Source organism: Pseudoalteromonas sp. T1lg24, from assembly GCF_002964745.1.
Lineage (GTDB): Bacteria > Pseudomonadota > Gammaproteobacteria > Enterobacterales > Alteromonadaceae > Pseudoalteromonas > Pseudoalteromonas spongiae.
On sequence record NZ_PQCB01000033.1, the window covers coordinates 278,556 to 336,226 of the forward strand.

The window sequence follows — 57,671 nt, forward strand, 5'->3', positions numbered from 1 at the left end:
TCAAACCGTCGTCTCAACAAAGCACCTGGTTCCGCATCGGCGCGTGGCTTTTAATCGCTGTGAGTATCACCATATTAACCCTTGAAAATGGATTTTCAAACGCACTTGTGCTGCTTTGCGGCTTAGTTACTGTGCTTGCGTGTTTATTGAGTGTGTTATTTGAAAAAAAGCCCTTTTACGCGTTAGTGCCGGTTATTCCAAATAAACAGCCATTAAGCGTAGTATTCGCGTTAATGCTGGGGCTAGAACTAACTGGATGGTACTTTATATAACTCGCACGTGGGTTTTCAAACCGCCTAGTCGTGCCTTTTTATGCGCTTAACGCTGGATAATAAAGGCACCTTCAACCCAATTAAGGACTGGTTAACGTATTACTTACAACTAAACTTGCGCCGCGGTTCTTTCTGATATGCGCTAATAATCGCTGCTGATTATTGGGAAATTCATCGGTAAAAGTGCGCGCGTGGCGGCATCCGTTAAATTGCCAAAATTGGCTGTTTTCACCAGCTACTTGATAGAGCGCTTTGCCACGAGTAATGGGGATCAATCTATCATCGTTACAATGGGCAATAATGGTATCAATGTTCACAATTTGCTTAATGTTACTGGCAGGTGAGCGTTCATCACTCACAAGCGCAGGAATACGGCTACTAAACCACTTTGCGATAGGTACATTTGCTACGACATCTCGCGCAAGGTTTTGATAACTTTCAAAGCTTGAATCAATTACTAACAGGTCGAAATAACGCTCAAGTTTGCTTTTGGCCAAACCATCAAGGGCAATCGCGCCGCCCATAGATGTGGCGACAATCACTTTATGCTGATGGGCTAATCCGTGACTGATTTCAAACACAGTTTGTGCGTCTAACGCTAAGTTTTCACGGGTCGGTTTGCCGTTTGACAAGCCGTAACCGGAATAATCAACCAGCATCACATCGTAACCTTCATCAACCAGCCATACTACCTTCTCAACGGTTTGCGATAAATTCCCCCGATTACCATGGAAGTGGATAACAAGCCCTTGCGGGTTGTCACTTAAATGGTGTTGTAAATGCAAAGTGTTGCCAGAGCGAGAGCGAATAAAGCTGTCTTTCACTGGATGTGAAAAGTCGTCTTTTGAAAAGACAATTTTGTCATTAGGGCTATATAAAAAATAGTTACTGCTGCATCCTTGCAAGAAAAGTAGTGCGCCAAGTATTAACCACTTCATACACACCTCTTAAACTGTGTTGATGTAGTTAGTTTTACGTGCAGCTAAGTCTGTTAGTTCACTTTTAGCGTTATTTATCCACTTTAATGCTGCGCGGTGCGCCAAGTAAAATGCCTAAATGGCACACACACACCGAGAAAAATGCGCTTAAACCAAGGGCACCGCCATAATCTTTAATAAACGGCACCAAGTTTTCAAACAATACTGAAAACAGTACCGCCGCAATCACCTGAGTATAAATCCCAAAGCGTTTAGGTGCGCTCATGCCAACAAAGGTGCTGCCAAAAAACACTAAACTATTTAGCGCAACATCCCATTGCACGGTGTAAAAAAACAAATAAGCAATAATCGAAAGCGAAGTGGATGCTCTTATGCCATCAAACCGATTGCGCTTGGCAAGTAAATAGGTAGCAAGTGAGCCCAACAGTGAAATAAGCATTAAATCTAAGCTCATAACACACCTTTAATCAATACAAACAAAGCGCTACAGGTAAACGCGATTCCACCTAATCTGCCGCCAAACCCTTCAAATAAACTGATGCTTTTTATATAAAAAAATGTGCCAATCAAGGCGACAAATATTAGTTCCCACAGTGAATTAATAGCCGCGGTAGAGCACATTCCGGCGAAACAGCCCGTATAAATTGCAGCATAAGGGTGATGTTTAAACTCATTTTTAAACGGGATAAAGCTGCCAATAAGTGCAGGAAACGTCGCCGCTAACACAATTGGTACTGCAAAAGAGGAATGCAGCACGTAGCAGCTCACACTGCCGAGCAAAAATAAACTATAGATAAGGGGAGTAAATAAGGTCATCACAGCTATTTTAATCAAAACGCCGTTAGATAAATAGTCATACTTTTAGCCATACACAATAAACGTAAATACTTTCACGTAATTGTTACTAAATTTGTTTTTCACTAGTAATAAAGCCACTGCCTGATATTCTGGATTTTGGGGCAAATTACAAGGAATTCCATGCTAACCTTTACTCAAAAAATCACCATTGCATGTTCAGCAATGCTGGCATTTGTGTCATTTAACAGTACTTCAGCTGAGCGCGAACTGCGTTCACCTCCACGCAAATTAACCACACAACAAGCCAAAGTCGCTGCAGCTAATTATCAAAAATACTGTGCTCTTTGCCACGGTGAAAACCGCGAAGGTCATAAAAACGATCACGCACCGTCACTTCGCAGTAAAAGCTTAATGGAATCAGGCATTGCCCATCAAATTTTACGACCAATGCAATACGGACGTGTAGGTACAGCAATGGGCGGGTATTTAGATGAGGTTGGCGGTCCAATGACATTGGATGAAACCTGGGATCTCACCTATTGGCTATTTGAACAGGCGGGTTACGATCGCTTAAAGTTTACCACTAACCCTGTTCATGGCGATATTACGCGAGGTGAGCAAGTCTACCAAAAAGAATGCGCTAGCTGTCATGGCGATAAAGGCCAAGGGATCACCGGCCCTGCCATAATGAACCAATCGGCGCTGGCTCATAATACCGATGAGTTTATTCGCTATGCCATTGAAAATGGAAGGCAAGATACACCAATGCAAGCGTTTAAAGACAAACTTTCAAGTGCTGATATCGACAATATTACCGCGTTTTTGCGCAGTAAGTCGCTCGGATGGAAAGATGAAACGCCGGTACTCAAAGCACTGCCTACGCCAGAAAATTACATCGTAAACAAAAACGGCAACGATCCGAACTTTGATTTAAAAGATGGCATGTATGTGCTGTCAAAAGACTTAAACAAAGCGCTTGAGGCCAAAAAGCGCATGGTACTGCTCGATACGCGGGTTACATCGGTTTGGCAAACCGCACACATTGAAGGGGCGATTCCTTTCCCCTACTACGCAGATTTAGATGAAACTGTGGCTGGCATTCCAAAAGACGTGCAAATTGTTGCCTATTGTTCATGTCCGCGTGCGGCCGCCGATCACACGATTAATCGTCTAAGACAACGTGGTTACACCCGCACAGCTGTCTTGTGGGAAGGTATTTTTGGGTGGATGAATCAAGGCTATCCGGTAAGGCGTGGCGATATTGACGGCGTTAACGATTAACGCACTTGAAATTAAAAGTCGGCGTAAGCTACGCCGACTTATTAAAGCAATTCACTTAGCCTGTGAATGCTGCTTTAAAATGGCTATAAATTTATGATTTAACTGGTTGAATGCTGGCAAGCGCTTGGCTAAAGTCAGTCACTTCAAGCTCAACAATATCGCCTTCTTCAGCCCAGTTTACACCCACAACAATGTCATCATCTTTTAAATCTTCTAGCCAATAATCTAACCAGTCGTTAATTGAAATTTCGCTTGGTGTAAATGCTTGCCATTCCTGTACACAGTGTGTTTCGGCCAACGACTTGCTTGACCAAACCGGCATCACTTCTGCATTTTCAAAATTAGGAGAATCTAATACAACCCAATCTTCACTTTCTTTATCTTGCAGTGCCCACACTGATTGGCTTGTTTTACTTTGCGCTAAAAATTCCGCTAAGATTTCGCGTTGGTTGGTATCACTCATAGCATCTCCTACTGTCTGTGTTATGTGTGTGAGATTATACCTTTTATGTGACAAATTTATCGCATAGAAATGTAACTCACGCATTTTAATTGCCGATTATCACAAAATGTTTGAATCACTTTGTAACAGTTCTGCTGTTCCTTTATTGCATCATTTTTTTTACTCTAATGAAAGTTATCAATTTAGGAGAAAGCAATGAAAGATCTACAAAAATTAGTTGGCAGCCTAAATAAATCAGGTGCACTAAGTGGCTTTTTAGGTGGTGTAGCAGGTGGCGGCTTAACCAGCTTGCTATCAGGTAAGAAGTCAAAAAAAGTGGGTAAGAAAGCGGTAAAGTATGGCGCACTGGCAGCCGTTGGCGGACTCGCTTGGAAAGCTTATCAACAATACAGCGAAAAAAGCAGCCAAACTCAGCAAGCAGCTGATAGGCAAGCGTTTGATAACGCAATGCAAAATCGTAGTAGCCAATACCGCGTTGAACCGACACATATGCAAGAACAAAGCTTTGATGCGGTAGTAGAAGACGAAACGGGTAACGGCCAGTTAATTTTAATGCGCGCCATGATAGCCGCCGCGTATGCCGATGGCCATATTGATGAAAATGAGCGCCAAACTATTTTCGCTCAAGTAGAGAAAATGACACTAACAACACAAGAAAAAGCCATGTTGTTTGATGAATTACGTGCGCCAATGAGCTTAAGTGAGCTAGTTGCAACCGTGCCTAACGCACAAACGGGCATTGAAGTGTATGCAGCAAGCGCCAGCGCAATTGATTTAAACCAAAGTGCATCACAGCAATATTTACAAACTTTAGCTAATCAACTGTGTTTACCACGCGACTTAGTTAACAGTATTCATCATCAACTAAGCCAAGCTGATTAGCTAGAGCAACAACTAAAAAACCAGAGTCGCCTCTGGTTTTTTTGAGTATTATTGCTTATACGGCGTGTAATTGTATTTTTGCCCAGCAAGTGCGGCTTCGTACATAAAGCCGCCTTTTGCCAACGTCATCACCGCCATGCCTTTACGGTATTTTGCTTTGTTTTGCTTGGTGGAATTTGCATCGGTGCCGACACTTGAACTAACGCCCGTAGAGCCTGCCTGCGCTTGAACCGCTGCGGTAATAGCAACCGCTGACGCCCCTGCACCAAATTCAAAATTGCCCGAGGTAAATTCATCAAACGCGCGTTTGTCTTTTAAGAAAATGATTTGGCTGTAAGCTTGCCCGCCTGCTTGAAAGCCAACCGATAATTGACTAACACTTGTTTTACCCACCGCTTTGCCTTGCTTGTAAACCTGACCTTTACCAAAGGCCGCGCCTAACCCTAAGCCACCTTTACCAATGGTTGGAAATACCACATAGCCATAGGCACTATTAAAAAAGCGCTTGGTTTCGTGAGATTGTTTAAAATTTTGTAGCGTAGTTTGATATTCATCGGCACTGGCAAACGCACTGATGCTAACAAGTAGTAGTGACAGTATTGGTGTAAGAAACTTTCCCATATTCTCTCTCCTTTTACATGTTTAATTATCTTTGTAACTTACCGCGTATATAACTGTGCTGCTCAAATGGCATGTTACGCAAAAAAGCAGCACGTTTAATCGATTCAAACATCGCCCTTTTTAGCAGGCGATTAAGGTTTATGTGAATTCGGGTTAACTAAACAATTAAAACTAGTTAATCACTTTTTCGATTTTGCCTTTATAAAATGCGTATTTTGGCTTTTTAAAGCCGTTTCCCGTTAGCGTACCACCACGTAATTTTGCAATTAACACATTAAGGCCAATAAACATCATCATGGTTAGCCATAAAAATAACACTACAGGCAATAAAAATACGCCAAGCCCAATAGCGGCTAACAGTGTTAATGTAAAAGATAGCTTATTTTGAAAAATTAAATTGCTCATAACTTTTTCCTTCTGTGGAGTGTGTATTGTTCAATTATTTCCCTTAATCCAAGCTTAATATTCAGCCGCTGTTTTATTTTTGTGCTATTTGAGTAAAATTTAACTATGACGCCTGATTAGCTTCCTATTGTGTTGCCCCACATTGATGTAGGAAAGTGGCTTTGCTGGGCCCGAAGACGTTATCGGCAAACTCACATAAAATAGCGTTTCCACCTAGCCTTTTTCTGGTATAAAACCAAATCAAACTGCTGTAAAACACCAACTTGAACCGTCAACAGGCGCTAACTTACGACTTGTTTCATAATTGAACGCAGCCAAATGTGCTTTTCATTGGCCCGTGAACGTTTTAACCACAACATAGAGATATCAAAATCCGGTACCTTAATAGGCGGCGTGACGCTTTGTAGCGCATCGTTAGGTAATGAGATTTCGGCCATGCGCTTTGGCACAATCGCAATAAGCTCTCGCTCCAACAGTAAACGCTGTACGGTTAAAAAGTTACGACTAGCGACAATCACCCTGCGTGTTAAACCATCTTCACTCAGCAAATTATCTACTTGAGTGGTTAAACTACCGTCGGGGCTAACAATTGCATGTTCAATATTGGCAAGAGTATGCTTTGTGATTGGCATAATGCGTGTAGCAAACTCTTTATTTAGCAAACACATATGTTGCTCGCGATACAGTAACTCGCTTTCAAACGCATTATGTAAGTTAGGAATGCTGCCAATCACCAAATCAAGTGATTCTTGCTCACTAAGCTCACGGTAATTCACCCTATTTACGTTAACAAAACTAATTTGCGCATTAGGCGCTTGCCCACGAATTAAATCGAAAATAGCCGGCGCAAAAATATACTCTGCGTAATCGGTTAAGCCTATTCGACAAACCCCTTGATAGGTGTTGGCATTAAAAGTGTCACGCTTTAATACCTGCTGTTGCACTAATTGCAGCATCGACTCAATACTCGGATAAACCGCATGAGCAAAGTCTGTTGCCACCATTTTATGGCCCACTCGCACAAACAGTTCGTCATCAAGTAATATCCGTAAGCGCGATAAACTGTGACTCATTGCCGATTGACTAACAAAGTTCTTTTCTGCCGCTAAGCTAACGCTTTCAAAACGATACAAATACGAAAAAGCCACCAGCAGATTTAAATCGACATTGCGCCATTTCGTTTCTTCAATCGAAACCATCAATTAATCCCATTTAATTCATATTTATTACAAATAATATTAATTGGATTAATTGTATCGCTTTTTTTAAGCTTTGCGCAGGTTTGATAACACAGATATTTATGCGCGTATGTTCAGTATTTTTAAAACGTTCTTTTTACTCGGCTGGGTCAGTTTCGGGGGGCCTGCCGCCCATATTGGCTACTTTCGCCAAACCTTCGTCACTAAATATAAGTGGTTAAGTGATGAAGAGTACGGCCAACTGATTGCGCTTAGTCAGTTTTTACCCGGCCCTGGTTCGAGCCAAGTAGGCTTTGCATTAGGGTACAAACGTGCCGGTTTACAAGGTGCGATCGCGGCGTTTGTTGGCTTCACTCTGCCATCGGTGATTATTATGCTGGCGCTTGCTATCACCTCAAGTGCACTGGTTAATAACAGTATTTTTGAAAGTATTGTTCACGGGTTAAAGCTACTCGCTGTTTTAGTAGTGGCAGACGCCACATGGGGAATGTTTAAAAACTTCTGTAAAGACACTAAAACCGTATTTTTGTGCATCGCCACAGCGTGTGTGTTGCTTGTAAGCCCTACCCTTAGCGCACAATTTGCCGTGTTAACTGGCGCAGCGCTTATTGGCGCGATTGCATTAAAAGGTAAAATACCGACGACACATCAGCAAACATTTAAACCTAGCCTAATGCCATTGCTGTTGTTTATAGCCTTGTTGCTTGGGCTGCCTATAACTGCATCTTTTGCACCTGAAATAAACCTATTTAATGACTTTTATCAGGCCGGTAGTTTGGTATTTGGCGGTGGTCATGTGGTACTGCCTTTATTACAAAATATTGTTGGCGACCAATTATCACAAGACGCTTTTATAACAGGCTATGCTGCGGCGCAAGCGGTACCTGGGCCTATGTTTACCTTTGCCACCTATATTGGCTATGAACTATTTGATAATGAGCCAGTTATCGGTGCGCTAATCGCTACCTTAGCGGTATTTTTACCAGGCTTTTTACTGTTATTAACGGTGCTAAAAGACTGGCAAATACTTGCTAACAAACCAAACGTAAGTGGTGCGCTGGCGGGCGTTAACGCCGCGGTTGTAGGGTTGCTGATAGCGGCGCTTTATACGCCTATTTTCACAAGCGCGGCAACTGCGCCAAAAGATATAACTCTTGTATTGATTGGCTTTTTTATTATGAAGCAATTAAAACTCCCCATTATCTGGTTAGTTGTTAGTTTTATGCTAGGCGGATTAGCGCTAAGCGCCATTTAGGCAGCAAAGGGGCAAACGCCGCTAATTGAAATTTGCGTTAGTGTAGTATTTTACTTATGCTAACGCTTTTTTGCGCCAAATTATGAACTGTATTTCTTGCCAAGCCCCATTCAAATGCGAAAGCCAACAAGGCAGTTGTTGGTGTTTTTCGCTTCCCAATATTTTACCAGCCACTAAAGATACCAACTGTTTATGTAAAGCATGTTTAATCGATAAAATTAACGATGAACTATCGCGTCTTTACGAAACGAAATCAAATAGCGAATTAATTACGCTTGCTGCGCAATATCAAAACCAGTTTCCCGTTGAAAAGTTAGATTATTATTTAAATGAAGACGGTTATCGTGTGATGACGAAATGGGCGCATTTAAAACGCGGTTATTGCTGTGGTAATGGCTGTAAGCATTGCGCTTACTAAACAACCTGAGTTTAAGCTTTGTCGAAAAGCGCAGTAATTCAAAATCAATAAGCGATTGACAGCTAATGGAAAAGTGCACCTAAAAAGGTGCACTTTTTAGCTTAACGGTAGAACGCTTCAACCGTGCCTTTTGATTTAATAAGCATAGGTTGGCCGTAACGATCTAACGCTTTTGGCGCAGCAGTTTTAATCCAACCTTCACTGATGCAATACTCTTCAACGTCAGAGCGCTCTTTACCGTTGAAACGAATACCAATATCCAGCTTTAACACTTCTTCAGAGTAGAATTTGCTGCGCGGGTTAATTGAAAGACGATCCGGTAATGCTGGTAAATCTGTTTTATCGTTCATAATTATTTCTTTATTACGTATTTAATTTGCGCCATTGTAGAAAATTGACCGTATACGCTCAATAGCAAAGCACTAAATTAATCGAGAATTGTAAAAAGCGTACTTTACCTTTGCTAAAAAGCGGTGAGGTAATAATCATTTACACAAAACAATTTGTTAGCAATGTGCTTTTGCTTCTATAGTAAGCATATTGGCCAAATAATTTAAAACCTTAACACGGCCAATAATTTGAAGTAAGGGAGTGTGCGTATGAGAAAACTCATTAAGAATAAATGTGTCTCGTTTTACTTACTAAAACCCGAAACCTACCTGTTTGGTAAACACCACTTTATTCGCAATAAAATTAAAGCCGCGGGCTTTAAAATAATCGGTAAACAGAAAATTCAACTCACCTTTTCGGATTTAATGGCACTTTACCCCAATTTGATGGCGCGCATTACTATGTCGCTACGCGTACCATTTTTGATGGATTTGGACATGTACTTTGTTGAAGGCGACAACGTGGTACCACGCTTAAACGCGCTAAAATATGATATTAGGCAAGAATTATCTGGCGCAAAATTAGGTGGTTTTTTGCATACCCCAGATAGCCCAACAGAGCTACAACAACATTTATCTATACTGTTAAAAAGTCAGTCTTAATAAACATAAAAAAGCAGCCATTTGGCTGCTTTTCAGTCTTAAATTGTTCAGCAAATTACGCGGCGTTATCTTCAATGCCTACGATAACCCAAGGTGCATCTTGCTGTGACAAGCTGCGCTCTAGGTGCCAAATTTCATCAATTGGTTCTTCTTGCTTATCGCCTAAATCGCGGTATTTACCACGAAAACGTACACTGATTTCCCATAACATAGGTGATGTATCAGCGCGTGCCAGTTCTGCATCGATAAACATAACTTCAGTCGCTACCTCTTCAACCTCTGCTCGCTCTTGTTTTAGTTCAGCTAACAGTTGCTCACTTACGTACTCAGAAATCACCGTAAAGTCGTTATCATTCCATGCTTTTTGTAACGTATGGTAGTGCTCACGAGCTCCTTGCAAGAAGCCGTTTAAGTCAAAATTAATCGGTAAATTCATAGGTACCGATTGGCTTTGTTGTGCAAAGCCTTGATTGCTAAACTGTTGCGGCGCAGTCTGTGACGAAGGAGCTTGTTGCATTGGCGGTACGCCTGCAAACTGCGGTTGGCTTTGCACCTTTTTCATCATAAATGCTTTAAACAACTTAAATAATACAAACGCAACCAGCGCAATAATAATGAAGTCCATAAATTGGAAACCTTCAAAATCGCCACCTAGCATTGCTGCAATTAAGCCACCGGCAAGTAAACCACCTAAAATGCCACCCATTAAGCCTTTTTTAGAAGACTTTTTAGCGGGAAGCGTTGGGTTATTTGTATCAACTTGCTGTTTTTGTTGCGTTGTTGTGGTTTGTTTGGTTGTGCCTTTGCTTTTGCTGCCAAACTTTTTACGTGCTTCAGCATCAAACGAAAAAGAAAACATTAACGCAACAAGTGCGAAAAACCATGCGAATTTTTTCATTAAATTTTTCCATATTATTAAGCTGCGAGCATTCTAAAAGCGGCACTTTTAGAGTCAATAGGTTAAACCAATATAAAGTGGTTAATTTTATTGAAAATTTCATTAAATTTTTTCTAAACAATAAGTGTAAAGCTCACTATATTGTGAGCTTTACACCGTTCGAATGAGTAATTACCGAACGCTCTATCACCTTGGCGAGAGAATATGCGTTTTTAGTTGTTGATTTAACTCATCGACATTTTGTTTGCTGGCCTTTCGTTCACTGTAACGGTCTAGCAATAATCCATCATGATCCCGCAGTAAAAAAGTAAATCGCATTAGCTCTTCCATGACATCAACAATACGGTCGCGAAAGCTCGAAGGGTTCATCACGCCATGACTATCAAATTCTTGGTAAGCTTTTGCAATCGACGATTGATTAGCAATTGTAAACATGCGCATCCAACGCCCTAACACGCGCATATTATTGAGGGCATTAAAGCTTTGCGAACCGCCTGTCACTTGTATTAGTGCAAGTGTTTTTCCCTGTGTTGGCCTACGTGCACCAGATGACAAAGGTAACCAATCAATCTGGTTTTTAAATACCGCAGACATATTGCCGTGAATTTCTGGAGAGCACCAAACCTGCGCTTCAGACCATAACGCGAGTTCGCGCAGTTCTTGCACTTTCGCATGTTCGGCCGACGCGTTGTTATCAAATACCGGTAAGCCGGCGGGGTCAAACACTCTGACATTTGCCCCCATATATTCAAGTATACGAGCCGCTTCTAGTGTAGCGAACTTACTGTACGAATTTTCTCTTAACGAACCGTAAAGCATTAAAACCTTTGGTTTATGTGTGCTCATCTCTTTATTTTCAGGTGTTAAGGTGAATGTTTCGTTTTGTAAAAAAGACATAATTACTACCTAATTCAATTAATTTACACACAGTAAGACGCTTGGCTGTTAAAAAAGACGAAATAAACTTCGTCTTTATATGAAAAATAACGTCTTATTTGTCACACTTTGTAGTAATGATAAAAATGGTAGTAACTGTCGTGAATATTGAAGAAGTATGGCTTGAATATCAGCACGCATTAACGCGCTTTTTAAAAAAGAAGGTGGCGAACAGCGCTGATGTAGAAGATTTAATGCAAGAAATTTTTATTAAAACCCATAAAAACCTGCATTTGCTAAATGATATTAGCAAACTCAAGTCGTGGCTTTTTCAAATCGCTAACAACACAATTATTGATTTTTATCGTGCCCGCGGAAAACAACATGAAATACCAGAATCGCTTATTACTTCTGATAACGAAGAGTCAGTACAACAAGATTTAATCGATTGTTTAACGCCATTTATTCAACGCTTACCTGAACCACAGCGCGCGTTGCTTATCGCGGTTGATTTAGAAAATGCCCAACAAAAAGTATTAGCAGAACACATGGGAATTCACTACTCCACGTTAAAATCGCGTGTACAAACAAGTCGAAAAGCCCTTAGAGAACTGTTTGACGAATGTTGCCATTTCGAATTTGATACTTTTGGTCGCGCTATTGATTATCAACGTAAATCATGTAACAACATAAAGCCAAAGCACTTAGAGTAAATCAGCGCATTACAAAAGGATATTGCATCAGTATGCTGTTACGCCAAAATACCGCCCCATTACTTTGCCTAACACTTTGTTTAGGGCTCGTTGCCTGTGCAAAATCCCCCTCAAACGCTACAACACCAGTACCTAACAACAAAGTAAACGTATCAAGTAATAACTCTGTGGCGAATGCGCTTTATCAACAGCTAGATGCTTGGCGGGGCGTGCCATACAAACTGGGTGGTACATCAAAAAAAGGCATTGATTGTTCGGCGTTCGTGCAAACGACCTATATTGACCGTTTTGGCTTTTTATTACCGCGCACTACCCTTAAACAGGCTGAATTTGGCAACAAAGTGAGCAAAACAGAGTTACAAGCGGGCGATTTAGTGTTTTTTAAAACAGGTATTCGTACTTATCATGTTGGTATTTATATTGAGGATAATCAGTTTTTACATGCCTCGACCAGTCAAGGCGTTATTGTGTCGTCGTTAAAAAATAGCTATTGGCGAAACGCTTTTTGGCAGGCAAAACGTATTAAGTTTTAATAAACATCCTCAAGTTCAAATAAAAAAGAGTTACCGCACTTGCTTTAACATAAAGCGTACGATAACTCTTATCGGTTAGGTTATTAAATCACAATTGATTAATTGAAATTAACCGTTACTTCATTTGAGCAAACATCGCCAGCCTGACAAACTTTATAGGTAAAGTTTGTTTCAGTTACGCCACGGCTGAAGTCACGATAAACGCCCACATTTTCTACCGTTTCATACAATTCACCATTACGGTAAACGTCGACAGTACCTTCGGTTGCGCCATCGATTAATAACTCAACGCGCATAAAGCCTGTGCGCGATAAGTTTGCACGTTTCACATCAACTACGATGTTGGCGTCTGAGATCTGAACATCTTTACTCGCAGTATCACTTAAGCCTTCTGCATCAGTTGTGGTTAACGACACGCTATAATTGCCCGCCGCCGCATACGCATGAACTGGGTTTGCTTCAGTTGATGTATTGCCATCACCGAAGTCCCACAGATACGACACAATATCATTATTGCGATCACTACTTGCGTTAGTGAACATCACATTGTAGCCATCACGCTCAAAGGTAAAATCAGCAACCGGTGCTACTGGCGCAACATCGCCAATTGCACTGAAGGTTAATGACCAGCTGTCTAATGAGCCTGTGTCTGCGCTGTAGGTATCTTCAACATGTAGGGTCCAATCGCCAGCTGCATTTTCACCATTGAAAATAACTGCTTCATACGTTTGGTTAATATTGTCACTCGAACCGCCCGATTTATTGTGCAGTGTTGTCACAGTGCCTGTCGGTGAAGTAAGAGTAACAATTAAATCACCAATGTAGGTGTGAGTAATATTAACCGTCGCGAGTGTGTTAAAGATGGTGATTTCATCTGGCACAGTAATGACAGACGATACACCCGCTGGGTCATTGTCTGGAATTGATACTGCGTCGCTGTTGTCGTAAGTGAAATCAGCGAGCCCTTGTGGGTTAACATATAAACCAACTGTACTTGATTTCTCTAACGCGCCACTTTGACCTGTTACCGTGAAACTATAATCACCCCACTGCGTATCAGCGGCAGTAGGTACAGTTAGCGTAACAATCTGACGCGGTGTTGCAGTGTCAGTTGACAGTGCTGCACCAGCAATTGATGAGTCTAAAGTAAGTGTTACTACGTCATCCCAATTCGCAACAGACGCAATTTCAAACTCATACGTTGCTGTTTGACCTGCTGTTACTGTTTGTGATGTTGGGCTGGTGATCAATCTAAATCCAGGCTCTGGATTAGACTGTTCAAGTGCGCTGTATACGTTTAGTCGTGTACCAGCAACCGTTTTACCTTGCAGTGCCGCGTTTGCATCACCTGAGTTCATTAATAACTCTTTTAACTGTAATGCGCTCAGCGTTGGGTTTAACGATAATACTAATGCTGCAGCACCTGCAACATGTGGTGTTGCCATTGACGTACCCGAGTAAGTTGCATAGCCATTGCCTGGCACAGTAGACAAAATACTTGAACCTGGTGCACCCATATCAACGCTTGTTAAACCCCATTGTGAGAAATTCGACATATTGTCTGTGTGATCAGTACTTGCTACAGCTAATACGCTGTCATGCTCGTAACTCGAAGGGTAATGAGGGTTTGCGTCGTTATCTACCGCGTCGTTACCTGCCGCGGCAACAAATAATATATCAGCTTGTTCAGATGCAGTGATCGCGTCAGATAGCGCTTGGCTAAAGCCACCGCCACCCCAGCTGTTGTTTAGTACCTTGATATCGACACCAGCATTTTTTAAGCCAACCATGTAGTTGATACATTTAATTGCATCTGAAGTTGAACCCGTGCCTTGTGCTGATAAGAACTTACAACCAACCATAGAGACAGTGTGGTTAACACCCACCACACCTTGGCTATTGTTACCCGTTGCACCAATTGTACCGGCAACGTGGGTACCGTGACCTTGGTCATCCATTGGGTCACCCACATCGGTAATTGCATTAATACCGTGAATATCGTCAATGTAGCCATTGCCATCGTTATCAATGCCATCGCCTGCGATTTCATTTGGGTTAACCCACGCATTTGCTTGAATGTCTTCATGTGTATGGTCAACACCCGTATCGATAATGCCCACAACAACATCGCGACTACCGGTTGAGATATCCCACGCTTCTGGCGCATCAATATCGGCATCATTGGTGCCACCGGTTTGACCTGTGTTGTGAAGGCCCCATAAATCACTGAATTGTGGATCATCAGGTTGTGCATTAATCGACACAATATGATCAGGCTCTACATACTCTACCGCTGGGTGGTTTTGCAGTTTTGATATTGCGCCTTTTACATCGTTATCGTTCAACGTGTATTGCGCCATACGACCTTTAAGAATGTGGTTATAACGGTCATCTATTTCATCAAGGTTTGCATCTGAGATAGTCGCAGCTACAAGCTTACGTGCAGCTGCTTTATCTGCTGCGCGAGCATGTTGTTTGTACACAACAATAACTGAATTATTTTTGTAACCATCAGCGCTTTTAACCGCTGGTGTCGTCGTTGCTGATGCGCTTGCCACCAAAGGAAGCAAAGCAAGTGAAATTGCAGAAAGTTTCGCTTTCATTATTGAAATTCCATTTTTATAAAATGTACGCTCGACAATCGAGCACCTATCTCAACAACTCATCAATCTAAATTTATAAGCAACCTTTTTATCAAACACAGTTCCCAACAAAGGCGCAAGCGATAATATAAATAAAAATCAACAAAACCTTTAACAAGCTGATTTTTATTGGAATTAATTTCTTTCAGCTATTTTTAATCAATTGAATATGACTGTTTTATGACTAGCACTTTTTTGGTAGCTAGCCTTTCACAAATATTTAACGCCACCGTAAAAAACAACATAAGCTATTGTTTATTAGCTGAAATTCAAGAAGCACAAATTTGGCTGATAGCGCTCGCTTTCGTAAAAATAGTAATTTAATCGCTGTCGTGTTCTTACTCTAAAATTCTGTGATGAAAGCAAAACTCTGTAAAACTCAATCTGGTATATGCAAATCGTTAGGTACGGTTTTGCGCACCTCTGTATTTTACTTAGCGGCGCTTAGTAATTCTCACTTAGCATTAGCGAAGGACCTACAAGAATCTCCTCTTTCTCTCAGTCTAAATACTTCCCTGCAATACCGAGTAGGTGCGCAACAGCATCAAGTGGTTATCACTCAGTACGGGATTTTAAACAAAGCAACAGTTAATCAAATAAACGAAACGTCCAATCAAGCACATGTTACCCAATACGGTACTAACAACGAAGCTGCGTTGTTTCAGTATGGCGCAAATAACGTTGTAAACCTGTTACAACAAGGAAATAACAACCAAGCACACATACTGCAACAAGGCGACGGCAATACCGCCAATATCTCTCAAGCTGGCGAACAAACCTTTACAGTTCAGCAAATAGGTAACGGTATTGAAGTGAATGTGACGTTTTACAAGCAATAATTTTACAGGAGATACTCCGTGAATAAGAATAAATCTTTATTAGCCTTAGCTGTAGCACTGGCTGTTGGCTCTACTTCGGCAATGGCAAGTACAAAAGACGACAGTAAATCGGTTAAAGCAAATAACACTGTGCAAAATGTCGCAAACACTATGGTTGTAAACCAAACATCTGAAACCGGTGCTGCATTTGGTAACGATTTGGTTGCACTGCAAGAAGGCGATTTAAACTACCTTAAAACTGAAACGCAAGGAGCGCGAACAGCACGCAAACCACGCAGGTGGGCACTTCTAATATCTTGCTATTAAACACACAAGGTAACGACAACCTTGAATCGTACGACCAAAATGGTTCATCACACATTGCGCTAACTGAGCTAACAGGTGACGCAAACCAAATTACGGTAAATCAGTCTGGCGCAGGCTTTTTTGGTATTTCTAATGAAGCGGTAAACATTGTGACAGGTGATAATAACGATATCACAATTGAGCAAGGTGACGGCGGTCATTGGGCTTATAACCAAGCAATGGAAGGCAACGACAATACGGTTTACATTAATCAGTCGGGCGTGTGGAATGAAACAAACCTAGAAAGCGTGCAAGGCGATGTAAACGATATTGAAGTTGAACAATCTGGCTTTTGGAACGTGCTTGGCGTTCAAGAATTGGTTGGCCACAATAACGAGCTAAGCGTAAATCAACAAGGCGATGTACAGCGCGTTGCAATTGGCTCAGTTACTGGCGACGATAACGACATCAGCATTGTACAAGAAGGTGCTGAGAATGATTTCACAGCAGCCATTGTTGAAGGTTCAGATAACACTGTTTCAATCGACCAAGAAGGCACAGGCAACAAGTTTGATAGCACTTACATTATTGGCTCTGATAACGAATTAATCGTTGAGCAAAATGGTGACGGCAACGAATCAAGCAGTGACATTGTTGGTGACAACAATGATTTCCAAGTAACACAACTTGGCAATGACAATAGCTCGTATGTTGGCGCAATTGGCGATAACAACGAACTAATCGTACACCAAGACGGTGACGCTAACGCAAGTCACCTAGCACATTTTAATGGTAGCGATAATGACGTTAACATCACGCAAGTGGGTAACGAAAATAGCAGCTATGTTCAATCGTCTTACCCTGATCAATCACTTACTAGCTACAACAACGACATTAACGTGCAGCAGCTAGGTAATCAAAACGAATCAGCGGTGACATTTAGCACAGCGGTAGACAGCAATGACAACACGCTTGATATTGCCCAAAACGGCGAAATTAACTCGCTTGATCTACTAATTGAAGGCAGTGGCAACACGCTTAATATCGCGCAAACAGGTAACTACAACATGATTGGCGGTATGGGTACCGGCGGATTTGTAGTGCAAGGCTCTGATGTTGAACTATCAATATCACAAGTTGGCGATGGCAACTTAGTGGATGGTGGTATTTACAGTGCATCAGGTAGCGTAACTGTAACCCAAACGGGTGATTACAATACTGCTACGATTATTCAGCAGTAACAAAATGGTTGGGCCGCTCGCGGCCCTTTTCTAATGCACTCAATTATAAAACTAATCATAACGCTAACGCTTTTAGGCGCCTCGTTTAGCCCGCAAGCAAATGGCGAAGATATTGAAATTAGTGGCCTGCTACTCGACAGAACATTAAGTCGCTCGGGTAAAGAGTTTTACCACTCGTACAGTTTGTTATGGCAAGACATGCCAAGCACTACTGGCATTAATGTCGTAATAAAAGAAGCAGTTGTACCGCGTGCTGGTACTAAATTGTTTGTTGAAGTTAATAGCAAAGCAATTTATGCCACTTACATGGGTCGTCGTATCGAGCCAGTAAAAGATAAAGTAGAACAAGCGATTTTCGCGACAATTGACGCAATCGCCAAGTCTAAGTTTTCTGAGCAAAGTGAAGACTTAGCAAGCAGTGGATGGTAACCATAAAAATGATAAATAAAATAATAGTAAGCAGCGTTTTATTGGTATTTTCAACCTGTGTTGTCAGCACCGAGTTAGTGTATACGCCGGTTAATCCAAGTTTTGGTGGCAGCCCGCTCAACGGCGCAATGCTGCTGAACAAAGCACAATCACAAAACAAACACCGTGCGCCCATCAACGAAAAAACCTACGCCGAAAAATTTCAAGAATCATTAGAGCGTTCTTATATTAACCGCATGGTACGTGAAATCACCGATCTCGCGTTTGGTGAAGGTGTAGAAGACAGCATGTTCAATCAAGACTCCATTTTCACCAGCGGTGACTATGAAATTCAAATCTTAACCAGTGGTAGCGACACCATCACGGTGCAAATTACCAATATGGTTACGGGCGAAGTTGTGGTTGTTGAAGTACCGAGGTTTGGCGAATGATTTGGCGTGTATTTATTAGTATTGTGTTGGTGTTATTAGCCGGTTGCAGCACCATCAAAAAAACCTTACCACCCGAACTTGAGGTGGCACAGCAGCTTGCTCAAACAAAAACTTTTAGTGAACTGAGTGGTCTTCCCGCGCCTGCGGGCAGCATTCCCGTATCGGTTTATTCTTTTCGCGACCAAACCGGACAATACAAACCGCAAACCAATGTCAGTTCATTTTCTACTGCAGTAACGCAAGGGGCGAACTCGATTTTAGTGCAAGCACTGCACGAGTCAGACTGGTTTATTCCGGTTGAGCGTGAGGGCCTGCAAAACATTCTCACCGAACGAAAAATTGTGCGTGCAGCGCTATCTAACAAAGAAGATGAAGCTGCACAATTACCGCCACTTACCACAGCAAAAATTATTCTTGAAGGCGGTGTGATTAGCTATGACTCAAACGTAAAAACCGGTGGTTTAGGTGCCGAATATTTTGGTATTGGTGCATCTGAGTTATATCGCGAAGACATTATTTCAATTTACCTGCGCGCGGTTGATGTACGTACCGGGCAAGTGTTGCTTTCCGTTGCAACCACCAAAAAGGTACTCAGCGTAGAAATGCGTGCAGGCTTTTTCCGTTATGTAAGCTACAAACGTTTAGCCGAAGCGGAAGCAGGCTTCAGTGAAAACGAACCAATGCATATTTGTGTCAAACAGGCGATTGAAAAAGCACTCTCTGAATTGGTGCATAAAGGTATTGATAAAGGGGTGTGGACTACTAAACAGCAAAGCATTGCCCTTGCTAAAGCCCGTCAGCAAAAACAGCTGCAACTTGCCGCGTTAAAAGCAAAACAGCAAAAAGCACAAAGTGCAAAACGTAACGTCGCACCAAGCATTTCATTTATGGTGCAATTTAGAACGGCAACCGCTGAAATCGAGCCGCTATATAATACCCAATTAGAACAGGTATTAGCGTTATTATCACAGCAAAAATCTGCTCACGTTGAACTATTTGGTTACGCCGACAAACGTGGTGACGACCAGAGTAATCATGCGCTCTCGCTTGCTCGTTCAAACGCCATCGCCAACTACCTCATTACTAACGGCATTGCCAAAGAGCGTGTAAGTATTATGGCCCGCGGTGATGATGATGCGCAGTACGACACAGCAGATAACGAAGGTTTATTTTTCGACAGACGTGTGATTATCAATTTAAAGTCAACCTAATTACGCGAAGCGAAAATTAACACGTATCATGCCGACTTAAACACGGTAAAAAGTTGGCATGATTACTTTTTGACTTGACCTAAATACGCGCTAGTTGGAATAACCAAAAACCGATTCGAAACTTTCACCTTCGTTTAACCGCTCGATGCCTTTATAAAACGTTTTAGGGTCTATGCTCTCAAATGCAACTTGTGATGCTTGATAAGCCCTTGTGTCACTTGGCGAAAAATCGGACAACATTGTTACTTTTTCTACTACAGCTTTATCGAGCGTAATATTTTTTAACTTTAGGGCGGCTCTGTAATCAACGTATGTGCCAGCCCCCTCTAGCAACCATGGTTTGATTTTGAACGTTTGAGTTATAAAATTTGCGCGATAAAACACTTCTGCATGAGATGTTTCATGGGCAATTACATCGACATTGATGCCTTTAGGACCAATAAAAACACACTCTCGTGTTAATGAACTTCTGGCCATGCCTGTTGGATCTAAGCCAAATTGAGCACTCTTTTTTGTCACTATATAACGAGGTTTTGAACTCATATCACCAAAAGCTGCACTAACCCTTTCTTTCGCTTTATCAACAAAGGTGATCAGTGCGCCTCGTTCTGTTTGACTTAATGTTGCATCGACATAAATTTCCGCATCAATTTGCTCAAATCCAAGCAGCGGCGCTGCCTCGCATGCAATCCCATGCTTATTGTAAAAAAGCATAGATGACAGTAACAAAACACCTGTAGCGGTCATCGCTAGTTTAAATAACCTCATCTATCCTCCGTTAAACACTTTTTTTGTTTCCAAGTAATAATTTTAACATCATGAAGTTGGTGTATTGCCCTAAAAACGAGCATAAAAAAATCCGATGCTGTTAGTTCATCGGATTTTGCTCGTTTTATGCTAAATGTCAATCACTTAAGCGATTGCCATAACTATCCAAAAGCGCTATTTCTTGGATTTAACTTTGGTGACTAATATCAATGCCGCTTTTAACCAGCGAAGGCAAAAACTGCTGTGCCCAATTAACCAATTCAATGCGGTTTCGCGCTTTAGTTTTACGAAACGCACTGTAAAGGTGGGTTTTGACCGTATGATCACTAATATGTAGCTGCTCAGCAACGTCTTTATTTTGTGCGCCTTGTGACACTAAGCGAATAATTGTGCGTTCGCGGTTGGTAAGCTTATCTAACGCTTCGTTATGCCCGCTGCTATCTTGCCGTTGTAACTGTAGCGCCAACAGATTTGAAAATGCATCACAAATTGCACCACGTTGAAACCACAACTCGCTGTTCAGTACTTTTTGTACGCCTTTAAACAATACATCGGGTGTATCGTTTTGGTAAAAAACACCTTTAACATTAGCGAGCAGTAGTAATTGTTCGCAAATATTATCTTTATGCGCGTCATAAATCACTACTTTATGATGACGCGCCAGATTAATAAGTGCGCTGGGCAACATATCATTCCACGGCGCATCTTTAGCGCAAATTAAATACAGTTCTGCACTGTCCGATGAATCGATTATTGCTGGAAAAAACGACTCTACTTTTACGTTTAAGCACAATGTTTCGAGTACTTTAAGTAGAATTTCCGTTGTGTTTTGTTGTTGCGCATTAGCGGCAACTTGTAAGTAAACTTGAGATTTCGTCCTTGTCACTTATAACGTCCTTTAGTTAATTGTCATAAGAATGCCATCTCCAGATTATGTGATTTTACACCGCAAGTAAAACAATAAGTTATAACAATATGTAATTAAAACGGGTACTAAAATTCTTTTCATATTGAGGTAAATTAGCAACTTTATACTAGGAAAGCGTAAGGCTTAAAACGCAATTAAACGTTAGTTGTAAATTGTCGATATTTAAACGTAAATAATGACGCTTAAAAATGATAAAAGCACCTCGTTAACTTTGGTGTAAGTATTTGATAAATCAAAACTTAACTATTTATTCTTTGTTTAGGTTACTTGTATTCTTGCGTTTCAATTTGTACTTAAGGCAGACAATAAAGACGTCCAGACATCATTAAATCTCAACATCTAGCCAGATAAATTTTTTAACTTTCAATAGAGGGTAACTTTATTTTATAGCCGAGCCCTTTACTTGCATCGCGATAACACTCAATACTGCCATTAAGGTCTTGGGTTACGTTATTGTACGCAATGTGCAAACCAAGTCCTGCATATCCGCGCTGCCGTTTTCGTGTATAGAAAGGTTCAAATATCCGTTTTTCATCGCCAACCTGAATGTTTTTACCGTTATCATAAAAATTTATTTCAGCACCTGAGCCTACTTTAGATAGTTCACAGGTTATTTCTACATACGGTACATCAGCATGCAGTAACGCATTTTCTACTAGAATATTAAATACTTGCGCTAATGTTGCCGCAAAACTAACTAACTCCACATCACCACTGATGGTTAAGTTGGCAGTTTCGGGGTCACGTTGCAACGTGTTTAACGCCACTTTAAAGCTTTCTAATAGTAGGGTCGCAAGGTTTATCACAGTCGGCTTTTGTGCGCTATTTTTACCGGCAAGTAGTTTAAAGCGCTCTACCAGTTCGCCCGCCTTACCAACCCCACTTTCAATCAATTCGCTACTGTTATTTACATCATTTAAGAAACTCTCAAACGCTTGGCTTGATAAGGTTTTACTTTTAAATTGCGACTCTGTGGTCACTGTTTGCATTTTAAGATGGCTTACTGCGGTGATCGCAGTGCCGAGCGGCGTATTTATTTCATGGGCAAGCCCCGCAACCATACTGCCTAGTGCTGCGTGTTTTTCGGCTTCAATAATATACTCTTGAGCAACTTCTAATTTTTCAATTGTATGCATCAGTTGCTGATTCATAGTTGCAAGTTCAGTCGTTCTTTGCGCAACGCGCTGCTCAAGCTCGCTGTTTAACTCTAATAGCGCAACTTCTTGTTGCTTTAGTTTGGTAATATCTCGTTGCGTCCCGGTAATGCGCAATGCTTTACCATGCTCATCGGTATCAACTACTTTCCCCCTATCAAGCAGCCAGCGCCATTCACCTTGTTTGTCTAGCACCCGATAACTCGCTTCAAAAAACGGCGTTTTATTGCAAATATGGGCGTCAAACGCTTCGGTAAGTGATGAATAGTCGTCGGGGTGCACAAATTCTTTCAGTGCTTTTGCATCAAGCCCTGAAGCATTTGATGAAAAGCGCGAATAAGTCGGTAAATTTTCGCGCGTAATTTCGCCACTAGTTAAGTCCCAGTCCCAGAGCGTATCGCCGCTGCCCCAAAGTGCGAGGTTAAGTCTTCGCTCGCTTTCTTCTAATGCTTTGCGCGCTTCGATCTCTACTTTCATACGATTATGCTGCTGCACTTTTCGATAAATTAACCAGCTAATAATAAAAATAACAACCAGGGTAAAAGCACTCCAATTTCTGTGCGTTTCTACCCGCTCTAACTCGGCCTGCTTTAATTTACCCTCTTGCTGAGCCAATTTTAATTTTTGTTGTGCATTAAACAATTGATTTTCTACAATTAATGATTCGAGTCGCTGTTGGCTTTGCTTATCAAATAAGGCCGATTTCAACCCTTGATAGACGATTAATGCATTAAGTGCTTTTTGGTAATTTTGCTGTTGTTTTAACGCGTTCACTAAGCCCTCATAAGCCGCAAAGGTCACGACATTTTTTTGCACAGCCTGACTTAATTCAATCGCTTGTTGATAGCTATTTTCAGCTTTTACAAAATCGCCTTGCGCGAAGTAAATATCGCCATATTCAACCCATGCTTCCGATATACGTGCTTTTGAATTTCGTTTTTGGTAAATCGTCATGGCATTGTCTAGATGCGTTAACGCTTGCTCTAACTGATTGTTTTGTTTAGCTATGCGTGCTCGATATAAATAAGTAGAACCAAGTAACATGGTATTATTAAGCTTTACCGCAAGGGCTTGTGCTTCATCTAAGTAGCGCTGTGCTTGTACTTTATCGCCTTTTAGTCGATACGTTTCGCCCAAGTTGTTGTAGGAATACACCATGCCACGCTGATATCCAATTTTTTCTTTAAGATTGAGCGATCGTTTGTGTAAGTTAATCGCTTCATCATAGCGGCCTAAGTCTTTATAGATAATTGCGGTATTGTTATAGGTAATTGCAACTCGTCTTTCAGCCTGAGTACCCTCTAATGCTTTAAGTGATTTAAGCATATTTTCAAGGGCTTTATCGAAATCCCCAATTGAACGATACACCGAACCAAGGCGACCATAGCTCACAGCGAGCATGGTTTGATCTTTCATTGCCTTAAAAACAAATTGGCTTTTGTATAGCGCATCAAAGGTATTTTTGTAGTCATTTATTAGTAGATACGTATCTGCGAGGGTTTGATAAGCCTTACCAATATTTTTGTTATTACTGTCTTTGGGATAAAGTGCAATAACTGCATTTAAATCATTGAGTGCTTGTGTATATTTTGTCGTTTCACTGCTAATAACAGCGCGCACAAACAAGGCAATTGCCTGTGTGTCAGCTGACACTGAGCCATTACTGATTATGGTAAATGCTTCTGCTAGCAAGGCATTGGCTTTTTCAATTTCGCCTATAAATTGATTCGCCTGAGCGTAATAGCTTAATACTTTAATTTTCTCTTCATGGCTAAGCGCTTTTTGCGTTAGCTTGTTGTCTTCTATATAACTTATGACTATTTTTGGACTGTTGATGGAATTCTTTTTAAGAAAATGGATCACGTCAGAAATATCGGCGTTATTTTTTGGCAGCGAAAACTCGTTGGCATGCACAAAAAACGATAAGCAACACATAACAAATAACCATAATACACAACGTGACATAGCATTAACCTACGGCTGATCCATCTAAAGTGTAGACCACTTTTTCGCCCTATGATGTGCACAAAGGTAAAGTATAGAGGTAGATTGACGGTTTTTTAAAAGGGAGATAAAGGCTTAGCAACTGTGTATTTGCCAAGCCCAATAGACGTATTACTTCACATGAAAGCGATTTACTAGGCTGCGTAAATCTTCCGACAATGCAACCAGTTGCTGAGAGCCTTCCGCTAATTCATCGGCAGAGCCAGCTGTGTATTTTACCGAATCACTAATACCCGTGATGTCGCGATTAATCTCATCGGCGGCATCATACTGAGACTGCGCAGCATCTGAAATTTGTGAAATCAATTGCTTAACTTTGCTCACCGCACTACTAATGTCATCAAACGAATTATGTGCTTTTTCTGCCTTTTCGATGGCGTCTTGTGAGCGCGTAACACTGCTTGCCATTTTATCTGACATCAAGCGGGTTTGTTCAATTAAGCTGTTGAGAACTTTATCAATTTCTTCGGTTGATTCGTGTGAACGTTTTGCCAGTGTACGGACTTCATCAGCAACCACCGCGAAGCCACGCCCTTGCTCACCTGCACGCGCTGCTTCAATCGCCGCATTCAGTGCCAACAAGTTAGTTTGTTCTGCAATTCCACGGATCACATCAAGTATCTTGGTGATGTTTTCACTTTCTTTTTCAAGCTGGGTCATGGCCTGTGATGATTCGCTTAACGAGTCGTTTAAACTAGTTACTTCATTTACCGCGAGCCTAACATCATTATTACCTTCATCAGCAAAGTTTTCTGCTTGCACAATATCACTCATAGCAATAGTGCAATCATCAGAGACTTGTTTTGCTACGTCAGCAAGTGTCGCCGTGCCTTTTGCAGCTTCTTCACTGCTGCCTTCTTGTTCGTGACTTGCGTTCATAATCTCCGTGACTTTTGCGCCCGACACCGTAGCCGCATCATTTAGAATTTGTGATTTATGATTTATATCTTTAACAAGATCGTTAATTGTAGATAGGAATTGATTAAACCACTTTGCTAACTGGCTAATTTCATCATTGCCAATCACATCAAGGCGTTTCGATAAATCCCCTTCACCTTGCGCTATTTCTTTAAGACCTTCGGATACTTTTTCGATTGGGTAAACAATGCGATTAGCTAAAATAACGCCAACCACCACAAATAGTGCAATCATTATCAATGCAATAATGCCAATAAATACTTTCATTTCTGATGCAGATTGCAGAATTTCATCTTGCTCTATGACAGCCACAAAACGCCAATTTAGATCATCTGAAAAATACGTGGTTGCTTCTAGCGTGTTATTACTAGTTTCGATGGTAAATGATTTGCTTGATAGGTTATCCGCGAGCGATGTATAAATCGGTGACGACAATTCAGAAATAGCTTTAAAGTTATTATCAGCATTTTTTGGGTCAGCAAGCACAGTGCCCGAGCCATCAACCAAAATTAAATAGCCTGTTTCCCCAATATTAATGCTCGATACAATATCTGTCAGTGTGGCTAAGGTCACATCAAGGGATTGCACACCAACAAATTGTCCATTGTCGTTACTAATCGCTTTAGCTACTGACACCATGGCTTGCCCTGTTACACCTTGATAAGGTTCGGTAATAACGGTTTTTCCTCGGGCGCTTTGTGCTAATTTATACCACGGGCGTTGGCGCGGGTCGTAATTTCCAAGTGGTTCTGCTGGGTATTGAATAAACCCGCCTTGCTCTGTGCCCAAATAAACAAACAGTAACTCTTGATGGGTTTTGCCAAAGGTTTCATACAGAGTAAAAATATCCGCCTCGCCGGCCACTGCTGCCAGCGGATCCATCGACTTTTCAGCGCCCATATATGTGGTGACATCTGTTGGCACACTTTTTACAACATTGGCCTGTGCTAAAAAGTCAGCATTATGTTTAACTTGTTGAAAAAATAGATTAAAGCCTTTTTCTACTTGACGGATCTCAGCATGGGTGGTTGCTAAAAACCGAGTGAAACCATCACTTTTCGCCTGCGAGAGTGCAAGCATAGCGATTGCCAGAATAGGCACAATTACGGTGATGGCGAATCCCGCAATTAACTTGGTGCGCATTTTCATAATACTGCCTTTATTATTGTTTTGTATAACAGGTTACAAATTTAATATACCTATTTGGTATCGGTATTAACACTCAAAATGTTAACGATATCTACACCTGAACATAACATTCAATAAATAAATATTAGAGCATTCGGCTGCATTACGATTTATGTATTAGCAATGCGGCATACGAATTAATGTGAAGCACTGAGGAACTGCTTATCTTTATTGATATTTTAAGCATTGATGATTTATTTCATTAACAAAACAAAATGAGATTGGTTTGCTGCTCCAAATCAATGAAATTCCAATATAGGCAAGGGAGGAAATCGCCATTGCCCTTGGGGGTAAAGCTACACTATTAAACAGACCTTAAGGTTTTTTAATCACTTTCGCGTGCTTTCGATTAGGATAACAAGTTGTGCAGATCGGGCATACTAAACCGTGGCACCCACGGGCTGTACAAAACTCACGTCCAAAATAGATAATTTGCAGATGCAAATCGTTCCAGCGCTCTTTCGGGAAAAGTCGTTTTAAATCTTTTTCGGTTTGCGCCACATTTTTACCATTGGTTAACCCCCAACGTTGTGCAAGGCGGTGAATATGTGTATCGACTGGAAACGACGGAACACCAAATGCCTGCGCCATTACAACACCCGCTGTTTTATGGCCCACTCCTGGCAGCGTTTCTAAAATAGCCATATCTTGTGGCACTTGCCCATTGTGATTTGCAACAAGCATTTCAGACAGCACTTTAATGGCTTTGGACTTTTGCGGCGATAGCCCACAAGGCCTTATAATTGCTTGAATATCCTCAACCGTTTGCATTGCCATATCAAACGGGTTATCGGCTAGTTGCCATAGTTTTGGCGTGACTTGATTAACTCGTTCATCAGTACATTGTGCCGACAAAAGAACTGCAACTAATAAGGTATAAGGATCGCTGTGATCAAGTGGGATGGGAGGATTTGGGTAACGCTTTTCAAGTTCATCTAAAATAAACGCGACACGTTCAGCTTTTAATAAATTTTTTGGCGTCACAATGACAACACCCCTAACGATCTAAAATAAAAGGGTAAAATACACTGCTTTGCAGCTGGCTGCCAGCGTAAGCAGTGCATTATATTGTCGCAATTTTCAGTTAAGCGATTATTTACAACATTGGTCGCCGTAGTAATTGTTCGGGTAATTGCATACCTGCTTTGGTGCCGTCGCTGGTTGCGTCAGAGCTTGTTTTAACGAATTGATTAATGTACTCATTTTGTTCTCCAGTGTTATCTAAGTAACAAGGCTATTATGAGCAACTCGCCACTAACAATAAAATTAATTAATACGAACTTTACGTTCACTTTTATCAATCAAAAATAAAACTCAATAACCCGTCTCGCTACAATTCATTGCGACCATCAAAATAGGTAATTGTTAATTCACGCGGTTCAAGATTATCAACACAACCTAAGTTCAAACGATACTCGCCAGGTTGGTATAGGGTGTCGTGGAACGGATAAATGCCGCAGTGTTTACAAAAATGATGATTTACATCGTGATCACCCCAATGATAGGTGTTCAAATCATCCTTGCCAGAAATCAATGTAAACTGCTGCGCGCTAACGTAATGTTTAGACATTATCGCATTTTTACGAATGCAAATTGAGCAATTGCATTGCAACGCACCTGTTATAGGAGGACTTTCAAATTCAAATTGCACCGCTTTGCAGTGACAACTACCTGTATATTTCATAATCGCATTACTTTTATTTTTTACTGTATATCTGACCAGTTAAAATAGAAAGCGATTTTTACAGATTAATCTGTAAATATTGTTGTAACGCGTTAACGTGAAACTGATTTTTGGTTGCTTATAGCGCTTTATACATAATGTGTTGTGGGCCAACAGGACCACCTAAATAAAGGGATTCAGCCTCAGTAAAACCGCTTTTTTGATAGCAACGTTGTGCAATGGCATTTTTACAATTAACGGTTAGGTAAAGCCAATTATAATCGCCATAGTTCTGCGTTAAATATTTAAGTAATGCAGCAATCGCCTGCTTACCTAAGCCATTTCCTTGTTGCTTTTCATCAATTACAAACGACCTCAGCCCTAATCCGTCAGTTGGGCAAAAATCGTAATGCTTACCGTAATGGGTATCGAGCTTAAAAAAGCCAATGACCTCATCATCTTGTTTAATTACATGTAAATGCACCGCTGGATCTACTTCTTGAATAAACTCCTTAGCACTGCAAGCAAACTTTAATTGCTCACTTGCCAATGTTACGTTAGCAAGTCGATTAAGATGGGTTTGGTTTAGCTTATCGATTGAAACCATTGGGCTTTACTCTCCTTTTCCACTATGTGCCGCTCGAGTCCAGTTGCTGTCACTTTCTAGTTTAAAATGGGCATTTTCACGATCAATGCAGGTAGGCATAACGCTCGTAAAATCAATATTGCCGCGTGGTGTTTCAAAATAGCGTTCTACTTGGTTGTCCTTAATAAAAACTAACAGTGTCACGCCGTCATTAGTTTTAATTCGAGTCAATTTTTCAACATCAAACCTAAACCCTAACACCTTGCGCGCTCGTTGATTATCAGTGTATGGCGAAATAAAACAAACCCGCTGCCACGACCCTTCAACGACATTGGCTAAATTAAGCTGTTTAACCGTTGAATCAAATTCGCGCACGGGTGCTCCGAAATAACCACATCCAGCTAACATAGTGACAGCCAATGCACATACCCAACTTTTCAAAGTGATATCCTTATCAATATCGAAAAGTACTTTCACGTATTACAATTCTGTCGAGAGGGTGACATTCTCTTTACGAGCGACTAATTTGCCAGTAGCGCGGTATTCTTTTAAACGTGAAAGCGCTTGCTGTGAACTCATTAACGCATAATCCACATAAAATTTAATTTGTTTAAATTCGCGCTCCACACCGTCTAAGTAACGTTCATTTAAATCGCTATCTGAGAATTCACTCAAATCGTCATGGCCTTCAAAAATAAAGGTGTTCACCATATGTTTAGCTTCGGTATTACTACGATTGGCAAGATCAAGTGCGATTAACAGCTCAACAGGTAAGGTATTTAACTCCTCACGACTTTGTGAAAAACGCCATGCCCCTTGATCAACGTTGAGCATTTTTAATACAAACTCAAACCTTGGCGATTCACCGGTTTCTTCGAGCTCAGCAACATAACGCTGCGACTTAATAATGTTATCGTTATAAGCACTTGCTGCACTTTCTAATCGCTCTATGTTTTGCGTTAGTTCATAAGCAATTTTACCCAATAACACTTCAGCTTGTTGTCGTTGTTGATAAGTGTTGTACCAAGCGTTAATGCCAAGTGCGACCAATACACCTAAGGTGATCACAATTAACTCAAACGCCACCTTACTTATTATTTTTCTCACAGCGCTCATTTTACAACTCATTAAAATTTATCATGTTTTTATTGTACCGAGTTTTTGAACTAAAGCCATGATTTGCTCAGGCAAGAAATAGAGACTGTAATTAAAAGGTTGAATACAATTCACCTTAAGCGTAAATTAATTGTGCTAATCAATACGTTCACATGGTGTTTTCGATGAAACATAAATACCCGCCACTTCATCTACTGAGTATTTTTGAAGCAGCGGCACGTCACCAAAACTTTAAAGCGGCCAGTAATGAGCTATGCATTACGCCCTCTGCGGTAAGTCATCAAATAAAAGCGCTTGAGCAGCAATTAGGGTTTAGTTTATTTCAACGCAAAAGTCGTGGTGTTGAACTAAACGCTGCTGGAGAAATGTACTTAAATTACGTGCAACAAGGGCTTGATTGCTTTGAACTTGGTACGCGTAAAACCCGCAACCGGTTTTCATCGCAAGCAATAAAAATCTCGTGTTTTACAACCCTAGCAAGTAGTATCATTATTCCAAAATTAGGCGCATTTCAAGCAAAACACCCAGACATTGAACTTAGAATAGAAACCGGTAACCACGTAGCTGATTTACGCTACGACGATATTGATTTAGCAATTCGCATTGGCCAAGGTAATTGGCCCAATACCACACATCAAAAACTGCTTGACCTATCAGTATCAGCGGTTTGCTCGGCGCCATTTTTTGCTCAACATAAAATCAATAAATTAGAGCATGTTAACCAGTTACCGTTAATTGATTTAGCCTACATGGATGATGTATGGCAGCAATGGTCTCGCGCTGTAGGCATTACTTTATCCAACACAAAACGCGTGCTTACCTTTAATGATTACGACTCTTCAATTAATGCGGCAACTCAGGGATTAGGTATGGCGTTGGCAATTTTCCCACTTGAAAATCAACGACTGGAAAACCAATCATTGATTGCACCGTTTAATGAATTTGTTCCTTTTGAACGTGGTCTTTACGCCGTGTACCGAGAAGAAGACGAAGGTCGTCACGATATTAAGTGCTTTATCAATTGGCTAACTACATCACCTGAGCTCTACGCCGAAAATAGATGAATGGAATTCACCTATAGAGTGAATATTATCCTTTTGTCATGACCATTTTTTGGCTCTAAAGTAGCAATTACGCAAACAGCTATACACAGAGCCATTACCATGTTTCAGATATTTCTAATTTTCTATCGTTTACTTGCTACATTGGTCGTTTTAACGCCATTAATGATCAACTTAACCATTAAAGGTGATGTGATTGCATCACTTGTGTATGCCCCCTCTTTAACGATAGTTGCACTGGTTTTAGCGATTTACTTTGATAATAAAGCACTCGACTTTTACGCCGCGCGACGCAAACAATCGCTATTAAAAAAAACAACACTTAAATTCACACATGCTCCATTACTCTCACGCTTTAAAAGCAAACAATGTTGTTTGAAACATTAAGTCCTAAGCTCGAAATCACAAATTACTCTCTAGCAGCACCTTTTACATATTACTGCATTAAACTTGATGCAATAGACTCGCTTTTGACGCACAAATTTGCCTTTTGCTAAGAAAAACGATCAAGCGAGAGCTATAAAACAACATAGCTCATACGTGCCTGCGGGTGTAACACCTTAACCCGAGTGCAGGTTAAATTGTTCTAAAAACCAGCGGCTCACAGTAGCCTAAGCCTTTGCGTTTACAGCTACAACTTGTTATAAGGTTGAAAAACAATAAAAAGATAATGGATTATGTCTAAAGCTTGGCTCGCTTTTTTTATTCTAAGTTACAGCGTATTTTGTACCTTTGCCCTTGCGTTACCAACGCAAAAGCCCGAACAGGTATGTGCAACGTGCCACCAAAGCCAAGTTGCAGATTGGCAGACTTCACACCACTTTCATGCCATGGAAGTTGCAAGCGACTCGTCAATTTTAGGTAACTTTGACAACGCAAGCTTAGCTTATCAAAACCAAACAGCACGCTTTTTTAAAAAAGACAGTGGTTTTTATATTGAAATGCCAAACCTTACTGGCGAATTAACAACTTACGCGGTGACATATACCTTTGGCTATCACCCTTTGCAACAATATATGTTTGATTTTGGTAACGGTCATTACCAGTTTTTTCCATTTGCATGGGACAGCCGAAGTAAACAACAAGGGGGTCAACGCTGGTTTGTGCTTCACCCAGAGCAAACTAAAACCGACGCCTTTCACTGGAGCCAAAAAGGGCAAAATTGGAACCATATGTGCGCCGATTGTCACTCCACTGACTTTCAAAAGAACTTCGACTTTAAAAGTAACACCTTTAACTCAACGTTTTCCGCTATTAATGTTAGCTGCAACGCATGTCACGGCGACAGTGAACAACACTTAAAGTGGGCGAGTGGTAATAACAAAATCAAAAACAAAGGCTTTACCCATGCTATTGGGCAAAAAACACCGCTATTTCAAACCCAGGCTGATGGCACGATGAAAAGCGTTTCGCCTTTAAAAGAATCCAAACAAGTTACTATGTGTGCCACCTGCCACGGCCGACGTTCAAATTTGGCTGACCGCCAAGGACCCCATGACTTTTTCAATGCATTTCAACCTGCATTATTAACCCCAGAACTCTACCAAGTAGATGGTCAAGTATGGGATGAAAATTATGTTTGGGGCTCATTTGTGCAAAGTAAAATGTACCAAGCAGGTGTCACCTGCACTAACTGCCATAACCCGCACAGTGGTAAGTTAAAACTTCAAGGTAATTTAACCTGCACCCAATGCCATGCAAGCACCACTTTTGATACACCAAAACACCATGGCCACACAACAAATGAAGTTGGCAGCCAATGTGTTGATTGCCATATGCCCACCACGACTTACATGCAAGTTGATGCCCGTCGCGACCACAGTTTTAAAGTACCAAGACCCGATTTAACGATTAAAACGGGTGTCAGTAATGCGTGTAACCAATGCCACCAAGATCAAACGGCAAGCTGGGCGGTTTCGCAAATTAAAACGTGGCACCCAAATAGTAAACATATTGGCAAACAACACTTTGCCACCAGCTTTCACCGCGCCGATGAGCGTGCGCCAAACGCAGCTGAATTACTGACCCGTATCGCGCAAGATAAACAGTACTCGACCATTGTCAGTGCTTCAGCACTCACACGTATGCGCAATACACCCGGCAATAACGCGTTAGTTGCGATTGCGCGGGCAATAAAAGACCCATCGCCACTCAAACACATCGCCGCAATTAATGCTGCAACGCCCTATCCAGTGACCGACCGCTGGCGTCTTTTTAATGTTTTATTAGATTCGACTCACCACAGTGTGCGTATTGAGGCAGCACGCTCACTAGCCGGCATGTTGAACGCGCCCTTTCCAAATGAGCTGTCAAAGCAAGATAAGACACGTTTAAACGCCGCACTAAACGATTACATAAAAAGCCAAGAATTTAACGCAGAACGTGGATTTTCACACACTAACTTAGCTTTGTTAGCGCTTGAGATGGCCGAGCCTAAAGCCGCAGAAATGCACTATTTCGATGCGATAAAAGTTGAGCCTATTTTTATGCCAGCGTATGTTAACCTTGCGGATTTATATCGCCAGCAAGGTGATGAATCAAAAGCGCAAAATATTCTTAAGCAGGCACTTAGTGTCAATCATGAGGCAAGCGATGTGTACTACGCATTAGCAATGAGCCAAATACGCAGTAATGAAAAGCAAAATGCACTCAAAAGCCTAGAAAATTCCACTCTGTTTGCCCCTGAAAATGCAAGTTACTTATACACTTACGCGTTATTGCTACAAGACCAAAAGAATATTCACCAAGCAATTCGTTATTTTGAAAAGGCCTATGCGATTACCCCGACAAATCCGGATATTAGTTATAGCCTGACGCAAAGTTACATTGCATTAAACCAGTTTAAGCAAGCGTTATTTTATGCCGAAAACCTTGCGCGTTTATTGCCGAACGACCGGCAAATAGCGCAAATGGTTAATCAGCTAAGAATGATGCAAGGGGTTAATTAACTTTTGAGCTCAAGCAAAGGCTAATGGAAGAGTACCGTTTAAGAGGCTAGAGAAAAATTGCTCAAACTGAATTGAAACGCTATAAAAAACGGCAAGCTGTTACGCCTGCCGTTTTTTATGAATATTGTGAAACGCGATTATGCTTTTTTAACGAACTTCGCGGTTACCATCATTTCGCCAACACCATCAACTTTACAGTCAAGCTCGTGATCCTTTTTATCGAACACGCGACGAACTTGTGCTTTGGTGCCAATTTTAATCACTTGCGAACTACCTTTGATTTTTAGGTCTTTAATTACGGTAACTTTATCACCTTCAACCAATAATGCGCCGTTCGCATCTTTTACCTCGATAAGGTCCTCTTTTGCTTGCTCCTCAGGATTCCACTCAAACGCGCATTCTGGACAAACAAGATTATCTTGATCTTGATATACATATTCTGATTTACAACTAGGACATGGAGGTAACGACATAACAACTCACTACTGCGAAAAAATTTGCGCTATTTTAATTGATTTAACCCTATTAAGCGAGGGGCTTTTAATTAACATTTAAGTTTTTTTTAGCTAATACCACTCCGCTTTAGAAGAATAATTCTCATTTAAACAATTGGTTAAAATAATTATGTGGGAATAACTTGATCAAACACATAAAAAATACGCTTTTCACCATCAAAGTTTTATAAATGCACTGATTTTTTGATTTAGTGCAGTTTTAGCGCCTGCCAACAAACATAAAATATCGTCATTAAATCAATTTGTTGGAACTCCCGTCGTGACCAAATTAGCAAGCGCTTCACAGCAAATTCATTTTGCTGAAGACGAACTTATCATTAGCAAAACCGATATACGTGGAAATATTACTTACGCCAATCGCACCTTTATGCGGGTAAGTAACTTTCCTGAATCAAAACTCATTTGCCAACCGCATAACATTATTCGTCACCCAGATATGCCAAGAGGTGTGTATTACGGCATGTGGAAAACCCTAAAAGCCAAGCAAGAGTTCTTTGGTTTTGTTAAAAACCTCACCGCCGATGGCGATTATTATTGGGTATTTGCAAATGTCACACCTGATCTGGTTAACGGCGAAATACAAGGCTTCTTTTCTGTAAGGCGTTCTCCGCCTGACGCCGCAATAAAAACAATTAGCGAGGTGTATCAAAAAATGCAGCAAGTAGAAGCACAACACGGCAAACGTGATGGGGCAAACGGCGCATGGTGTTGGTTAAATGAGTATTTGCAAACCCAGCACAACACCAGTTATGAAGCCTTTGTATTAGATCTTTACGCTGCAGAATAAGGAGATTTTTATGCCAAATCATACAAGCAATGTAAGCAAAAACATCCCTTTTTTGAGCCAAAAACTGTTTATTGCCTGCGTAACCTTTGTCGCCTTAAATTTACTGGTTGCCATTAATAGCATAGTCACCAGTGGCATCAGCTTAATTAATATTTTGTCGCCGCTACTGGCCATGGTGTTTGCCTTTTTTGCTTACCAAGACCAAAAACGCCCACTGAACGCGCTAAAAGCAATACACCTTACTCTCACTGAAGCAATTGCAGGCAAAACACATGTGCGCGTAACTCGCACCAAAGGGCTTGGTGAAATTGGTCAAGTTGCATGGCAGCTAAATGATTTTCTCGATATCGTAGAGACCAATTTTAAAGAATTTTCGAACAGTTTTTCGCGCGCCGGAAAACGCGAATTTCATCGCAAGGGATTAGTGCAAGGCTTGCCCGGAGAATTCGCTTACATTATGAATAATGTTAATGTGGCGATTGAAGCAATGGAACAAGCCGATAACTTTGCAAGACAAAATCGCCTGCTAAGCGAAATGCACCACCTTAACACCAGCAATTTACTTGATAACTTAAAAGATACGCAACACCAAATGGCGGCATTATCAACCGATATGGACGATGTTGCGGCGATGGCTATCGAAAGTAAGCAAGGCGCTGATTTTAGCCATAAAACCGTGGCAGAATTAAAGCATGCCATTGAGCAAGTTAACGAGCGCATGCATACGGTAGAAGAAACCGCCAATGTATTAGCGAACGACAGTAACCGTATCGAGCAAACAATACGATTAATTAGCGATATTTCTGAACAAACCAACTTATTGGCGTTAAACGCAGCAATTGAAGCCGCGCGTGCTGGTGAATCGGGCCGCGGGTTTGCCGTAGTTGCCGACGAAGTGCGTCATTTAGCGGTAAAAACACGTGAATCAACCGACGAAATTACTGCAATTATTTCAGGGCTAACCTCACGCGTAGAAAGCATGGTGCAGCAAACCTATGAAGTGAGCAACAGCGCGAAACAAATTGGCCATGAAATGACGACCTTCTCGGCCGAATTTGACACTATAGCCACATCGGCCGAGCGCACTATCAATGTTGTGGGCCAAACCAAAGATCGTGCATTCGCCTCACTGGTTAAAATTGATCACATCATCTACATGCAAAATGGCTACATTGGCGCTGAAAAAGGCGGGCTTGGTGCAGAATCTGATGCCGTGCAAGAATCTCACACTGAGTGCCGTCTTGGTCAGTGGTATCATTACGGGGAAGGCAACGCTGTATTCTCGCGTCTAGCTTCATTTAAAGCGCTTGATAAACACCATAAAACGGTGCATCAGCATGTACTCCAAGCGATAGAACTGGTGCAGCAAGACTGGCTTAGAGACGATGGTATTTTTGACGGCATCATACATCATTTCGAACAAGCGGAAGTGGCAAGTGGCAATGTGGTACATTGCTTAAATGAACTGGTGTTACAAAAACACGCACAATAATCAAAGCCAACGACGCGTTTTTAAAGGCCGTGTGGCTTATTGCTATAACGGCGCATCATATTGATGTAATATACAAAAACTTCACTTAGGTGAGGTTTTTGTATTACAAACAATGCTGAATAAGGACAATCATGCGTTTTTTCTTTCTCGTTACATCACTGTTACTCGCTGCAAGCCCTCTTTATGCAAACCCATTTTTAGGCAAATGGCATGTTACTAAAGTTGAAACACCAAACACGTACTTTGGTGAAATTAAATACCCTAAACACTTTAAGTTAACTCAGCAAAACGGACAACTTAGCGGGCAATATCACGACCAATATGGCTATGAGTGCGACTTTTCCTTAATCGAATTAATCAATGCTGGGAATGAGCTGTTATTAATCGGTTGTGGTGTGACTAAACATGCCAACTCTTGGATGCCAGTGCACAAGGTAAAGCTCATCAATGATCGGCTGGTCGGTAAAGTGATCACGCATTCAACCCAATTCACCTGGTATGCAGAGGCCGTAAAACCCAACTCACAATAAACCACAAACTTCACCATAAGGACGTGTTTATGAGAAAATGGAAAGTGCTGTTTTTTACAACCTTGTTCGTGCTATTTACAAGCAACCTGTTTTGGCTCTATGTGGTGATTGATCAAGGTGTAAGCTACACCTATTTAAGTCAATCATATCAAGATGCAAACCACACTATTGACCACTTAAGCACGTTAATCGTGAAAGGCAGCGCGCAATACAGTAAAAGCGATATACTTCATTTGCTCAGACAAGCTGAGTCCAATATGTTGATTAGCGAAAGTGAAAATACCATCACTACTGAGTTTGCGACATTTACGTTTAACAACAACCAACTAGTCGCCATCAAACAATCCCAATTTTAATAAGCCTGTTGGCAGTCATAGCGTTAGATATATTAAGCATTGCCAAAAAATACTTTTTAACGCGTTGTTCTAAAATAATAAATATTATTCCCCATTAACTGGGCATTCAACTTGCCAGAATCATCAACTCTCAAACTGAGTTTGTCTTAGCAAAATACAAGATAAATTAAAAAGGCCAGATTATTCTGGCCTTTTATACGTTTGCTATTAGATAGAGCAATTAACTCTGCGATGAAACCGCTGACAAGTACTGTTACTTGTTAAGCTGCGCTTTTGCGGCTTCAACCTTAGAAAAATCAAGGCCTAGTTCTGCGACCGCTTCTTTAATAAGTGTAGGGTTTTGCATAACCTGACCCATCACTAGTTGCAGTTTATCTTGCGGTAAGCCTAGTTGACTAATGGTTAGCATTGCAGCCATTGGGTTTTCAGTAAGCACCTGAAAAATTTCATTAATACGCTCATCGCTAATGTTGTTTTCTTTTAACAGTGCAATAATTGGATTCATTCTACTACCTTGAATAACATTATTTGTGTTGCAGTGTAGCAGGTGATTAACATGCTGTTAATCACCAAGCTAAAAATCTAATAGACTCTGCGCTGTTGTTCTAATGTAGTTTCATTTTTGGCCTGACGCTACGCATTAGCTTTTCACACAGCCAAAGCGCCATGGTTTTTAAAGGTCCGTGAATGGCATTTTGATGCATGCGATACAAAGATACGTACATTAAGCGTGCTAATTTTCCCTCAATAAACATACTGTTATTGGTTAAATTACCCATTAAACTGCCTACCGCACTAAAGCGCGATAAATTCACAAGCGAGCCATGATCCTTGTACTTAAACGGTGTTTTGGCTTTGCCGTTAAGCTCTGCAACAATATTAACCGCCAAATTACTTGCCATTTGATGCGCTGCTTGTGCACGCGGCGGCACAAAACTACCATCAGATTGCTCACATGCCGACGCATCCCCAAGTACATAAACATGCTCTACTCCTTTGGCTTGCAAATACGGATCAACCAGCACTTGGTTGCTCCGGTTAAATTCTAGTCCGTCGATGTTTTTTATAAAATCAGCCACTTTTACACCCGCTGCCCACAGCATTAGATCAGCCGCAATCTCCTCGCCCTCAGCGGTGACAAAACCATGCTGATTGGCTTCGCTAATACGTGTATTTTCAAGCACCTGAATGCCTAAATTGAGTAATTCACGTCTCGCTGCATCACTGATGCGTTGTGGCAGCGCGGGTAAAATAGTTGGCCCAGCTTCGATTAGATGAATGCGTAACTGCGTACTTTTAAATTCGCTTAAGCCATAGTGCTTTAACAAACCAGAAACATGAATAAGTTCAGCGCTCAACTCAACCCCAGTTGCGCCACCACCGACAATAGCAATTGAAAGTGAGTTTAACTGGGAGCTTTGTTCACCACTTGAGTTTTGATGAACGCGCGTAAAGCTATTTAGCAGCGCATGCTGAAAACGTTCTGCTTGCTGTTGAGAGTCCAAAAAGTAGCAATGTTCGGCAACACCTGGGGTGTTAAAATCGTTACTAATGCTGCCAATTGCAATAATGAGTTTATCGTAATGAAGGGTGCGTTCAGGCAATAATACTTTGCCGTTATCATCATTGTGTTGTTTTAAACTGATAGTTTGGTCGTTGGTATCGAGTTTTATAAACTCGCCCAAAATGAATTGAAAACCATGAGTTGCTGCGTGAGCTGAATACGACACGCCATCTAAACTAGTGTCGAGCGAGCCTGTTGCTACTTCGTGTAGCAAGGGTTTCCATATGTGTGTGCGGTTTTTATCAATTAACGTAATGTTTGCGCGTTGTGACTTTCCTAATTTTTGTCCTAACTTACTTGCAAGCTCAAGACCGCCTGCGCCACCGCCAATAATAACGATATTAGGATGTGTGTTAATCATAATTGTGCCCTTTAAAAGTTATAAAGAGCTGAATACATAGATTTTTATCGTGGGTATTAGGTTGGCTATGTGAGCCGCATAATCAATAAAAATGGGTATCATCAGGCATTCTTCAGGTCTTTATAACCTGACACAATATCTTTATGTTACGCCGCAACGTACCTAAGTGAAAGCCATAAAGTATTGCAAAATATGTCGTACGCGTGACAGCGTATTCAGTTAATATTCATGGCGTATTTTCTATGTTTGAAACAATTACCCAAAACTGTGAAAGATTATGACCTTATCAACACTTTATAAAACAGCGAGTCTCGCCGTTATTTATTTATCACTTAGCGCTTGCGCAGCTATTTCACCAGAAAAATGTAAAACCGCTGATTGGTATAACCTCGGGTACAGTGACGGTCAGAGCGGCTATAAGCGCAGCCGGGTAAATGAATACCGCCAAGCCTGCGCGGAAGTAAACATAGATGTAAATACCAAAAAATGGCAACAAGGGTACGAACAAGGCAACCAAGTGTACTGCACGCCAGAAAACGGTTATCGCATTGGTCGCGCCGGACAAACATACAACGGAGTGTGTTTAAACGAGTCGTTCGTTAAAAACTACAACAAAGGTAAACGACAATATGATATCGACGAGGAAATTAAACAGCTAGAAGACCGCTTATACCGCCTAAAAGAGCAATATCGCAATGAAACAAACGATGATATTAAGCGCGAAATTCGCCATGATATTCGTGATTTAGAACGCGAAATTGATCGTTTGCGCATTCCACAAGTCATTTACCAAGTCGTATTTTAGTTACGATGAACCAAGTGCTAACTGCTTTTTAACACCTAGCATCACACCACCAAATGCCACGCTAAAAATGCCTGCCAGCATTGCCAACGACGATAGCGTGGCGTTAGCGATGCCCGGACTTGCCAAAATGGCTAATGTGTTAATAAATACTAACATCAACGCTGAGAGCAAATAGCCTTGATAGCCAATTACACCGGCAAATATCAAAAACAAAAAGGTAAAACCAAGCGCTGGCGTAAACGCCGCAGCAGCAATCACCCCAACTACTAAAGAAAGCGCTATTACCAACCCGATTACGATTTTATACATCTTTGCCTCCGTGCATATGCTTTTATTTAGCCAAGTAATTTTTCAAATCGAATTTTATGATCTTGAAAACTTGGCGCTTTTTCAAGATCAATTATTGCATAGTTGTTTTTGACAAGCATTGCCAACATCGCACGAAAACGATTCATGGTTTTTACCTGAACAGCAGTAAACCCATGTTGTTGTAGCCAACTCTCTTGCTGCAATAGCATTTTTTGAGCAAGACCTTGACCGCGATGATTTGGCACCACAGCACCTAACCAGCTGTAAAACGTTGTATCGTTTAATGCATAACCGAGTTTATAACCTATCGGTTCGCTATTGTGATAGGCGATAAGCAATAAATGGCGTTTATCAGCAAGGCGTAATTTAATATCGGCGAGTTTTTTTGGCGATGAAAATTCAGGAATCGCCTGCTCGATTTGCACCATTTGCTCAAGTTGCCCAATTTCAATTGTATACATAGTTCTTGCTTATTTGGCTTTAAACTGCCGCCAGTATAGAGAATTTAAAAACCTGAATCGATCTTCCTTCACGCTTTTTTCACATCTGGCACGTTAGTGTAACGACAAACAACGCAACAGGAACTAAAACTATGATTAAAAAATTAGTCATTACAATAGCTGTCATTGCCGCGATTGGTATTGCTTCACTTTACGGCACCAAAACTTGGCTTAAAAGCTTACTGCCCGATAAAGCCCACTTTACAGCGCTAAAAAATACGCAAGTAAATGATCTACCTTATGTCACCGAAAACCCCGCGCCCTATCGCGGAAAAATCCTCGCAGTTGTCACCAGCACTGACAAAATGGGGCAAGACAAACCAACTGGCTACGAGCATACCGAGCTTGCCAGAGCCTACTGGGTGTTTACTGCAAACGGTTTTGAGGTAGATATTGCAAGCCCTAAAGGCGGTAGGCCGCCAGTGGTTATTGATGGTGAAGATATGGGGGCTTACGATTACGCATTTTTAAACGATAAAACCATTCAAGCACAGGTAGCAAATACCTTGTTACTATCACAAGTTGACCCAAATGATTATCAAGCGGTTTATTTTGTTGGTGGTAAAGGCACCATGTTTGATTTTCCCGATAACAGCGATGTGAAACGGATCACCAAAGCCTTGTATCAAAATAACAAGGTTGTAAGCGCCGTATGTCACGGCCCTGCGGCACTGGTAAATGTTACCTTGGATGATGGCTCGCATTTACTCGAAGGCAAAAAGGTATCGGGCTTTACCAATGAAGAAGAGTTATTTTTAATTCCCGATGCGAAAACCCTCTTTCCGTTTTTGCTCGAAGATAAGCTGATTGCACGTGGCGCAACATTTCAGCCAGGCCCGCAATATCTAGAGCAAGTAGTGCAAGATGGCAAACTTATAACGGGGCAGAATCCATGGTCAGTGTGGACTTTGGCTGAGCGCGTAGTTGCTGAACTAGGCTATACACCCAAACCAAGAGTGCTCACTGGTGAGGAGCACTCCGTTAGGCTGTTAAAAACCTATCAACAAAATGGCTTAGCCGCAGCAAAAGCAGATATCGCAAATAACCCAAAAGCACACCAACAAATATTAGTTGTGATGCATGCAATATTGGCGTTTATGCAGCTAGATATAGGTAAAGGATTTGACTTATTGAGCCTCGCCAAAGTAATTAAAGCGCAACACGCATAAATTGCTTAGTAACGTAACTCTTCAACTAAAAGAGGGGTTACGTTATGTCCGATACTACTCTATCACGTCCAAGTTCTTTGGCGTCATAAAGCAAATCGTCAACGCGTTTAAACATCATTTCAATTGCTTCACCGCGTTGGTATTGGGTAACACCAATACTTGATGTGATTGTGATGCTGTTTTCATCACTCATTTTTATCGGCTCTGCTTTTAGCGCCATTGCAATTTGCTCAGCACATCTAATTGCTTGTGTGGTTTGTGTATTCGGTAAAATTGCCACAAACTCTTCGCCGCCATAACGTGCAACTATATCATTACGTGTTAATTTGCTTTTAATAATGTGCGACGCCACCTTTAACACATTATCGCCTGCAAGATGCCCATAGGTATCGTTAATTCGTTTAAAGCGGTCGAGGTCAAACATCACCACACTAAAGCCAATATTTTGCTGTTTAAGTTGTTCAATACGACGCAACATGACACGCCGATTAATCAGTTTTGTTAGCGGATCAACCGTGGATTCACGATACAAATTCATCAACATTGAAAGTTGTGCAATTTGCAGCCACAGGCTAATACCGGCAAACAAACCAAATAGCCAAACGCCATTAAACAAATGCCAATAATCACCGTTAAAAAAGTGCGCTTGTACGAGCATAAATGGAATAAAAATCAGGCTAATTAAAATCACACCACCGCGAATAGTCAGTGGAAATAACCCGATCATTGCCAATGTTAAATACGGCATCATGGTAAAAATTAACGGCACACTATCAAGGCTGTTAAACGTCAGCATAATGTACAAATAAAACAACGACGGACACAAAAACGACAGTGCAATCACATGTTTTATTAAACTCACAGAAGACGAGCGTTTTACGCGATAAGCCATAATAAACAGTGCCACCGAGAGCGAAATACGCGCCACAAGTAAGGTTTGTGCATGTGCTTGCGGTAGTGTTAGAAAATCAAAAAAGCCAAATGAGGGCACCGAAAATGCGAAAAACAAACACATAATCCATAAACGTCTGCGAATATAATCCGACCGTTTATGCGTAAAATCAGTTGAATGGGAATGCGATGAAATAAGCTCGACGAGAGGATTGTTTTCTAAACGAAGGTAGGTTTTGAGTTTTAACGATTTAAACTTAGATAAGGGCTCTTTTTTGTCACTATACGGCTCGCTTAGTGTGGTTGGCTTCATACTTAGTCTCACTTACGTCTATTACAACGCCAAATAATGTTGACGCAATAATCATCAATTCGAAGCAAGTTTAACCGTTGAGCACATTTACGTGATTATTCTAGATCAATAAAAACACAGTAAACAAAGTACCGAAATTAAGCACATAGCCTTTAATTTAATACACCCCTAGGGGTAAACGAATGCAAGAATTAGCTAAATATAAAATGCACTTTAACGCAACCTTACAATCTCTTACAAAAGCGATAAAGTTGAGCGGTAGCAGTACGTTGCAATATCTGGTACAACTATAAATTGTTAAAGCTAGCTATTTACCCAGGGATTGCTGCCATTCACACAGTGTAAAAAAGCACAACGGCATTTGAATCATTGTTTGTAACGCAATACTTGCAAGGAGCGCGAATGAAATACCTGTTAACCTTACTTTTAAGTATATCCGTTTCCGCTCAAGCAATAATCATTAGGCACGATGTTGCTGATGCACAATACAAAGTACCAAGCACTGAGTTACCTCAGTTAGCTACATTTTATTTTGACGGCGCACACGGCACGCTTATAGCGCCAACTTGGGTATTAACAGCAGCCCATGCGACATTTTGCGTGAAGCCTTACTCCTCAATACGACTTAATGGAAAAAACCACACGGTTAAGCGTGTTTATGTTCATAAAGATTACACTCCTGGGCGAAGCCACGATATTGCCTTAATTGAATTACAACAACCCGTTTTAGGCGTAACGCCTTTCTCACTCAACACAAAATCTGACGAGTTAAACAAAAACCTGTGGTTTATTGGTATCGGTGGCACAGGAAATGGGTTAACGGGTCAAACAGTTGATAATTTTGAAAACAAAGGCCAAATGCGCAAAGCACAAAACACTGTGACATTGGCACAAGGTCCGCTGTTAAAGTTCACCTTCGATAAAGGCGATAACGCACTGCCCCTTGAGGGCGTATCCGGTGGTGGTGACAGCGGCGGCCCCGCATACACATTTCAAAATGACACAGGCATTATTTACGGTATTAGTTCACGCGTCGAGGGCGGTAATATTGGCAAATACGGTGTTAGCGAGGTTTACAGCAGAACATCATTTTTTGCGCCTTGGATAAACAAGATTATAAATGGTAAGAATATAGACGCGCTTTCAGACGCCAAGTTGAAGCAGTTGCCTGCAGGGTTAATAGAAGACATTTTGCCACGTGTCTGTAACGACATTCGTATTAAATAAAACAACACTGATACAACACATATAAATGTGACGTATCACCTTACATTTCAAACAAAAGAGGGATCTTATGAAACGAAATTACATCTTGGCACTAGCGTTATTGACGACTACTCACACTAGCTTAGCCTTTGATTTAACCGCCAAATGCTTAAAAGTGAAAGAAATCTTCAACAAGCAACCTCACACTGCAACAACGTGGCAAAACTACTCAGCTGGCTCGGCAACTCCCTTTAAGCAAATAAACGCAAACGGTTTTGGCGCGCCGGTTGTGCTTAAAAATGATAAACAAGCTACCGTTGACCTATTGGGCCTGCATCCATTGTTAGTGTTCAACTACGCTGAGGAAGAAAAAGCAAACACGTGGCAAAAAGTCGACCTATACGCTCACAAAACCTACCAACAACATACCGACGTTACTAAACAGCCAGATATAGTGACTGTGTTAAAAGAATCGCTCGATTTGTCACCAGAAAGCATTAAATGCAACTATGACACTAGCTCTCCAAAGGACCTACGTAAAAACTTAAATGAACAAGTTTCATGGTCAACATTACTGACAATTAAGTCGTTTATGATGCCAGAAGATGTGATTGGTGCGATAAAAATTAAAAATCGCAATGCAGTGATTATTCGCAGTAAATCGGGGTTTGAATATTACGAATCAAACGACGAGAAAGCCATTAAAATTACGGTGAACAGCCAAGACAAAAGCGATCTCGACAGCTTTATTGCCACAGTTGAAAGTAACCCACCGTTCACAACACCAACAGAAATTACAGCAAAGCTGATTAGCGGTATTCACAATAATAATATTGCAGACTGGCAAAGTGCACTTACCTTAATGAAACGTGAAAAATACACAGTACCGGCGATGGAACCCGTACACATACGCATTGTGACGATCCAACATCAACTTTGATATTCGTGTATTTTTTATCAACCCAAAGCAAAAGGAGTTATTAGATGTTCGAGTATTTAGTTGGATTAGAAGTAACTAACAACCAAATGTATACGCAGTATCGAAATGCGATGACGCCTATACTTAAGCAGTATGGCGGCGGGTTTGGTTACGATTTTGTGGTATCTGAGGTATTAAAATCCGCAGTAGATGTGCCGATTAATCGCGTGTTTACCATTGTGTTTCCAACAAAACAAAACGCTGATAGGTTCTTCTCGGACGACTCGTACTTAGCGGTAAAAGCCGAATATTTTGATTCTTCTGTTGCGCATACCACAATTATTGCCGGTTATGAAAAGGCGTAAGAATAACTGCTAACCGTCACTTTTACGGCACGCTAGACTTACGCATTCCGATTATATCGAAAAGGTAAACCCACTTAGCAAACGCCAAGTGGGTTTATTTAATTATCGTGTTGTCGATACCGATTTTGCTTTTTTAATCGCTTCATTAATATTTAGCGACGCTGCTTCTTGGCGCGGTGGGAACTTTTCAAATGTTTTAATATGCTCAGTCAGCATCGCAATTGCAGGTTGAAATACCCAACTCTTTTTCATGATTTGATGAAAGCCTGTTACGCCATCGTAATGTTCCATTGGATCTTTACGTAGATTAAACAGTTTAGGCATGGTGTGGGTAACCAAATCTTCGTAGTAACGACCACCAGGTTTTGATGCAAAGTGCATTTTCCAAGGGCCAACACGAATTGCAGTTAACTGCGATTCGTAATAATAAAAGAAGTGATTACGTGCAGATTTTTTGCTTTTGCCACGCCAATAATCAAGGTTGTTTTCACCATCGATATATACATTAAACTCTTTTTCCATTGCTTTACGTAAGTTTTTCTCACCAACCGCTGCAGCAATGGTTGGAAATACATCTTCATGCGAGGAAATACCGTTAAGCTTTAAACCTGCTGGTATTTTTTCCGGCCAACGCACCATGAACGGCACACGCACACCACCTTCCCATGTCGTCATTTTTTCACCGCGGAATTTGGTTGTACCCGCATCAGGCCACGAACTTTGCTCAGGGCCATTATCTGTGGTGTAAATTACAATTGTATTGTCGGCAATTTTTAACTCATCGAGTTTATCAAGAAGCTGCCCTACATGACCATCGTGCTCTAATAAACCGCTACCGAAAACATCTTCTTCAGAGCTAATATGAGTGGCAAGATGACGGCTCTCTGGTTTTAAGCGCGTGTAAACATGCATACGACTTGGCGCATGCCAAATAAAGAAGGGTTTATCTGCTTTAACCGCACGCTCCATAAAATCTAGGCTTCGTGCTAACACTTCTTCATCGAATGTTTCCATGCGTTTACGCGTTAGCGGGCCTGTATCAATTATGCGGCCATCGGCGTACGCTTCAATCACACCGCGCGGGCCAAACTTTTTCTTAAACTCTTTTGTTTTTGGGTAGTCTTCCTGCTCAGGTTCTTCTGACACATTCAGATGATACAAATTGCCATAAAACTCATCAAAACCATGGCGCGTTGGCAAGTGCTCATCAAGGTCGCCTAAATGGTTTTTACCAAATTGCGCTGTCATGTAGCCTTTGTCTTTTAAAAACTCAGCAATCGTTGGATCGGCTTCTTTAATGCCCAAAGGGTTGCCGGGCTGACCCACAGTTGTAAGCCCTGTACGCACTGGCAACTGCCCCATTAAAAACGCAGCGCGCCCTGCGGTACAACTTGGCTGGGCATAATGGTCGGTAAATAAGGCACCTTCGTTGGCAATTCGGTCGATGTTGGGCGTGTTGTAGGTCATGCCATGTGAATAGGCACTTAAAGAAACCTGCGCCACATCATCCACCATAATGGCGAGAACGTTTGGGTCTTTCGCATGGGCTGATAACGAAAGTAGCCCAGCTAACACACTGACTAATGGTAATTTCATTACTTCTCCTTGTAGATTATTGAAGTATAAGTTGAATTTGTTTTCTAAATGCACTCACACAGTAAACCTTGATTACGAAAAGCCAGCATGGGCAGATGTTTAACATCCAAAAAGAATAAACACCATTTTTGTAACTAACCAAGATTAAATGCCCACTTTACAAGCATTTCTCAATTTCTACCTTACAAGAAAATTAGGAACAAGCACAGTAAATTACGATACACATTACTAGTAACCCGCTGACGTTTTTATTTAAAAAAGCCAATGCGATATAACCTCTAAATACGTATTATTAAATATTGCGCATTGCCCATGTAATTTTACGTTATCCACTGAGCTTGAGCGAAACAATAAACCTGAGCGTTAAATATAACCAGCACAATAATGCAAGGTTTATTAAAAAAACCGGCTTGACCTAAACCAAACTTGAGGTTTTAGCATGCCATTTTTCACAGCAATAAGAACAAAATAATGAACAGTGATATTTCAACTTCTCGCTTAAAGCAGTTTCCGCCATTAATGTGGATTATGTTATTTGGCTCATTTATAACGCGCGGCAGCTTTTATATGGTGTGGCCATTTTTGGCAGTGATTCTGTATAAAAAATTTGCTCTTTCGGCAACTGAAGTCGGTTCGGTATTGTCGCTCGCTGCGGTTATTTCGGTGTTTGTCAGTTTTGTTGGCAGCACCCTTTCAGATAAGCTTGGTCGCAAGCCTATGATGTACGCCACAGGTGTGCTTTATATTGTCTCGTTTAGTTTACTTGCCATCGCCGACACAGTCTTAATGTTTACCATTGTGATAACGCTCTGCTCTATTGCCACTTCACTTTGGCGACCGCTGGCATCGGCTTTAATTGGCGATATTATTCCAGAAAAAGCTACTCGCGAACTTGCGATGCAATCGCTCTATTTTGCAGTTAATGTTGGCTGTGCGGTAGGCCCAATGCTGGGGGTTTGGCTTGGCTTAACTGGCGAGCAATCGAGCTTTTTCATTACTGTTTACGCCTTTGCCTTTTTACTTGTGTTACTAACCTGGGGGTTTAAACATCATGATAAAATCCAATCAAAAGTGGATATAGATAACGCACAAAGTGCGCAAAACCCCGAAACACCTAAATCACCAAAAACAGGCTTTAAACAAACCTTTAGCGTATTAGTCCAAGATAAGCTATTACAGTGCCTTATTTTGGCAAACATTTTGTGCTTTTTTATTTATGGTCAAATGGATAGTTCACTGGTGCAATACCTCACCCGTGCCGGCGCAAATAACTTGCTCGAACTTATTTCATCAATGATCTTTACCAACGCGTTAGTGATCATTACCTGCCAATTTTTACTGCTTAAACTAATGGCATCGCGGCCAATTTTAGTACGTATTCGCTTTGGCTTGGTACTACTTTCATCTCGCAAATCTGGTTTGCTTTTAATCCACTTACCTTTTTTGCAGGTTGGTTAGGTGCGGTAGTAATTATGAGCCTTGCTGAGGCCATTTTATTTCCTACCATGAGCGTGCATGTTGACCGCATTGCACCAACTAACCTTCGCGGCGCATATTTTGGCGCAACCGCATTTTACGATTTAGGCTATGCCTTTGCGCCCATTGGTGGTGGTTTACTGCTTGATATGTTTGACGGTCGCACCTTGTTTTTAGTGTGTAGCGCCATTGCTGTGGTGGTATTTTTACTTTATCTCATTATGGATAAATTAAAGCGCCCAGCATTTATTACAGAGCAGCTTGCAACTGAACAAACGGCTAAAACAGCATAAACTTCTTTGTTTTTTTACAGTCAAAACAAAAAAAGCCAGCATTCACATGCTGGCTTTTTACTTAACAACTTAAATACGTTAATCGCGTTTATACACCGCCTCAATTGTTGCTTTTGCCAGTGTATTGGCATTCACCATATACCCTGCCACCGCGCTTTTGGTATTTTCTTTTAAACCAAGCGGCTTTGCTAACGCAAACACCGTAAATTGATAACGATGAATACCGTGCCCTTTTGGTGGACACGCGCCACCAAAGCCATTTACCCCAAAATCGTTATTAATTTGTACTGCACCTTCTGGCAATTTTGAACTTGAACTATTGCCCGCACCAGCAGCTAGTTCAGAAGTGTTCGCGGGTAAATCTGTAACCTGCCAATGCCACCAGCCGCTGCCAGTTGGCGCATCAGGATCATAGGCAAAAACAGCAAACGCTTTGGTTTCTTTAGGTGCACCACTCCACGCTAAATGCGGCGAGATATTTCCCCCTTCACAACCAAAGCCCTTAAAAACATGCTTATTTGATAACATTTCACCATTAGCAATATCATTACTGGTAAGTGTAAAGGTGTTAGCCCAAAGCTGTGCGGCTGATAACAATAAAGTACCGCCTATAATTTGTTTCAACATGATTTGTCCCTTTTTTGATTGTTACCCCATCTTAATCATAAACACGTTTAAAATCATAGTGTTTTAAAGTGGGTGATTGTTTTATCTGATTTGTTAATTTAAGAAACAAGGCATTAATTTAACTATGTGTGTTGTTATAATTAGACCACTTACACAAGAACTGTAATGGTTCTATTATAAAATATCTGTTACAAATAAAACCTGAGATAACGATATTAAGTAACCTAAATTCGGCATAAAAAACTAGGAAACTAAAATTATGGATGAAGTCGGTAAAGTTAGAATTTACCTGTTAAGGGCAATGTATGCATTTATTGCGTTTGGTTTAGGTGTCACCACTTTGCCCGATATAGTTTCTGGTTCAGGTCAATCTGCCGATTCAGACACTATTATCAATGCCATCTTAATGGGCTTTTGTCTTCTCTCACTGCTCGGCATAAAGTACCCACTTAAAATGTTACCACTGCTTTTATTGGAGCTTACTTGGAAAGTGTTTTGGCTTTTAGTGTATGCCTTACCAATGCATTTAAGTAATGGACTCGATGAATACGCACAAGAGCTAGTTTTTGCGTGTGCTATGGGGGTGATTCTAACACCACTCGTACTGCCATGGGGTTACTTAATAACCCATTACCTAAAAGCCCCTGCAACACCATGGAAGTAAACTCTAGTCATCAATAAAGTGAGGATTAATTTTGGCGGTCAGAACGTGATCTTGCCATATACCGTTTATTTTTAGATAGCGTTTAGCCAGCCCTTCTTTTTCAAAACCTAAACGCGTTAATAACTGGGCACTTTTTGTATTATGTGGCATATAGTTTGCCATCACACGGTGCAACTTTAGCTTGTTAAAGACATAATCGAGCCCAGCTTCTACTACCTCAGTCATAATACCCTGCCCTTGGTATTTTTCAGCAACACAATAACCTAGATAGCACGCTTGAAATGGCCCACGCACCACATTAGTAAAGTTACACATTGCCATTATTTCGCGGCGCTCAAAATCAAAAGCGGCAAAATGATACGCACTTTGATTATTAAGGTGCGTTTGATAACCATTAGTTAGATTCTGCACATTCACTTTAGTGTAATAGTGGTTATCGCGCGTTGGCTCCCACGGTGCTAAGTGCGCTTTGTTCTCAGTAATAAACGAGAGCAGTGCTTGTGTATCATTTCTGTTTGGCACGTCAATCAGTGTACGTTTGGTTTTGAGTATCATTGCCTTTGGTCAAGTGCCTGTTTGTCGGTGGCATGCTGAATTAAATTAACCAATAACCGACCATGCATTGGCGTAAACCCCGTTTTCTCGAGCTTTTTCTCAAGGTAATTAGCAAAGTTTTTACGCTTATCGTGATGAGTACGCAGCGTAAACAGCAGTTCATTTTGCTTTTGGTTTATCAGTCGTGTGTTATAAATTGGGTCTTCATCAGGCCAGTTTTCTACAGGTACGCCTTTGGTTTGATATACATAATTAGAAAGAGTTTGGTTGATCCGAGAATAGTCGCTTTGACCAATAAGCAACTCTAATTCTTTCAATAAGCCACGGTACAATACGCGCGGAAATAAGCTGTAAAAATCTTTATTTTGAAACGCTTTGCCTTTTTCGGTTTGCTGCCAATCGGCAAAACTTGATTTAAGCGCATGGACAAAAATGCGCCCAACAAAATGTACTTTTAAATAGCTGCCACCTTGGTTATCTGCGCTTTGTAGCAAATTACTTAAACGCTTACGATAACTGCGGTTCTCTGCTTTTAAACGACTTACTTCGGCTTCTAACGCGAGTTCGTTTTCGCCTTTTTCAAGCTGCTGTTTTTGCAATTGTGCAATACGCAATTGGGCGCTTTGTAATACATCGCGGGTGTCTTTAAGTTCTTGCAGCACACTGCCATTTTTAATCTTGAAATTAAAATTGTGCGTACTGTGCTTTGTGGTTTGAGTTACTAAAGGTTTGGCTGCTTTGGTAAGCGCTTGGTTTAATTTTTTTTCTAAAATTTGGCCTGACTGGCTGCCTTTTAGTAGCTCAGTTAATTGAGTATTTATCTCGTTAAGATACCAAGTATGTAACTGCTTACTTTGCGTCGTGCTTAACCCATTAAAAGGATTGCTATTTTCCTTATCAAATTCAGACACCTACTGCCTCAAATCCATTAATTATAATTATTTATTCTGAGCCGGATAGTAGCAGAAAAAACCACTAAAACTCTAGCTTGATAATACACTTTTAGCACTCACTTGCGAGCGCTCTAAAATAGCCACACCTTGCTCTTTCATAAAGGCTTCAAACGCACTAGCAAGCAAACTTTGCTTTCTGTCTTGGCGTTTAGCTAAAAACCATGTACTACGAATAGGAAATCCTTTTACATCTAATTTTACTAAGCCCGGTACTTCGCCATAGTCGAGCGCATGACGACTTAAAATAGATAAGCCCAACCCCGATGCAACCGCGTACTTTATTGCTTCGTTACTTTCGATGGTCATTTTTTCATTCAAGGTTAATTGTTGCTCTTTGCAAAATTGCTCAATTAAATTACGCGTACCCGAACCTTTTTCACGCATTATAAATGGGTAATGCGATAAACGGTTTAGGCTGACTTCTTGTTGTAAATGCAATTCATGCCTTGCCGGAGCAATTACCACCAGTTCGTTATCGAGTAACGGTGTTTTAATAATTTCGGGGCGCTCAGGGCACTGACTAAAAAAGTAAAAATCATCTTCGTTGGCTTCTATGCGCTCTTTTACTTCTTGGCGGTTACCTATTTTTAAATTGATATCGACTTTTGGGTGTTTTTTACAAAACGCCCCTAAAATCAGTGGCAAGAAATACTTAGCAGTTGAGACCACACATAAATTAAGTGAGCCGGATGTCACGCTTTTAAGCTCATCAATCGATACCGACAAATTATGAAAGCTAGTAAATACCTCATTGGCGCATGTTAGTAGCGCTTTTCCCGCATCGGTAAGCACAATGGTTTTGCCATGCTGGCGATACACCGGCATATCCACCGTTTCGCTTAATTGCTTTAACTGAATCGACACCGAGGGTTGCGATACATGTAACTGCTGCGCCACCAAGGAAATACTTTTGTATTGATCAAGCGCTTTTAAAAGCTGTAACTGCCTAACTGTGGGTAGACGCATAATGATATAGATTTTTATTTATACATATTTATAGAAATATATATTAGCGTTTATTTAACTGCGCGCATAGACTAATTTTTGTCTTATAAATGCATAAAATACAACCTGCATCTCAAAACAACAGCGCAGGTGGTGATACTTTGTATTGGGGAATGAGGAAGTTATGTTAGAAACCATATCAAATAATGTGCGTGCGTTAGGTGAAGTACTTGGCCAAACAATTGCCGAAGACAAAGGCGATGGTTGGGTTGATAAAATTGAAGAGGTACGCCTTTTAGGTAAGCGCATTGTGGCAGGTGAAAACCATGCAATTGAAGACTTACAAACAATTTTTGCAAATAGTAGCGAGCAAGATTTATTAATTCATGCTCGTGCATTTAGCCAGTTTTTAAACCTTGCTAATGTGGCAGAACAGCAACACACCACCAGTGAGCAAGGCTTAGCAGAGCTTGATTTGCCCCACCCGCTTGATTCTCTATCAGAAAAATTAACCGGTATTGATGCAAACGCGTTTAAACAAGCGCTTAAAAAGCTGCATATTGAACTTGTGTTAACTGCGCACCCAACCGAAGTTAACCGTCGCACCTTTATTCATAAATACAACGAAGTGGCTGATGAACTCAGTAAAGGAGAAGCGCCACTGAGCGAACGCGTGCAAGAAATCATAGAACAAGCGTGGCACACCAATGAAATTAGGCAGCAGCGCCCCACACCACTTGACGAATCACGCTGGGGATTACATGCCATTACCGATAGTTTATGGCGTGCGGTACCACAATTTGTACGCGAATTAGATGAGCTTTCACAAACCCTGATTGGGGAGCCGCTGGCTGAAGATATAGTGCCTATTACCATGGCCAGCTGGATGGCAGGCGACAGAGACGGTAACCCTTTTGTTACAGCCAAACTCAGTAAACAAGCCATTTTACAAGCGCGATTAATTGCCGCAGAGCTCTACTTAACTGACTTTGAATCACTTTATTTAGAATTATCGATGCACAAAGCAACCGATGATTTAATTGAAGCGGATATTAATAATATTGGCCCGTATCGCGCGGTGATCACACAGTTAATTAGCGAACTTAAAGAATCAATCGCTCTATTACGTGATGGCAAAACTAAAGGTGCAATTTCATCTTCTGAAGATTTACTTACGCCATTAAAAGCATGCCGTAACAGCCTATTAGCAGTCGGTCTTACCCGAGTTGCAAATTCACAAGTGCTCGACTTAATTCGTAAGGTGCAATGTTTCGGTATTTCACTGGTAAAACTGGATATTCGTCAGCACAGTGAACGCCACGATGAAGCCATTGGCGAGATTGTTAGCGCCCTTGATTTAGGCGATTACGCCACTTGGGATGAAGCGCGACGCGTTGAATTTTTACTCGGCGAAATAAATAATCCGCGTCCATTGTTACCGAATGTCACTTGGAGTGAAAACACCCAAGAAGTGCTCGACACCTTTGCAATGGTGGCTAAGCAACCGCGTGAAGTGCTAGGTATTTATATTATCTCAATGGCGAGCAAAGTAAGCGATGTACTGGCGGTAAACCTGTTAATGAAAGCCACAGGGTTTAGTTGGGAGATGCCCATTGCACCGCTCTTTGAAACATTGGATGATTTAAATAACGCGCCAAAAGTAATGGGCGACTTGCTGAACATAGAGCAATATTTAACGCGCTGTAAAAAACAGCAATACGTGATGATTGGCTACAGTGATTCGGCAAAAGATGCGGGCGTGTTAGCGGCCACATGGGCACAATACCAAGCGCAAGAAGCACTCGTGCAAGTATTTAAACAATTTGAGGTAGAACTTAAATTGTTCCACGGCCGAGGCGGTACCATTGGTCGCGGAGGCGGCCCTGCACATGATGCAATTGCATCACAACCGCCGGGTACACTTGATGGCGGCTTACGTGTCACCGAACAAGGTGAAACTATTCGCTACAAGTTTGGTTTGCCAAACCTTGCTGTACGCAGTTTACACTTGTATGCCAGTGCGATTTTAGAAAGCTTAATTCACCCACAACCTGTGCCACCAGCGTCATGGCGAGAGCTTATGAACAACATGGCATCGCTTAGTTGTGAAATTTACCGCGGTTATATCCGCGAAGAAGCGAATTTTGTGCGCTATTTCCGTCAAGCAACGCCGGAGCAAGAGTTATCATCATTGCCACTTGGCTCGCGCCCTAGTAAACGCCGCTCAGATGGCGGCATTGAATCGCTGCGTGCTATTCCATGGATATTTGCGTGGAGCCAAAACCGTTTAGTACTGCCAAGTTGGTTAGGCCTTGGTCAGGCAATTAAAGCGTTTTATCAAGATAATGCCGCGCTCATGAACGAAATGCTGGAAAACTGGCCGTACTTTAAAGCCCGTATTTCATTGACTGAAATGGTGTATTTAAAGTCCGATCCAGAGCTATCCGCACTGTATGACGCAGCCCTTGTTGAACCTGATCTCCAAGGCTTAGGTGAACAACTGCGCAGCCAATTACAGCAAGATGAACAAGCTGTTCTTACTTTGCTTAACCAAGCTCACACGCTCGAGAGTGACCCTTGGAACTTAAGCTCATTTAGATTGCGTCAGCCTTATTTAGTACCTCTACACTTGTTACAAATTGAGGCGTTAAAACGCTTACGCAATAAACCTGAGCACCCTGAAAGCGAGCAAGTGCTTATGGTCACCATGGCAGGTATTGCGACCGGTATGCGAAATACTGGGTAATAACTTACAGTTAAATTGGTGTTGTATTAGCTACTAAAGCGTGTTGCTCTTAACTGTCTATTTCTGCAGTAACAGGTTTAGGTTTGAACTGAATTTAGACCTTAAGAGTCAACACGCTCTACTCACACAATTTTAATGAGGTGTTACTTAATGCCATTTGTCGACACGCCTCATATCGTTGGCAAACACCGATGAAAACGCATGCATTTTCGCTTTTAGCAACGATTTTCTTCCCTCAAAATTACGTGTGTAAATCAAATTAGCTGACCCTACGTATTTATTCCATGCAGCCACATAGCACTCTGCAAATTGCTTTTTTACCCCAACACACGTTGGGACCGCATGATAGTCTTTCCGTGCAAACCCCGCGAAGTCACCTTCTCTAACAACTAAATAACGTGGGTTATCAATTGGTGCGAGTACTTCAGCCATACAATCTGCAAATAACGACGATTCATAAAATGTACCGCCTGTAAGTGCAATTGTTAAGCTTCCGTCATAACCCTGGGATGTTTTTATATCAAGCATTCTGAGCGGGGTTGTAAGCTTATTTGTTTTCGCTAATGTTTCAATCACTGCGTTACCAATTTGCTTCAATGAACCATCGACAGGTAAATGCAAAAGCATTATGCGCAATGCTTTGAGTGTTTTAGGCAAGTTTTTAACAAATCCATACGCAAATCCGCCTGCTAAAAACCATAGCATTACTGTTGCTGACTGCGGGTATTTCATAAATGACAGACTTATTGCAAGGGCACTCATCATTCCCAGCAAAAGCTCTTGTGTTAAGTACTTAAAAGTATTTTTTAAATGGACTGTTTTAAACCGTGTAATTGCTTGGGTTTCAACGGATGGCAGGGTACGGCCTGTTTTATCAATAGTTAATGCACGTTGCCATTTGGCTGGTAGCTGCTCAATGTTTTTAAAGCGTTTGATCATCTGCTTGTTGTTGGCATATACCGCAAACTTCATTGAACTCGTGGTGTTAAAATAAAACGCTAATTTTGAATTAAGCCGCTCAAATCCGCTTTCTATTGCGTTACTGTTTTCAGCTAACCCAACGAACGTTAAAAAACGTCTTTGTAAGTTGTAAAAGTCGATTAATCCGTAATAGCTTTCTTTATCAACCGCAACCAAATGCCAGATACTACTTGCTTTTTGAGGTGACGACTTATCAAGGCGAATAGCCCTTCCTCGCATTTGATTCGTCAGCATAAACGAACCAACCGAACTTGCTAACACTAAAGAGTTTACTACTGGTGCATCCCAACCTTCTCCAAGCAGTGCCCGTGTCCCAATCAAGGTTTTAATATCACCATCACACAGTAACTTAGTAAATGATGAAGTAAGTACGTTCAAAGAGCCGGTTACCTTTACATAACCATTAAGCCCGGTGATAGGAGTAAATATCAGTTTTTCACTTGCATCATCACTTTTGAAATACTCTACTTTACTTTCATGAACAATTGATAAACGACCTGTCAGTAAGGCAACATCTTCATTAATGTTTGAATGCTTTGCGAGCGTTTCAAATACCGGCCAACTCCCGAGGGTTGTTTCACCAATTTGAGTATTATTAGACAGTGACTCATCTCTAATAAAATCTGTAAGGATCACTTGTCTAAGTTGCTGCTGTCTTTTCTTATATTCAATGCGATGAATATCAAGGCACCCTTTAATTTTTGCTGAACTGAGTGAAAGTGAACGTTCGAGCCGATTAGAATGCTCTAACATTAAATCGCGTTTGTGCAGAAGTTCAGAAGCTCTAAGCTGTTTTT

Annotated in this window: 60 protein-coding genes and 2 pseudogenes (2 of these 62 cut by a window edge); 30 read left to right on the plus strand and 32 right to left on the minus strand. The window is 41.2% G+C overall.

Annotation, left to right across the window (positions count from 1 at the left end):
• Positions 1-272, plus strand: the 3' portion of a protein-coding gene (locus tag C2M30_RS13535; RefSeq protein WP_105172002.1) for a DUF3325 family protein. The gene continues 94 nt to the left of window position 1, outside the view; 272 of the gene's 366 nt are visible here — the last part of the coding sequence; its start codon lies beyond the left edge, outside the window; the stop codon is at positions 270-272.
• 80 nt (positions 273-352) lie between these two features.
• On the opposite strand, the gene C2M30_RS13540 is transcribed toward C2M30_RS13535, so the two are convergent.
• The 3 genes from C2M30_RS13540 to C2M30_RS13550 form a co-directional block, all read right to left on the minus strand.
• The gene (locus C2M30_RS13540) at positions 353-1,210 is read right to left on the minus strand and encodes an alpha/beta hydrolase (protein ID WP_105172003.1); all 858 of its coding nucleotides are present in this window, start codon (positions 1,208-1,210) and stop codon (positions 353-355) included.
• Between the two features lie 70 nt (positions 1,211-1,280).
• On the minus strand, positions 1,281-1,664 hold the full coding sequence (locus C2M30_RS13545) for a hypothetical protein (protein ID WP_105172004.1): 384 nt from the start codon (positions 1,662-1,664) through the stop codon (positions 1,281-1,283).
• Positions 1,661-1,966 (minus strand): hypothetical protein, encoded by a 306-nt coding sequence (locus tag C2M30_RS13550; RefSeq protein WP_442792810.1) that lies wholly within the window; start codon positions 1,964-1,966, stop codon positions 1,661-1,663. Before C2M30_RS13550 ends, C2M30_RS13545 begins: the two co-directional genes overlap by 4 nt.
• 222 nt (positions 1,967-2,188) lie before the next feature.
• Here C2M30_RS13550 and C2M30_RS13555 point away from each other — a divergent pair, with 222 nt between their 5' ends.
• Positions 2,189-3,289: a c-type cytochrome gene (locus C2M30_RS13555; protein ID WP_105172006.1), complete on the plus strand. Its 1,101-nt coding sequence runs from the start codon at positions 2,189-2,191 to the stop codon at positions 3,287-3,289.
• A gap of 91 nt (positions 3,290-3,380) precedes the next feature.
• Here C2M30_RS13555 and C2M30_RS13560 read toward each other — a convergent pair whose 3' ends face one another.
• Positions 3,381-3,752 (minus strand): DUF2750 domain-containing protein, encoded by a 372-nt coding sequence (locus tag C2M30_RS13560; protein ID WP_010559495.1) that lies wholly within the window; start codon positions 3,750-3,752, stop codon positions 3,381-3,383.
• 195 nt (positions 3,753-3,947) lie between these two features.
• Here C2M30_RS13560 and C2M30_RS13565 point away from each other — a divergent pair, with 195 nt between their 5' ends.
• Positions 3,948-4,634 (plus strand): tellurite resistance TerB family protein, encoded by a 687-nt coding sequence (locus C2M30_RS13565; protein ID WP_105172007.1) that lies wholly within the window; start codon positions 3,948-3,950, stop codon positions 4,632-4,634.
• A 48-nt stretch (positions 4,635-4,682) separates the two neighbouring features.
• On the opposite strand, the gene C2M30_RS13570 is transcribed toward C2M30_RS13565, so the two are convergent.
• The 3 genes from C2M30_RS13570 to C2M30_RS13580 all read right to left on the minus strand — a co-directional run bounded on the left by C2M30_RS13570 (position 4,683) and on the right by C2M30_RS13580 (position 6,859).
• A complete protein-coding gene (locus C2M30_RS13570) occupies positions 4,683-5,255 on the minus strand; it encodes a YSC84-related protein (RefSeq protein WP_105172008.1) in 573 nt (190 codons plus the stop codon).
• 171 nt (positions 5,256-5,426) lie between these two features.
• Positions 5,427-5,660, minus strand: coding sequence for a hypothetical protein (locus C2M30_RS13575; RefSeq protein ID WP_105172009.1), 234 nt, complete (start codon positions 5,658-5,660; stop codon positions 5,427-5,429).
• Positions 5,661-5,941: 281 nt separating this feature from the next.
• Positions 5,942-6,859 (minus strand): LysR family transcriptional regulator, encoded by a 918-nt coding sequence (locus C2M30_RS13580; RefSeq protein WP_105172010.1) that lies wholly within the window; start codon positions 6,857-6,859, stop codon positions 5,942-5,944.
• Positions 6,860-6,968: 109 nt separating this feature from the next.
• Between C2M30_RS13580 and chrA the strand changes: the two genes are divergently transcribed.
• Together chrA and C2M30_RS13590 are read left to right on the plus strand one after the other, a co-directional pair.
• The gene (chrA, locus tag C2M30_RS13585) at positions 6,969-8,114 is read left to right on the plus strand and encodes a chromate efflux transporter (RefSeq protein WP_105172011.1); all 1,146 of its coding nucleotides are present in this window, start codon (positions 6,969-6,971) and stop codon (positions 8,112-8,114) included.
• 82 nt (positions 8,115-8,196) lie between these two features.
• Entirely contained in the window at positions 8,197-8,532 is a 336-nt protein-coding gene (locus C2M30_RS13590; protein WP_105172012.1) for a DUF5522 domain-containing protein, read from the plus strand.
• Positions 8,533-8,633: 101 nt separating this feature from the next.
• Here C2M30_RS13590 and C2M30_RS13595 read toward each other — a convergent pair whose 3' ends face one another.
• Entirely contained in the window at positions 8,634-8,882 is a 249-nt protein-coding gene (locus tag C2M30_RS13595) for a DUF3297 family protein (protein WP_010559502.1), read from the minus strand.
• A gap of 249 nt (positions 8,883-9,131) precedes the next feature.
• Between C2M30_RS13595 and C2M30_RS13600 the strand changes: the two genes are divergently transcribed.
• Positions 9,132-9,524: a hypothetical protein gene (locus C2M30_RS13600; protein ID WP_105172013.1), complete on the plus strand. Its 393-nt coding sequence runs from the start codon at positions 9,132-9,134 to the stop codon at positions 9,522-9,524.
• A 55-nt stretch (positions 9,525-9,579) separates the two neighbouring features.
• Here C2M30_RS13600 and C2M30_RS13605 read toward each other — a convergent pair whose 3' ends face one another.
• Together C2M30_RS13605 and arsH are read right to left on the minus strand one after the other, a co-directional pair.
• Entirely contained in the window at positions 9,580-10,422 is an 843-nt protein-coding gene (locus C2M30_RS13605; protein WP_105172014.1) for a Tim44 domain-containing protein, read from the minus strand.
• 186 nt (positions 10,423-10,608) lie between these two features.
• Positions 10,609-11,319, minus strand: coding sequence for an arsenical resistance protein ArsH (gene arsH, locus C2M30_RS13610; RefSeq protein WP_105172015.1), 711 nt, complete (start codon positions 11,317-11,319; stop codon positions 10,609-10,611).
• 125 nt (positions 11,320-11,444) lie between these two features.
• On the opposite strand from arsH, the gene sigZ reads away from it, so the two are divergent.
• Both sigZ and C2M30_RS13620 read left to right on the plus strand, forming a co-directional pair.
• On the plus strand, positions 11,445-12,011 hold the full coding sequence (sigZ, locus tag C2M30_RS13615; protein WP_105172016.1) for an RNA polymerase sigma factor SigZ: 567 nt from the start codon (positions 11,445-11,447) through the stop codon (positions 12,009-12,011).
• Positions 12,012-12,043: 32 nt separating this feature from the next.
• Positions 12,044-12,544, plus strand: coding sequence for an NlpC/P60 family protein (locus C2M30_RS13620; protein ID WP_105172017.1), 501 nt, complete (start codon positions 12,044-12,046; stop codon positions 12,542-12,544).
• A 98-nt stretch (positions 12,545-12,642) separates the two neighbouring features.
• Here the strand turns inward: C2M30_RS13620 and C2M30_RS13625 are convergent, their stop codons facing one another.
• A complete protein-coding gene (locus tag C2M30_RS13625) occupies positions 12,643-15,147 on the minus strand; it encodes a S8 family serine peptidase (protein WP_105172018.1) in 2,505 nt (834 codons plus the stop codon).
• Positions 15,148-15,599: 452 nt separating this feature from the next.
• Here C2M30_RS13625 and C2M30_RS13630 point away from each other — a divergent pair, with 452 nt between their 5' ends.
• From C2M30_RS13630 to C2M30_RS21780, 7 genes and pseudogenes are all read left to right on the plus strand, one after another.
• Entirely contained in the window at positions 15,600-16,025 is a 426-nt protein-coding gene (locus C2M30_RS13630; protein ID WP_233430573.1) for a curlin subunit CsgB, read from the plus strand.
• A gap of 18 nt (positions 16,026-16,043) precedes the next feature.
• Entirely contained in the window at positions 16,044-16,331 is a 288-nt protein-coding gene (locus tag C2M30_RS21770; protein ID WP_234004736.1) for a hypothetical protein, read from the plus strand.
• Positions 16,322-17,551, plus strand: a complete 1,230-nt coding sequence (locus C2M30_RS13635; RefSeq protein WP_234004737.1) for a curlin — start codon at positions 16,322-16,324, stop codon at positions 17,549-17,551. The genes C2M30_RS21770 and C2M30_RS13635 overlap by 10 nt, the downstream gene beginning before the upstream one ends.
• 33 nt (positions 17,552-17,584) lie before the next feature.
• Entirely contained in the window at positions 17,585-17,980 is a 396-nt protein-coding gene (locus C2M30_RS13640) for a CsgE family curli-type amyloid fiber assembly protein (protein ID WP_010559511.1), read from the plus strand.
• 8 nt (positions 17,981-17,988) lie between these two features.
• Entirely contained in the window at positions 17,989-18,411 is a 423-nt protein-coding gene (locus C2M30_RS13645; protein ID WP_234004738.1) for a curli assembly protein CsgF, read from the plus strand.
• A pseudogene (locus C2M30_RS21775) lies at positions 18,408-19,178 on the plus strand (CsgG/HfaB family protein); the annotation flags it as partial. The gene C2M30_RS13645 and the pseudogene C2M30_RS21775, both read left to right, overlap by 4 nt.
• 120 nt (positions 19,179-19,298) lie before the next feature.
• Positions 19,299-19,622, plus strand: coding sequence for an OmpA family protein (locus C2M30_RS21780; protein ID WP_234004792.1), 324 nt, complete (start codon positions 19,299-19,301; stop codon positions 19,620-19,622).
• A 90-nt stretch (positions 19,623-19,712) separates the two neighbouring features.
• Here C2M30_RS21780 and C2M30_RS13655 read toward each other — a convergent pair whose 3' ends face one another.
• The 9 genes from C2M30_RS13655 to C2M30_RS13695 all read right to left on the minus strand — a co-directional run bounded on the left by C2M30_RS13655 (position 19,713) and on the right by C2M30_RS13695 (position 29,938).
• The gene (locus tag C2M30_RS13655) at positions 19,713-20,390 is read right to left on the minus strand and encodes a hypothetical protein (protein WP_105172022.1); all 678 of its coding nucleotides are present in this window, start codon (positions 20,388-20,390) and stop codon (positions 19,713-19,715) included.
• Positions 20,391-20,577: 187 nt separating this feature from the next.
• Entirely contained in the window at positions 20,578-21,276 is a 699-nt protein-coding gene (locus C2M30_RS13660) for a helix-turn-helix transcriptional regulator (protein ID WP_105172023.1), read from the minus strand.
• Between the two features lie 398 nt (positions 21,277-21,674).
• Positions 21,675-24,437, minus strand: coding sequence for a tetratricopeptide repeat-containing sensor histidine kinase (locus C2M30_RS13665; RefSeq protein ID WP_105172024.1), 2,763 nt, complete (start codon positions 24,435-24,437; stop codon positions 21,675-21,677).
• A gap of 150 nt (positions 24,438-24,587) precedes the next feature.
• The gene (locus C2M30_RS13670) at positions 24,588-26,543 is read right to left on the minus strand and encodes a methyl-accepting chemotaxis protein (RefSeq protein ID WP_105172025.1); all 1,956 of its coding nucleotides are present in this window, start codon (positions 26,541-26,543) and stop codon (positions 24,588-24,590) included.
• A 354-nt stretch (positions 26,544-26,897) separates the two neighbouring features.
• Positions 26,898-27,566, minus strand: coding sequence for an endonuclease III (nth, locus tag C2M30_RS13675; protein ID WP_105172026.1), 669 nt, complete (start codon positions 27,564-27,566; stop codon positions 26,898-26,900).
• 346 nt (positions 27,567-27,912) lie between these two features.
• Entirely contained in the window at positions 27,913-28,266 is a 354-nt protein-coding gene (locus tag C2M30_RS13680; RefSeq protein WP_105172027.1) for a GFA family protein, read from the minus strand.
• Between the two features lie 118 nt (positions 28,267-28,384).
• Entirely contained in the window at positions 28,385-28,852 is a 468-nt protein-coding gene (locus C2M30_RS13685; protein WP_105172028.1) for a GNAT family N-acetyltransferase, read from the minus strand.
• Positions 28,853-28,858: 6 nt separating this feature from the next.
• Positions 28,859-29,272 carry a hypothetical protein gene (locus tag C2M30_RS13690; protein ID WP_158683441.1) on the minus strand — a complete coding sequence of 138 codons (414 nt, stop codon included), beginning with the start codon at positions 29,270-29,272 and terminating at the stop codon, positions 28,859-28,861.
• 39 nt (positions 29,273-29,311) lie between these two features.
• Positions 29,312-29,938 carry a hypothetical protein gene (locus tag C2M30_RS13695; protein ID WP_138628310.1) on the minus strand — a complete coding sequence of 209 codons (627 nt, stop codon included), beginning with the start codon at positions 29,936-29,938 and terminating at the stop codon, positions 29,312-29,314.
• A 173-nt stretch (positions 29,939-30,111) separates the two neighbouring features.
• Here C2M30_RS13695 and C2M30_RS13700 point away from each other — a divergent pair, with 173 nt between their 5' ends.
• The 3 genes from C2M30_RS13700 to C2M30_RS13710 all read left to right on the plus strand — a co-directional run bounded on the left by C2M30_RS13700 (position 30,112) and on the right by C2M30_RS13710 (position 33,956).
• Positions 30,112-31,011 carry a LysR substrate-binding domain-containing protein gene (locus tag C2M30_RS13700; RefSeq protein ID WP_105172030.1) on the plus strand — a complete coding sequence of 300 codons (900 nt, stop codon included), beginning with the start codon at positions 30,112-30,114 and terminating at the stop codon, positions 31,009-31,011.
• Positions 31,012-31,110: 99 nt separating this feature from the next.
• A complete protein-coding gene (locus C2M30_RS13705; RefSeq protein WP_105172031.1) occupies positions 31,111-31,395 on the plus strand; it encodes a hypothetical protein in 285 nt (94 codons plus the stop codon).
• A 290-nt stretch (positions 31,396-31,685) separates the two neighbouring features.
• Positions 31,686-33,956 (plus strand): tetratricopeptide repeat protein, encoded by a 2,271-nt coding sequence (locus tag C2M30_RS13710; RefSeq protein WP_105172032.1) that lies wholly within the window; start codon positions 31,686-31,688, stop codon positions 33,954-33,956.
• A 137-nt stretch (positions 33,957-34,093) separates the two neighbouring features.
• Here C2M30_RS13710 and C2M30_RS13715 read toward each other — a convergent pair whose 3' ends face one another.
• Complete coding sequence (locus C2M30_RS13715; RefSeq protein WP_010559526.1) at positions 34,094-34,429, minus strand: zinc ribbon domain-containing protein YjdM; 336 nt, start codon at positions 34,427-34,429, stop codon at positions 34,094-34,096.
• A 301-nt stretch (positions 34,430-34,730) separates the two neighbouring features.
• Between C2M30_RS13715 and C2M30_RS13720 the strand changes: the two genes are divergently transcribed.
• From C2M30_RS13720 to C2M30_RS13735, 4 genes are all read left to right on the plus strand, one after another.
• The gene (locus C2M30_RS13720) at positions 34,731-35,258 is read left to right on the plus strand and encodes a PAS domain-containing protein (protein ID WP_105172033.1); all 528 of its coding nucleotides are present in this window, start codon (positions 34,731-34,733) and stop codon (positions 35,256-35,258) included.
• A gap of 10 nt (positions 35,259-35,268) precedes the next feature.
• The gene (locus tag C2M30_RS22055) at positions 35,269-36,750 is read left to right on the plus strand and encodes a methyl-accepting chemotaxis protein (RefSeq protein ID WP_105172034.1); all 1,482 of its coding nucleotides are present in this window, start codon (positions 35,269-35,271) and stop codon (positions 36,748-36,750) included.
• Between the two features lie 131 nt (positions 36,751-36,881).
• A complete protein-coding gene (locus C2M30_RS13730) occupies positions 36,882-37,280 on the plus strand; it encodes a hypothetical protein (protein ID WP_105172035.1) in 399 nt (132 codons plus the stop codon).
• A 29-nt stretch (positions 37,281-37,309) separates the two neighbouring features.
• Positions 37,310-37,636: an Imm58 family immunity protein gene (locus tag C2M30_RS13735; RefSeq protein WP_105172036.1), complete on the plus strand. Its 327-nt coding sequence runs from the start codon at positions 37,310-37,312 to the stop codon at positions 37,634-37,636.
• 253 nt (positions 37,637-37,889) lie between these two features.
• Here the strand turns inward: C2M30_RS13735 and C2M30_RS13740 are convergent, their stop codons facing one another.
• Both C2M30_RS13740 and C2M30_RS13745 read right to left on the minus strand, forming a co-directional pair.
• Complete coding sequence (locus C2M30_RS13740) at positions 37,890-38,141, minus strand: DUF2999 family protein (RefSeq protein ID WP_105172037.1); 252 nt, start codon at positions 38,139-38,141, stop codon at positions 37,890-37,892.
• 100 nt (positions 38,142-38,241) lie between these two features.
• Positions 38,242-39,561, minus strand: a complete 1,320-nt coding sequence (locus tag C2M30_RS13745) for an NAD(P)/FAD-dependent oxidoreductase (RefSeq protein WP_105172038.1) — start codon at positions 39,559-39,561, stop codon at positions 38,242-38,244.
• A gap of 277 nt (positions 39,562-39,838) precedes the next feature.
• Between C2M30_RS13745 and C2M30_RS13750 the strand changes: the two genes are divergently transcribed.
• A complete protein-coding gene (locus C2M30_RS13750; protein WP_010559533.1) occupies positions 39,839-40,366 on the plus strand; it encodes a DUF2799 domain-containing protein in 528 nt (175 codons plus the stop codon).
• On the opposite strand, the gene C2M30_RS13755 is transcribed toward C2M30_RS13750, so the two are convergent.
• Together C2M30_RS13755 and C2M30_RS13760 are read right to left on the minus strand one after the other, a co-directional pair.
• Complete coding sequence (locus C2M30_RS13755) at positions 40,367-40,675, minus strand: DUF6419 family natural product biosynthesis protein (protein WP_100914863.1); 309 nt, start codon at positions 40,673-40,675, stop codon at positions 40,367-40,369. It abuts the gene before it with no gap.
• A 26-nt stretch (positions 40,676-40,701) separates the two neighbouring features.
• Complete coding sequence (locus tag C2M30_RS13760) at positions 40,702-41,136, minus strand: GNAT family N-acetyltransferase (protein WP_100914862.1); 435 nt, start codon at positions 41,134-41,136, stop codon at positions 40,702-40,704.
• A 131-nt stretch (positions 41,137-41,267) separates the two neighbouring features.
• On the opposite strand from C2M30_RS13760, the gene C2M30_RS13765 reads away from it, so the two are divergent.
• The gene (locus C2M30_RS13765; RefSeq protein ID WP_105172039.1) at positions 41,268-42,344 is read left to right on the plus strand and encodes a type 1 glutamine amidotransferase domain-containing protein; all 1,077 of its coding nucleotides are present in this window, start codon (positions 41,268-41,270) and stop codon (positions 42,342-42,344) included.
• 37 nt (positions 42,345-42,381) lie between these two features.
• Here the strand turns inward: C2M30_RS13765 and C2M30_RS13770 are convergent, their stop codons facing one another.
• Positions 42,382-43,548 carry a GGDEF domain-containing protein gene (locus tag C2M30_RS13770; protein WP_105172040.1) on the minus strand — a complete coding sequence of 389 codons (1,167 nt, stop codon included), beginning with the start codon at positions 43,546-43,548 and terminating at the stop codon, positions 42,382-42,384.
• Between the two features lie 402 nt (positions 43,549-43,950).
• On the opposite strand from C2M30_RS13770, the gene C2M30_RS13775 reads away from it, so the two are divergent.
• The 3 genes from C2M30_RS13775 to C2M30_RS13785 all read left to right on the plus strand — a co-directional run bounded on the left by C2M30_RS13775 (position 43,951) and on the right by C2M30_RS13785 (position 46,038).
• A complete protein-coding gene (locus C2M30_RS13775) occupies positions 43,951-44,775 on the plus strand; it encodes a trypsin-like serine protease (RefSeq protein WP_105172041.1) in 825 nt (274 codons plus the stop codon).
• Between the two features lie 67 nt (positions 44,776-44,842).
• The gene (locus C2M30_RS13780) at positions 44,843-45,694 is read left to right on the plus strand and encodes a hypothetical protein (protein ID WP_105172042.1); all 852 of its coding nucleotides are present in this window, start codon (positions 44,843-44,845) and stop codon (positions 45,692-45,694) included.
• 44 nt (positions 45,695-45,738) lie between these two features.
• Entirely contained in the window at positions 45,739-46,038 is a 300-nt protein-coding gene (locus C2M30_RS13785; protein WP_105172043.1) for a DUF1330 domain-containing protein, read from the plus strand.
• A 102-nt stretch (positions 46,039-46,140) separates the two neighbouring features.
• On the opposite strand, the gene C2M30_RS13790 is transcribed toward C2M30_RS13785, so the two are convergent.
• Positions 46,141-47,634, minus strand: a complete 1,494-nt coding sequence (locus C2M30_RS13790) for an arylsulfatase (RefSeq protein ID WP_105172044.1) — start codon at positions 47,632-47,634, stop codon at positions 46,141-46,143.
• A gap of 471 nt (positions 47,635-48,105) precedes the next feature.
• Between C2M30_RS13790 and C2M30_RS13795 the strand changes: the two are divergent.
• Positions 48,106-49,403, plus strand: a pseudogene (locus C2M30_RS13795) (MDR family MFS transporter).
• A 78-nt stretch (positions 49,404-49,481) separates the two neighbouring features.
• Here the strand turns inward: C2M30_RS13795 and C2M30_RS13800 are convergent.
• Positions 49,482-50,030, minus strand: a complete 549-nt coding sequence (locus tag C2M30_RS13800; RefSeq protein WP_105172045.1) for a YbhB/YbcL family Raf kinase inhibitor-like protein — start codon at positions 50,028-50,030, stop codon at positions 49,482-49,484.
• A 259-nt stretch (positions 50,031-50,289) separates the two neighbouring features.
• Here C2M30_RS13800 and C2M30_RS13805 point away from each other — a divergent pair, with 259 nt between their 5' ends.
• The gene (locus C2M30_RS13805) at positions 50,290-50,694 is read left to right on the plus strand and encodes a hypothetical protein (RefSeq protein WP_105172046.1); all 405 of its coding nucleotides are present in this window, start codon (positions 50,290-50,292) and stop codon (positions 50,692-50,694) included.
• Between the two features lie 3 nt (positions 50,695-50,697).
• Here the strand turns inward: C2M30_RS13805 and rimJ are convergent, their stop codons facing one another.
• From rimJ to C2M30_RS13820, 3 genes are all read right to left on the minus strand, one after another.
• Positions 50,698-51,249: a ribosomal protein S5-alanine N-acetyltransferase gene (gene rimJ / locus C2M30_RS13810; protein ID WP_105172047.1), complete on the minus strand. Its 552-nt coding sequence runs from the start codon at positions 51,247-51,249 to the stop codon at positions 50,698-50,700.
• The gene (locus C2M30_RS13815; protein ID WP_105172048.1) at positions 51,246-52,160 is read right to left on the minus strand and encodes a hypothetical protein; all 915 of its coding nucleotides are present in this window, start codon (positions 52,158-52,160) and stop codon (positions 51,246-51,248) included. The genes rimJ and C2M30_RS13815 overlap by 4 nt, the downstream gene beginning before the upstream one ends.
• A 72-nt stretch (positions 52,161-52,232) precedes the next feature.
• Positions 52,233-53,168, minus strand: a complete 936-nt coding sequence (locus C2M30_RS13820) for a LysR family transcriptional regulator (protein WP_105172049.1) — start codon at positions 53,166-53,168, stop codon at positions 52,233-52,235.
• Between the two features lie 163 nt (positions 53,169-53,331).
• Between C2M30_RS13820 and ppc the strand changes: the two genes are divergently transcribed.
• Positions 53,332-55,893 carry a phosphoenolpyruvate carboxylase gene (ppc, locus tag C2M30_RS13825; protein ID WP_105172050.1) on the plus strand — a complete coding sequence of 854 codons (2,562 nt, stop codon included), beginning with the start codon at positions 53,332-53,334 and terminating at the stop codon, positions 55,891-55,893.
• 147 nt (positions 55,894-56,040) lie between these two features.
• On the opposite strand, the gene C2M30_RS13830 is transcribed toward ppc, so the two are convergent.
• Positions 56,041-57,671: the 3' portion of a DEAD/DEAH box helicase family protein gene (locus C2M30_RS13830; RefSeq protein WP_105172051.1), read on the minus strand. The gene runs 1,051 nt beyond the window's last position; only the last 1,631 of its 2,682 coding nucleotides appear in the window; its start codon lies off the right edge, out of view; the stop codon is at positions 56,041-56,043.

Excerpts from the sequence above, each read along its gene's own strand:
- C2M30_RS13540 (WP_105172003.1), bottom strand. The coding sequence starts at position 1,210 with ATGAAGTGGTTAATACTTGGCGCACTACTTTTCTTGCAAGGATGCAGC.
- C2M30_RS13545 (WP_105172004.1), bottom strand. The coding sequence starts at position 1,664 with ATGAGCTTAGATTTAATGCTTATTTCACTGTTGGGCTCACTTGCTACC.
- C2M30_RS13555 (WP_105172006.1), top strand. The coding sequence starts at position 2,189 with ATGCTAACCTTTACTCAAAAAATCACCATTGCATGTTCAGCAATGCTG.
- C2M30_RS13560 (WP_010559495.1), bottom strand. The coding sequence starts at position 3,752 with ATGAGTGATACCAACCAACGCGAAATCTTAGCGGAATTTTTAGCGCAA.
- C2M30_RS13565 (WP_105172007.1), top strand. The coding sequence starts at position 3,948 with ATGAAAGATCTACAAAAATTAGTTGGCAGCCTAAATAAATCAGGTGCA.
- C2M30_RS13570 (WP_105172008.1), bottom strand. The coding sequence starts at position 5,255 with ATGGGAAAGTTTCTTACACCAATACTGTCACTACTACTTGTTAGCATC.
- C2M30_RS13575 (WP_105172009.1), bottom strand. The coding sequence starts at position 5,660 with ATGAGCAATTTAATTTTTCAAAATAAGCTATCTTTTACATTAACACTG.
- C2M30_RS13580 (WP_105172010.1), bottom strand. The coding sequence starts at position 6,859 with ATGGTTTCGATTGAAGAAACGAAATGGCGCAATGTCGATTTAAATCTG.
- chrA (WP_105172011.1), top strand. The coding sequence starts at position 6,969 with ATGTTCAGTATTTTTAAAACGTTCTTTTTACTCGGCTGGGTCAGTTTC.
- C2M30_RS13590 (WP_105172012.1), top strand. The coding sequence starts at position 8,197 with ATGAACTGTATTTCTTGCCAAGCCCCATTCAAATGCGAAAGCCAACAA.
- C2M30_RS13595 (WP_010559502.1), bottom strand. The coding sequence starts at position 8,882 with ATGAACGATAAAACAGATTTACCAGCATTACCGGATCGTCTTTCAATT.
- C2M30_RS13600 (WP_105172013.1), top strand. The coding sequence starts at position 9,132 with ATGAGAAAACTCATTAAGAATAAATGTGTCTCGTTTTACTTACTAAAA.
- C2M30_RS13605 (WP_105172014.1), bottom strand. The coding sequence starts at position 10,422 with ATGAAAAAATTCGCATGGTTTTTCGCACTTGTTGCGTTAATGTTTTCT.
- arsH (WP_105172015.1), bottom strand. The coding sequence starts at position 11,319 with ATGTCTTTTTTACAAAACGAAACATTCACCTTAACACCTGAAAATAAA.
- sigZ (WP_105172016.1), top strand. The coding sequence starts at position 11,445 with ATGGTAGTAACTGTCGTGAATATTGAAGAAGTATGGCTTGAATATCAG.
- C2M30_RS13620 (WP_105172017.1), top strand. The coding sequence starts at position 12,044 with ATGCTGTTACGCCAAAATACCGCCCCATTACTTTGCCTAACACTTTGT.
- C2M30_RS13625 (WP_105172018.1), bottom strand. The coding sequence starts at position 15,147 with ATGAAAGCGAAACTTTCTGCAATTTCACTTGCTTTGCTTCCTTTGGTG.
- C2M30_RS13640 (WP_010559511.1), top strand. The coding sequence starts at position 17,585 with ATGCACTCAATTATAAAACTAATCATAACGCTAACGCTTTTAGGCGCC.
- C2M30_RS13645 (WP_234004738.1), top strand. The coding sequence starts at position 17,989 with ATGATAAATAAAATAATAGTAAGCAGCGTTTTATTGGTATTTTCAACC.
- C2M30_RS21780 (WP_234004792.1), top strand. The coding sequence starts at position 19,299 with ATGGTGCAATTTAGAACGGCAACCGCTGAAATCGAGCCGCTATATAAT.
- C2M30_RS13655 (WP_105172022.1), bottom strand. The coding sequence starts at position 20,390 with ATGAGGTTATTTAAACTAGCGATGACCGCTACAGGTGTTTTGTTACTG.
- C2M30_RS13665 (WP_105172024.1), bottom strand. The coding sequence starts at position 24,437 with ATGTCACGTTGTGTATTATGGTTATTTGTTATGTGTTGCTTATCGTTT.
- C2M30_RS13670 (WP_105172025.1), bottom strand. The coding sequence starts at position 26,543 with ATGAAAATGCGCACCAAGTTAATTGCGGGATTCGCCATCACCGTAATT.
- C2M30_RS13680 (WP_105172027.1), bottom strand. The coding sequence starts at position 28,266 with ATGAAATATACAGGTAGTTGTCACTGCAAAGCGGTGCAATTTGAATTT.
- C2M30_RS13685 (WP_105172028.1), bottom strand. The coding sequence starts at position 28,852 with ATGGTTTCAATCGATAAGCTAAACCAAACCCATCTTAATCGACTTGCT.
- C2M30_RS13700 (WP_105172030.1), top strand. The coding sequence starts at position 30,112 with ATGAAACATAAATACCCGCCACTTCATCTACTGAGTATTTTTGAAGCA.
- C2M30_RS13705 (WP_105172031.1), top strand. The coding sequence starts at position 31,111 with ATGTTTCAGATATTTCTAATTTTCTATCGTTTACTTGCTACATTGGTC.
- C2M30_RS13710 (WP_105172032.1), top strand. The coding sequence starts at position 31,686 with ATGTCTAAAGCTTGGCTCGCTTTTTTTATTCTAAGTTACAGCGTATTT.
- C2M30_RS13715 (WP_010559526.1), bottom strand. The coding sequence starts at position 34,429 with ATGTCGTTACCTCCATGTCCTAGTTGTAAATCAGAATATGTATATCAA.
- C2M30_RS22055 (WP_105172034.1), top strand. The coding sequence starts at position 35,269 with ATGCCAAATCATACAAGCAATGTAAGCAAAAACATCCCTTTTTTGAGC.
- C2M30_RS13730 (WP_105172035.1), top strand. The coding sequence starts at position 36,882 with ATGCGTTTTTTCTTTCTCGTTACATCACTGTTACTCGCTGCAAGCCCT.
- C2M30_RS13735 (WP_105172036.1), top strand. The coding sequence starts at position 37,310 with ATGAGAAAATGGAAAGTGCTGTTTTTTACAACCTTGTTCGTGCTATTT.
- C2M30_RS13740 (WP_105172037.1), bottom strand. The coding sequence starts at position 38,141 with ATGAATCCAATTATTGCACTGTTAAAAGAAAACAACATTAGCGATGAG.
- C2M30_RS13745 (WP_105172038.1), bottom strand. The coding sequence starts at position 39,561 with ATGATTAACACACATCCTAATATCGTTATTATTGGCGGTGGCGCAGGC.
- C2M30_RS13750 (WP_010559533.1), top strand. The coding sequence starts at position 39,839 with ATGACCTTATCAACACTTTATAAAACAGCGAGTCTCGCCGTTATTTAT.
- C2M30_RS13755 (WP_100914863.1), bottom strand. The coding sequence starts at position 40,675 with ATGTATAAAATCGTAATCGGGTTGGTAATAGCGCTTTCTTTAGTAGTT.
- C2M30_RS13760 (WP_100914862.1), bottom strand. The coding sequence starts at position 41,136 with ATGTATACAATTGAAATTGGGCAACTTGAGCAAATGGTGCAAATCGAG.
- C2M30_RS13765 (WP_105172039.1), top strand. The coding sequence starts at position 41,268 with ATGATTAAAAAATTAGTCATTACAATAGCTGTCATTGCCGCGATTGGT.
- C2M30_RS13770 (WP_105172040.1), bottom strand. The coding sequence starts at position 43,548 with ATGAAGCCAACCACACTAAGCGAGCCGTATAGTGACAAAAAAGAGCCC.
- C2M30_RS13775 (WP_105172041.1), top strand. The coding sequence starts at position 43,951 with ATGAAATACCTGTTAACCTTACTTTTAAGTATATCCGTTTCCGCTCAA.
- C2M30_RS13780 (WP_105172042.1), top strand. The coding sequence starts at position 44,843 with ATGAAACGAAATTACATCTTGGCACTAGCGTTATTGACGACTACTCAC.
- C2M30_RS13785 (WP_105172043.1), top strand. The coding sequence starts at position 45,739 with ATGTTCGAGTATTTAGTTGGATTAGAAGTAACTAACAACCAAATGTAT.
- C2M30_RS13790 (WP_105172044.1), bottom strand. The coding sequence starts at position 47,634 with ATGAAATTACCATTAGTCAGTGTGTTAGCTGGGCTACTTTCGTTATCA.
- C2M30_RS13800 (WP_105172045.1), bottom strand. The coding sequence starts at position 50,030 with ATGTTGAAACAAATTATAGGCGGTACTTTATTGTTATCAGCCGCACAG.
- C2M30_RS13805 (WP_105172046.1), top strand. The coding sequence starts at position 50,290 with ATGGATGAAGTCGGTAAAGTTAGAATTTACCTGTTAAGGGCAATGTAT.
- rimJ (WP_105172047.1), bottom strand. The coding sequence starts at position 51,249 with ATGATACTCAAAACCAAACGTACACTGATTGACGTGCCAAACAGAAAT.
- C2M30_RS13820 (WP_105172049.1), bottom strand. The coding sequence starts at position 53,168 with ATGCGTCTACCCACAGTTAGGCAGTTACAGCTTTTAAAAGCGCTTGAT.
- ppc (WP_105172050.1), top strand. The coding sequence starts at position 53,332 with ATGTTAGAAACCATATCAAATAATGTGCGTGCGTTAGGTGAAGTACTT.